Source organism: Aeromonas sp. FDAARGOS 1403 (genome assembly GCF_019047325.1).
In the GTDB taxonomy this organism is placed as follows: Bacteria; Pseudomonadota; Gammaproteobacteria; order Enterobacterales; family Aeromonadaceae; genus Aeromonas; species Aeromonas dhakensis.
On the sequence record NZ_CP077249.1, the window covers coordinates 1,731,769 to 1,787,932 of the forward strand.

The following is a 56,164-nucleotide window of genomic DNA, read 5'->3' on the forward strand; positions in this document are numbered from 1 at the left end:
ACGGCCTGCACTACCACAACGTCAAGGCCATCGCCGCCATCCCCGAACTCTATGAGCTCAACATCGGCCACGCCATCATCGGCCGCGCCGCCTTCGACGGCCTGGCCAAGGCGGTCAGCGACATGCGCTTGCTGATGCAGGAAGCCCGTCAGGGGATCTGATCTGTCGGCAGGGGCTGGGCCCCGCCACACGAAGAGAAAAGGGACGCCATGGCGTCCCTTTTTGTTGTGACCAAGCATGATGGAAAGGTCGGTGGCGGTCAGACTTGCACTGCCTTCTGCGATGTTCAGAGCTTGCCGTCGCTCATGCACATGCGGATCTTGGCTGCGACCACCTCCTCCATGGCGGCCATGGCGGGCACCAGATACTGGCGCGGGTCGCTGGCGTCGGGGTGGGAGGCCAGGAACGCCTTCATGGCGTCGGAGAAGGCGATCTTGAGTTCGGTGGCCACGTTGACCTTGCACACCCCGAGCTCGATGCAGCGGCGCACGTCCCGGTCGGGAATGCCGGAGGCACCGTGCAGCACCAACGGTTCCGCTACCCTGGCCCGGATGGCGGCGAGGCGCTCGAAGTCCAGGCGCGGCTCCTCCTTGTAGAGGCCGTGGGCCGTTCCGATGGCGACGGCCAGGGAATCGATGCCGGTGCGCGCCACGAACTCGGCCGCCTTGTCAGGGTCGGTCAGATGGGCGTTGGCGGCGTCCACGATGAGGTCATCCTCCTGGCCGCCGAGCTGGCCCAGTTCTGCCTCCACGCTTGCCCCCAGGCGGTGGCAGAAGGTGACGACCCGCTGCACCTTGGCGACGTTCTCCTCGAACGGCAGGTGGGAGGCATCGATCATGGCGGAGTGAATGCCGGCCTCGACCTTGTAGTGGATATCCTGCTCGTCCTCGTGGTGGTCCAGATGCAGTACCAGCGGGATGCGGTACTGATGGGCAGCCGAGGCACAGATGGAGACCAGGTACTCGACCCCGGCGTGGCGGTAGGTACCCGGCGTGGCGGCCAGGATCACCGGGGAGTTCAGTTTGGCGGCAGTGCGGGCCACCACCTCGACGGTCTCCAGGTTGTGGATGTTGAAGGCGGGCACCGCATAGCCGCGGCGCTGGGCATCTTTAAGCATTTCGTGGGACGAGATCAGATACATGAGGACTCCTTGGCACCCTGGCGGGCACCAGCTTCAGGGAAAGAGAGCGGGGCAGGGGCGGGGAGGATCTCCCGGCCCGCTACCCAGATATGTTGTTGATTGAGTTCCGCAGTCAGGGCGAGCAGGTTGGCCTGCTTGCCGACGGCCAGCGAGCCGAGGCGATGTTCCATCCCCAGCATCCGGGCCGGTGCCAGCGAAGCCATGCGGATGGCCTCCTCCAGCGGCACGCCGGCCAGCTGCACCATGTTGCGCACGGCGGCGAGCAGGGTGAGGGTGCTGCCCGCCAGGCCGCCGGTGTCGGTGCGCACCACCCCGTCCTTCATCTCCACCCGGTAGTCGCCGAGCAGGTAGTGACCGTCCGGCATGCCGGCGGCGCGCATGGCATCCGTGATGAGCAGCAGGCGATCCCTGGCGCAGCAGTGACAGAGTCTGAGCACGCTCGGATGGACGTGGTGGCCGTCGGCGATGAGCTCCAGCCAGGCACCGGGATGCACCAGACCCGCGCCGACCATGCCGGGTTCTCTGTGGTGCAGGCCGCGCATGCCGTTGAAGCAGTGCACCAGCCCGGAGGCCCCCGCCGCCAGCGCCGCCATGGTGGTGTCGTGGTCGGCGGCGGAGTGACCCAGCATCACCCGGATGCCGGCCTGCTTGAGATGACGGATGGCGGCCAGCGCCCCGGCCTTCTCGGGGGCGAGGGCGACCACCTTCAGGGTACCTCGCGCCACCTGTTGCAGCCGGTCGAGCTCCGCCAGATCCAGCTCGCGGAACAGGGCCGGGTCATGGGCGCCCTTGTTGTCCGGGGTGAAGTAGGGCCCCTCCAGATAGCTGCCGAGCAGTTGCGCGCCCGGCTGGGGGCTCGCCATGGCATCGGCGATGCGACCGAGGGTGCTGAGGATGGCGGGCAGCGGGGCGGTGACCGTGGTGGCGAGGAAGGCACCCACCCCTTCTGCCGCCTTGGCAAGGGAGAGGCGGGCCAGGGCGTCGGCCGCCTCGTCCATCACGTCAACGCCCGCCCCGCCGTGAACGTGGCCATCGATGAGGGCGGGCACCAGCAGCTCGACCTCCCGCACCGGGTCGTCGGCCGGGATGGGGTCGATGGCGGTGATGACGCCTCCTTCATGAGTCAGTACCTGGTGTGTCAGCCAGCCCTGCTCGGTCAGCAGGCGGCGGGCGCGGATCCGCTCTGCCATCTAGATCCCCTCCTCGGCCAGCGTCTCGGCCCGCTCGCGCGCCAGCTCGTCCACCAGGCTGGTGAGGCCGCGATGGCCACAGCACAGCGCCTGTTCACGAAACTGGGACGGGGTCAGCTCGCCGCGCTCCATCACCATCTCCAGCAGCAGCTGCAGATTGGTGCCGGTGACCACCTCCCGCCCGGGCTGGCGCAGCGCCAGGGTGGAGGCGACCCGAAACGGGGTTCCCCCCAGCAGGTCGGTCAGAAAGACCACCCCATCCCCTCGCTCAACCTGGGTCAGGGCGGTTTCGCACTGATCCTGCAGCAGGGCCGTGGTGGAGGACTCGGGAAAGTCGATGGCGACCACCGCCTCCTGCTCGCCGAGGATCTGCAACATGGCCTGTTCCATGCCGCTGGCGAAGCCGCCGTGTCCGCAAATGATGATGCCCAACATAATCTGTTCCTTTACAGCAAAGGGCCGGCCTCGTGCCGGCACCGGATTAGAGGAAGCCTGCAAACTTGCCGACGATGCCGAGCACGACCGTGATGACGATGAGGCGCAGCGGGCTCCAGCCGCGGCGGATCAGCCCATACATGGCCAGGGTGTAGAGCAGCGGCAGGAAGGCGGGCATCAGCTTGTCGAGCACGTCCGCCTGCAGCTTCACCACCGCATCGCCGGCGGTGATCTCCAGGGTGGTGCCGAGCCGCACATAGGTGGCGACCAGGGCGCCGATCACCGTCATGCCGACGATGGAGGCGGCATGGCCCACCTTGCGGGTGTTGGCCTTGATGAGCGGAATGGCGGCCACCCCCATGCGGTAGGCGTAGTGCGCCAGCCCGAAGCGCAGGCCGAAGTGCACCAGGTTGAACAGCAGGAAGAAGACCACAGCCCCCATGATGGAACCCTGCAGGGCCAGGTCGGCGCCGATGCCGCCGCAGATGGGCAGCAGGGTGAGCCAGAACATGGCATCGCCGATCCCGCCGAGCGGGGCTCCAACCGCGATCTTGGTGCTCTGGATGCTGTTGACGTTCTGCTTGGAGCGCTCCATCGCCAGCACTATCCCCATCACGAAGGTGACCAGAAAGGGGTGGGTGTTGAAAAAGCCCATGTGGCCCTTCATCGCCCGGGAGAGATCCTTGGGGTTGCTGTGGATCTTCTGCAGTGCCGGCAGCAGGCCGTAGAGCCAGCCAGAGGCCTGCATCCGCTCGTAGTTGAAGGAGGCCTGCAGCAGCAGAGAGCGCCAGGCGAAGCGGTTGATGTCCTGGCGGGTCAGCTCGGCCCCGAGGTGCTGATCTTCGTAGACGTCGTCGGAGACGGTGCGGGTCGGTTGCGGCTCGGCCGCCTGGGTCAGCCGGGTGGCGGTGTTGTTAGATGCCATCTTCAGTTTCCTCCTGGATGGGGCGGGCTTGTGGCGCCGGGTCCTTGCGCATGAAATCGATCAGAGCCATGGCCAGGGCGGCCGCAGCGATGGCCAGCACCGGCAGCTTGAGCCAGGCGGCGGCGACGAAACCGAGGATGAAGTAGGGGATGTAGACGTTCTTCATCATGATCTTGAGCAGCACGGCGAAGCCGATGGCGGGCATGATGCCGCCGGCGACGCCGAGGCCGTCGATGAGACGGGCGGGCAGCACGTCGATGGCGGTCTTGGCGTGTTCGGCCCCGAAGTAGGTGGGCAGGAAGGCGCACAGGAAGTAGAAGGAGCCGAGCGCCAGCAGCGCCAGGTAGTTGACCCGCTCGATGCCGCGCACATCCCCCTGTTCCGCCATCCGGTCACAGCGGGACATGACCCCCGACATCACCGAGAAGAGGAAGGTGATCCCCATCTGGACCGCCACCGCGAACGGCACCGCGACCCCGACCGCCACATCCGGCTTGACCCCGGTGGTGATGGCGAAGGTGGCGCCGACTATGGTGCCGATGATGACGTTGGGCGGCTGCGCCCCCGCCAGCGGGGCCAGCCCCATCCAGACCAGCTCCAGGGTGCCACCCACCAGAATGCCGGTGGGCAGGTCGCCGAGGATCAGGCCCACCAGCGGGCCCAGTACCACGGGCCGGTGGAAGTGGGTCAGGCCGTTGAACAGGTCAAGCCCGGCGAAGAACGCCAGCATGCCCAGCAAAAGCCCTTGCAACAAACTGATTTCCATCACAATTGTCCTTAATCAGATGAGGTTGAAAATGTCCTGTGCCGGTTCGGTCGGCACCCCCTGGACAAAGCAGGCGACGTGGGCGTCCTGCAGGGCGCGAAACGCCGCTATGTCCGACTCGTCCACCGATACCGTCTTGTGGATCTGACGCTTGCCGTCGGCGTAGTGCATGTTGCCGACGTTGATGCGGGGGATGGGCACCCCGCCCTCCACCAGGGTGCGAAAGTCCGCCGGACTCTTGCACACCAGCAGGATCTTCTGGCGATCGGCGGCCTTGCCGATGTTGTCGATCACCTTCTGCAGCGGCCAGAAGCGCACTGCGATGCCTTCGGCCAGCACCATCTCCATCAGGTTCTGCTGGATGGGGTCCTCTGCCACTTCGTCATTGGCGACCAGCACCAGATTGGCGCCGGCGAAGCCGACCCATTGCACGCCGACCTGACCGTGGATCAGGCGCTCGTCGATACGGCTCAGCACTATGTTCGGCATCAGACGCCTCCTTGCTGGTTGAACGGATAGATGTTGACCCCCTGCACGACCCGGTTGACCCGCCCGCTCGGGCAGGGATTGTCCGGGGTGATGCCCAGCACCAGCGCGGTGTGGAAGGCGTAGTACTGGGCGTAGAGCAGGTAGCAGAGCGCTAGCTCGGCGTCGTCACCGTTGAGGGGGGTGGGCAGATAGATGTGCTCGCCGGCGCTGATGAGCGGATCCGGCCGGTCGGCCAGGGCGACCACCCGGGCGGCATAGCCGTCCTGGCGCAGCTCACCGAGCAGGTCCAGATCGTACTGGCGGGTATAGGGATCGTTGGACACCATCAGCACGATCAGGGTCTGCCGATTGATGGCCGACTTGGGCCCGTGGCGAAAGCCGGTGGGGGAGTCGTGCATGGCCATCACCTGGCCGGCGGTGAGCTCCAGCAGCTTGAGGGCCGCCTCCTGGGCTACCCCCTGTAGGCTGCCGCTGCCAAGGTAGATGACCCGCTCCGGCAACGGTCGATCCCACTCGGGCACCTTCAGTTCGGCCTGGGGCAGGATGGCATCCCCCAGCGCGATGAGCGGCTGGCTGGCGATCGGGTTGAACTGGCGTGGCAGAAACACCGCCAGACAGCTCAGCATCATGCTGGTCAGGCTGCTGGTCATGGCAAAGCTGCGGTCGTGGGTCTGGGGCGGCATCAGCAGCGCCAGGGAGCGGGCATCCTTCTGGCAGCGGCGATAGAGCTCCCCCTCGCCGTTGCAGGTCAACACCAGGTGGTGGCACTCGCTCAGCAGCTGGCTGGCCAGCTCCACCGCCGCCACGCTCTCCGGGCTGTTGCCGGAACGGGCGAAGGAGATGAGCAGGGTCGGGCAGTCCTGTGCCAGGTATTCGCCCGGATCGGTGACGATGTCGGTGGTGGCGATCGCCTCGAAGCGGCCGTTGAGGCGGGCACTGAGATAGGGGGCGAGGGCGCGGCCGGCAAAGGCGGAGGTGCCGGCTCCGGTCAGGATCACCCGCAGGTTGCCCCGTGACAGCAGGGGCAGCAGGAAGCGTTCAATGGTGGCGCGGCACTCCTCCACCATGGTGAGGGTCTCCCGCCAGGTGGCGGGTTGCTGGCGAATTTCACGGGCGGTGGCCAGGCCGTTGGCCGACCGCAGCGTCTCTTCTGGATAACCAAGGATCATCTCTACAACTCCTTATACAACCGGGGTCAGCCGGGAGTGGCTGGCGGGGGCGGCGCTGCAGGCCGCCGCGTATTGGCGCAGCACCTCCTGCACCTGATCGAGAATGAGGTCATGGGGATTGGCCGAGAGCGAGCCCTGACGCACCTTGCGGTATTGCAGCGGCAGGTGCTGGCTGAGCAGCGGCAGAGGAATGGGTTCGGCGGCCAGGTTGGCCAGCAGCCGGGCGTAACAGTCATCGACCCGGCTGTCGGGCCAGTAGTAGCGAATGCGATCGGAGTAGCTGTAGCCACGGGCCAGCCGGCACTCGTTGGGGCTGCCCTGATAGTGGCTGCGCCAGAAGTCGGGCCGATCCAGCATGGTCTCTTCCAGCACCTGGCGCAGGCCCGAGCAGGCCTTGGCCACCACCAGCTCCTCTTCGATGGCGGCGAGGGCAAACAGTGCCTCGCGCAGGGCAAAGGTGAGGGCCGGGCCGACCTTGAGGATGGCGAAGTGATCGCGTACCAGCTGGCGGTAGGCGTCCGGGGTCTGGTAATCGGTGGAGTGGGCCTCGAACACCAGATGGGGATAGGCCTCGATCATCCGGCTCAAGGGGGCGGCCCGCTCGGGGCGGTAGTCGATGACGTGGGTGTGGTCGAACTCCACGCCGGGCTGCACCACCAGACCGACCACCCTTGGCCAGAGCCGGGCCAGCCCGGCCTGCTCGAAGGCCTGCTGGTGGGCGGCCAGGGTGTGGCGCGCCGCCTCCGGCGTGGTGACCGCCAGCTCGGCCAGCTCTTCGTGGGCGCCGCCCGGTACCGGCACTTCGGTGCCAATCACATAGACCAGGTCGCTGTGGCCAAACTGCCGGATGGCGGTCTGCTCGGCCACGTTTGCCAGCCGGGCGGCGCGCGCCGCCACCAGCTCGTCGGTCAGCGGCACCGGATCCCCCTGGCAGGACATGCTGCAGTCGAGGTGGATCTTCTTGAAGCCGGCCGCGACATAGCTGGTGATGAGGTCCTCGGCATGGGCCATGGCCTGTTCGGCGGGCTCGCTCTGCCAGCGGTTGGGGCCGAGGTGATCCCCACCCAGTACCAGCCGCTGCACGGGAAAGCGGCACTCGGCGGCGAGCCGGTGCAGCAGGTCGCGAAAATCGGCCGGCGTCATGCCGGTGTAGCCGCCAAATTGATCCACCTGATTGGAGGTGGCCTCGACCAGCAGCAGCTGGTCCCCTTGCGCCGCCAGTCGCAGGGCCGCCTCCAGTACCAGCGGATGGGCGGAGCAGACGGCGTAGATCCCGACCTGTTCCCCCTGCTTGTGTTGTGCGACCAGATCCAGCATTGATTTCATTTCCCTCTTCCTCTTGGCCTGAACAAGATGCGTTGCTTTCGATTTCTTTCTTTACCCTAGGCGTACGGCGTTCGAAACGAAATAAAAGCGTGTTCACATCTTGAGTAAGATCACAAAAAGAAATGAATCGAAAGTATTTTCGCTGCTTCAGGGAGTCTGATGGCACTTTTCAATTCAATGAAAGCTTGATTTGCCATCGAGGCTGAGTGTTAATAGGGAAACGTAACGAAGTGAAAGCTCTACTTTCACCACAGGACTCCGGCAGAGAGACTATGCAAATCACCGAAAAGAGCGTGCTCGGCACCAGCGAGCGACGGGAGCGCATCATTCAGCAGCTGCGCAGCAATGGCAGCGTTCAGGTCAACGAGCTGGCCGGCCACTATCAGGTCTCCACCGTCACCATCCGCAACGATCTGGCATTTCTGGAGAAACAGGGGGTGGCGGTGCGCGCCTACGGCGGCGCCCTGCTGTGCGAATCCGGTCAGCCGGTGGCCGAGCGCACCATCGCCGACAAGAGCGTGCTCAACACCCCGGTCAAACAGCGCATCGGCGCCATGGCGGCGAGCCTGGTGCAGCCGGGTTGTCGCCTTATTCTCGACTCGGGTACCACCACCCTGGAGGTGGCACGCCACCTGCGCGATCACCAGGAGATAGTGGTGATGACCAACGGCATGAACGTGGCGAATGCCCTGCTGGAGGCGGAAGGGGTGGAGCTGCTGATGACGGGGGGCCACCTGCGCCGCAAGTCGCTCTCCTTCTACGGCGCCCAGGCGGATCTCTCCTTGCAGAACTATCACTTCGATCTGCTGTTTCTCGGGGTGGATGGCATCGATCTGGAGCGCGGCGTCAGCACCCATCACGAAGACGAGGCCAGGCTCAACCGCTGCATGTGCCACGTGGCCGAGCGGATCATCGTCGTGACCGACTCCAGCAAGTTTGGCCGGCTGAGCCTGCACAAGATCGTCGATACCCGGCGCATCCACACCCTGATCACCGACGACGCCATTGCGGCGGAGACCCTGACCGGTCTGCGCCAGGCCGGGATAGAGGTGCTGCTGGTGGAGGCCTGAGCCGGCAATCGACTGAGAATGCAAAAGAGGGACGCCGCGGCGTCCCTCTTTCGTGGTCGGGGCGAAGCTCAGTTTTGCGCGGGGAAATAGCGCTCGAGCAGGAGAGGGAGGATGGCCTGACGTTCGGCGTTCTTCTGCTTTGGGCAGAATGGCGTGATACCGGTAGGGATGAGGGTCAGTCTGGCTCGGGAAAGTAACGCTCGAGCAGGGCAGTCAGGATGGCCTGGCTCTCGGCATCCGGTTCACCGCTGACCAGGGCGGGCCGAAAGTGGAGCTGGAAGGCGCGCAGGGCGGCGCGGCTCTGTTCGTCCCAGTGGCCGCTCGGGGCGACGCCATAGCCGTAGCGGGCCAGCCGTTTCTGCCAGCCGAGGGCATCCCAGGCCGGCGCCGGCTGCTGGCACAGCTCGGTCAGCCGGGTCTCATCGGGCCAGGCGCCCACCCCGTAGTTCAGAGCCAGCTCGCGCCAGGGGAAGTGGGGGCCGGGATCTTGCTTGCGCTCGGGGGCAACATCGCTGTGGGCCAGCACCTGGGTGGGGGGGATCTGGTAGCGCTCGACCAGCTCGCGGCCGAGGGTACCGAGGGCGGCTATCTGTGCCCGGGTGTAGGGCTGCCAGCGCCGCTGGTGGGCGGGCAGCAGCTCGTCTTGTGGCGGGTAGCCGAGGTTGACGATCTCGATGCCAAGAGAGCTGGCATTGAGCCCCGTATACTGGTGCCAGCGGCTGCGGCCGGCATGCCAGGCGCGCCGGTTGTCGGGCACCAGCTGGTAGACCGGCAGCGGCCGCTCATGGGTATCGCGCGGGATAAGGTAGTGGGCGCTCACCTGATGGGCCGGCTCTGTCAGCAGGCGCAGGGAACGCTCATCGTCTTCATCCGTGTAGTGCAGGATCAGAAAGGCGATGCGCTCGTTCTGGCTGGCGCTCTGATGGTCGTTGTTGAGCCGATAGGGGGCGGGCTGACAGGCGCTCAGCAGCAGGGTGAGGCAGAGGGCATACCAGTGCCGGCAGTTGCCCCATGGCCGACGGCGCCCACCCACCGCCAGCAGGCGGGATAATGGTGAGCGCAGACGCCGGCCCATGGTTCAGCCGCGATACTTGGCGGTGAGGCCGATGAGGAAGTTGCGCAGGATCTGATCCCCGCAATCTTGATAGTGCTTGTGGTCCCGTGAGCGGAACAGGGCGCTCAGCTCGGACTTGGAGAGGTTGAAGTTAGCCAGCTTGAGGGTGGCGAGCATCTCCTCTTCCTTGAAGTTGAGGCCGATGCGCAGCTTGCGCAGGATCATGTTGTTGTTGATCCGGTTCGGGATCACCTGGGGCGGTGCATCTTCCCGCGCACCGCGGCGCACCAGGATCAGGCCGTCGAGGAACTGGCTCAGGGCCGAATCCGGGCAGGCGGCAAAGCCTGCCTCCTGCACCTCACCCTCTTCTGCCTCTTTCATCAGCCAGCCGTGTAGCTGGGCGTGGGTGACGGTCAGGTTGCCCTTGGCGAACATGTCGACCATCTGGTCGTTGCTGATGCTGAGGGCGTAGCGCAGGCGGCGCAAAATATCGTTGTTGGTCATGTCGACTCCTGTGGAAACGGCGCAACTTTACCATCTGGCGGGGCCCGCGTCAGAAAAAGCGGACCACCGGGTCAGGCGAGGTAGCGGGGAGCCTCCTGGCGCACCTGCTCCATCGCATCCTGCAGCTCCAGCAACTCGGGCTCGAGTTCGGCCACCGCCACCCCGTCCCGCAGCTGCTGCTCCAACTGGGAGAGCAGCCGCTGCAGGCGAGGCACCCCCGAGTAGGCGCAGCCGCCGTTGAGGCGATGGAGCTGGGCCAGCACCTCGCTGTCCTCCACCTGGCCGGCGAGCGCCGCCTCCAGCACCGGATCCACCTCGTCGAAACTGGTCATCAGCATGGTCAGCATCTCCTTGGCGAGATCCAGCTTGCCCGCCGCCTGGCGCACCGCCAGCGACCAGTCGATCTGCTGGCTGGCGTGATTCTGGTGGCGACGATGGGCGAAGTCGGTGATGAGCTTGGCCAGCATGGCCTCGTCGATGGGCTTGGCCAGGTAGTCGTCCATGCCCTGGCGGATCAGCCGCTCCCGCTCGCCGGGAATGGCGTGGGCGGTGACCGCGACGATGGGCGTCTCGGTGTTGAGGGACTGGCTGCGAATAGCTTGGGTGGCGCTGATGCCGTCCATGATCGGCATCTGGATATCCATGAAGATGATGTCGAACGGCTGGCTCTGGGCCAGTCTGACCGCCTCCTTGCCGTTCTTGCACACCACCACCTGGCTCACCATCTCCTTGAGCATGGCGGCGATCAGCTTGAGGTTGGCGGCGTTGTCGTCCACCGCCAGCACCTTGATCTCCTGCACGCTGCGCGGGGAGGGCTCTGGCAGCGGGGCGCTGCGCGCCGCCTCGGGGGAGAGCAGGGCGTGCAGCAGCTTGCGGTGGTTGATGGGTTTGGAGAGGCAGTGCTGGGCACCGTGGGCCAGCATGGCCTCGTAGAGCGAAGGCTCGTGGCTGCTGAGCAGCACTATGGTGTTCTGCTGGCCATCCAGCCCGTCGAGGCGCGCCACCACTTGCTGCGGGCTGTGCTGGGTGCCGCTGCCGATGATCACCATGTCCTGGCTGCTCATCTCGGGCCAGGGGTCGTCGCCGGTCAGGGAGTGCACCTGCAACTGCCACTCCGCCAGCAGGGCGCAGATGGCGGAGTGGCTGAAGGGATCCGGTTCCAGCAGCCAGACCCGCTTGCCCTGGATGCGATCCAGCGGCAACCGGTCAGTCTGGGGCAGGGGGGAGACCTCCAGATCCAGGCTGAAGGAGAAGACAGATCCCTTGCCGAGTTCCGATTCGAATCGGATCTGCCCCCCCATCTGCTGCACCAGCTTCTGGGTGATGACGAGGCCCAGGCCGGTGCCGCCATAACGGCGGGAGATGGAGGAGTCGGCCTGGTTGAAGGCCTGGAACAGCTGGCGCTGCTGCTCTTCCGAGATGCCGATGCCGGTGTCGCGGATCAGCACGTTGAGCCGCACCTTATTGCCGCTGAGGCTGCCGGTCTGCTCGATGCGCACGTCCACGTTGCCGCGCTCGGTAAACTTGATGGCGTTGCCGGTGAGGTTGGTCAGCACCTGCTGCAGGCGCATGGGGTCGCCAGTGAGGTAGTCCGGCACCTCGGCATCCACCTGCAGGGAGAGCTCCAGCTGCTTGTCGTGGGCGCTGGGGCCGAGCAGGTGCATGGTTTCGTTGAGGGTGTCGCGCAGGCTGAAGGGGATGTGCTCCAGCTGCAGCTTGCCCGCCTCCAGCTTGGAGAAGTCGAGGATGTCGTTGATGATGCCGAGCAGGTTGCGGGCCGACTTCTCGATGGTCTGCATGTAGTCGGTCTGGCTCGGTGTCAGGCTGGTCTTGAGCAGCTGGCGGGTAAAGCCGATGACCCCGTTGAGCGGGGTGCGCAGCTCGTGGGACATGTTGGCGAGGAACTCCGACTTGACCCGCGCCGCCTCCTGCGCCCGCTTCTTGGCCATGTCGAGCTCGACGTTCTGGATCTCGATCTGCTCCAGCGTCTCGCGCAAGTCGGAGGTGGCCTGATCGATGTTCTGCTGCATCTCCTCGTGGTATTCCGAGAGCGCCTTGGCCATGGCGTTGATGCCGTTTTTCAGCATGTCCAGCTCGCCGGTGAGCTGACCGCTGACCCGGGTGTCGAGCCGCCCCTCCCTGATCTTGTGCACCGCCTGCACCATGTCGGTGATGGGCTGGGTCACGCTCTTGACCAGCCGAAAGCCGAACAGGGTGCTGAAGGCGATGCCGATGAGCACCATGATCACCGCGAAGAAGGTGTCGCGGTACTGCAGGATCATGGCCCGGTCTGTGGTCATCTGCATGGAGATGTAGCCGATCATCGGCGGCTCCACGTCGCTCGGCAGCGGGAAGCCGTCCATGCTGGTCTCGGCCTGGATCGGGGTGCGCAAGATGATGTCGTCGCCATAGAGGGTGACGCTGGTGAGCTCGGGGATCTGGCTGCCGTCCGGCAGCCGCAGCCGGGTGAAGTCCCTGTGGTAGTTGGACGTCACGAACAGCTGGTTGTCCTGGGTGAAGACGGCGATGGACTTGATGAGCGGCGAGTTCTTGCGGTGGGTGAGGCCGATCAGCCGCTTGAGCGATTCGCGGCTGTGCTGGGTCATCCCGTATTCACTGGCGATGGCCAGCGGCTCTATGATGTTGATGCCCTGATCGATCAGGTTGTTTTCCAGCTGCTGATAGCGGTGGAAGGTGAAATAGCCGGCCATCAGGCCGCCGATGATCAGGGTCGGCAAGATGGTAAAGGCCAGCACACGCGCCCGAAGGCCATATTTGGTCATGCGGATGATCCCCCGAAGAGCAGGGTTGGCAATGGCGTAAACGAGCGGGTGCGGGCCCACAGGCCGTATTTGGTCATACTATTATTCTTGTGGGACAATAGCCTGCTGCAGATTCCACAATCATGACATAGCCACCTATAGGCACCAAGTTTTATGGCCCAGTTTTTCAAGCCCCAAAAGAAATCCGCCCAGCCCCAACGTATTGAATTTACGGTAGACAGCCTGGATCACCACTGCGTCGGGATCGGCCGCCACCAGGGCAAGGCGATCTTCATCGAAGGGGCGCTGCCCGGTGAGCAGGTCAAGGCCCGCATCCTCGAAGACAAGAAGCAGTATGCCCACGCCGCCCTGCAACAGGTGGTGACCCCGGCGGCCAATCGCATCGCCCCCTTCTGCAGCCACTACCGCGAGTGCGGCGGCTGCAGCGCCCAGCATCTGGCTGAGGCGGATCAGCGCGCCGCCAAGGAGGCCGGCCTGGTCAGCCTGTTCGAGCGGCTCGGCAACATCCAGCCTCCGGCGCTCGAGCCCGTGCTGGGCGGGGAGTCCCGCGCCTATCGCCGGGTCTGCCGGCTGGCCATCAAGTTCGACAAGAACGGCCGCTGCACCCGGGTGGGCTTTCGTCGTCGCCAGTCGAACGATCTGGTGGAGATCAGTGGCTGTCCGGTGCTGGCTGAACAGCTCTCCGCACTGATCGCCCCGCTGCGCGAATGCCTCAACCGCCTCAAGAGCCAGCGTGAGCTGGGCCATGCGGAGCTGATCCAGGCCGAGCAGGGGATCCTGATGCTGCTGCGCCATACCGGCCGGCCGACCGAGGCGGATCGGGCGCAGTTGATCGAGTTCGCCGAGGCGCAGGGGATCGACCTCTATCTGCAGGCGGCCGACGAGCAGATTGAGCCGCTGCACCAGCAATTTGCGCCCTCCTACTCGCTTGATGGCCTGTCTCTTGCATTCGCTCCCGGTGACTTCATCCAGGTCAACGGTCCGGTCAACCAGCGCATGGTAGAGCAGGCGCTCTCCTGGCTCGAGGCGGGCAAGGATGACAAGGTACTCGATCTGTTCTGCGGTATTGGCAACTTTACCCTGCCGCTGGCCCGTCAGGCCCGCGAAGTGGTGGGGGTGGAAGGGGAGCTGGCCATGGTGGCCCGTGCCGAAGAGAACGCCCGTCGCAACGGCATCGAGAACGCACGTTTCTACAAGGCGGACTTGAGCGGCGACATCGCCGGCATGTCCTGGGCGCGGGAAGGGTTCGATCTGGTGCTGCTGGATCCGGCCCGTCCCGGTGCGTTCGAGGTGATGGAGCACGTCGTGAAACTTTCACCCAGACGGGTGGTCTACGTTTCCTGTAATCCGGTCACCCTGGCGCGCGACAGCCAGGTGCTGGTGAAAGGGGGCTATCGGCTGGTGCGCCTCGGCATGCTCGACATGTTCCCGCATACCGGCCACCTGGAGTCCATGGCGCTGTTCGAGCGCAAATAGACGGACGGTGATGGGCAAAACGGACGTGGTGGCGGTGCCATGAAAGGGCAGCCGTCAGCTGGCGATGGTAGCGTCCATAACGCTGTCTGGGCAGGCATGATTGGGGTAATCTAGACCCTTGTAAATCGGCAGGGCCTGGCGGAGAACTCTATTGTTTTTCTTGACAATATGCCTTGAAAAATTCTCCGCAGATCCCCATTTGAGGCAATCTCATGAGGGGAGAGGGCGACAGCCTTCAGCCCAATAATTTAAAGGATTGATACCATGGTTGCGGTTCGCGATATTCATTTGAAAGACAACTTCACCCTGGAGGAGTGGGTCAGCTCGCTCACCCTGAGTGACAGTGACAAGGATCAGCTGCGAACCGTCTACCAGTACTGTCTGACGCTCGGTGACGAAGCGCTCACCAACCGGCTGCTGGTGCGCGGGGTCGAGATGGTGGGCATCCTGCTGATGCTCAGCATGGATCTCGGCACCCTCAAGGCCGCCATCATCTACCCCTTCGTCGAAGCCGGTCTCATCAGCCAGGAGCGGATGGACGAGGACTTCGGTCCCAAGATCGCCAAGCTGGTGGAAGGGGTGCTGGAGATGGAGGCCATCCGCTCCCTGCAGACCCTCCACCGCAGTGAAACCTCGCCGGAGCAGGTCGACAACGTGCGGCGCATGCTGCTCGCCATGGTCGAGGATGTGCGCGCCGTGGTGATCAAGCTGGCGGAGCGGATCGCCTGTCTGCGGGAGGCGAAGAAGGCGGATGAAGAGACCCGGGTGCTGATGGCCCAGGAGATCACCAACATCTACGCCCCGCTGGCCAACCGGCTCGGTATCGGTCAGCTCAAGTGGGAGCTTGAGGATCTCGCCTTCCGCTATCTGCACCCGGATACCTACAAGCAGATCGCCAAACAGCTCGACGAGAAACGGCTCGATCGGGAGCGCTACATCCGCGAGTTCGTGCAGTCCCTGCGCGATGCCCTGAAAGAGGCAGGGGTCGAGGCCGAGGTCTACGGCCGGCCGAAACACATCTACAGCATCTGGCGCAAGATGCAGAAGAAGCACCTCGAGTTCAACGAGCTGTTCGACGTTCGTGCGGTGCGGGTGGTGACCAAGCGGCTGCAGGATTGCTATGCGGCGCTCGGCATCGTTCACACCCACTTCCACCACATTCCCCGCGAGTTTGACGACTATGTCGCCAACCCCAAACCCAACGGCTACCAGTCCATCCATACCGTGGTGGTGGGGCCCGAGGGCAAGACGGTGGAGATCCAGATCCGTACCGACCAGATGCACCAGGATGCCGAGCTCGGTGTGGCTGCTCACTGGCGCTACAAGGAAGGGGCTCAGGCCGGCGGCAAGGCCAACAACTTCGAAGACAAGATCGAGTGGCTGCGCAAGCTGCTCGCCTGGCAGGAGGATCTCTCCGAGAGTGGCTCCCTGCTCGAGGATCTGCGCAGTCAGGTGTTCGAGGACAGGGTCTACGTCTTCACTCCGAAAGGGGATGTCATCGACCTGCCGGCGGGGGCCACGCCCCTCGACTTTGCCTATCACGTCCACAGCATGATCGGCCACCGCTGTATCGGCGCCAAGATCGACGGCCGCATCGTGCCGTTCACCTATGCGCTGCAGACCGGCGATCAGGTGGAGGTGATCACCCAGAAAGAGCCGAACCCGAGCCGCGACTGGATGAACCCCAACTCAGGCTTCCTGCGCTCCAGCCGGGCGCGGGCCAAGGTGGCCACTTGGTTCAGAAAGCTGGATCGGGACAAGAACATCGTCGCCGGGCGCGAGCTGTTCGACAAGGAGCTGGATCGCCACAACCTCAGCATGGCCAAGATCGACAAGGGCAACATGCTGCGCCGCTTCAATCTGGAGAGCACCGACGATCTGCTGGCCGGCATCGGCAGCGGCGACATCCGCATCAACCAGGTGATCAACTACCTGGACACCTGCTACAACAAGCCGACGGCGGAGGAGGAAGATCGCCGCCTGCTGGAGAAACTGGAACAGAAGGCCAACGCGCCGTTCCGCCACAAGCCCAAGGATCACATAGTCGTGGAAGGGGTGGGCAACCTGATGACCCACATCGCCCGCTGCTGTCAGCCGATCCCCGGGGATGCCATCCAGGGTTTCATCACCATGGGCCGCGGCGTATCCATCCACCGGGAGGATTGCGAGCAGCTCAAAGAGCTGTCGCGCCGCAACCCGGAGCGGTTGATCGACGCGGTATGGGGGGAGAACTACTCCGGCGGTTACGGTCTCACCATCCGCATCCTCTCCAACGACAGATCCGGCCTGCTGCGCGACATCACCACAGTGCTCGCCAACGAGAAGATCAACGTGATGGGGGTGCGCTCACGCTCCAACGTGCGCGAGCAGACCGCCGAGATCGACATGGAGCTGGAAATTTACAACATCAACGCCTTCAACCGGGCGTTGGCCAAGCTCAGCCAGCTCAATGACGTGATCAGCGCCAAGCGCCTCTGATCGTACGCAACACTGCACTCGTGACCGACCGCCAGGTCGGTCACTGTTTTCTCCCGGTAGCATCAAGAAAAGCGAACATCCCATGTCCCAACGTTACGACCTGCCCCAACTGCTCGCCATCATGGCCAAACTGCGCGATCCGCACGGGGGCTGCCCCTGGGATCTCAAGCAGAGCTTCCAGACCATAGTGCCGCACACTCTGGAGGAGGCCTACGAGGTTGCCGACGCCATCGAGACCGAAGATTGGCAGGGGCTGAAAGGGGAGCTGGGGGATCTGCTGTTCCAGGTGGTGTTCTACGCGCAGCTTGGCAAGGAGCAGGGGCTGTTCGACTTTGCCGACATCGTCGACACGGTGAGCGAGAAGCTCATTCGTCGCCACCCCCATGTCTTCTCCGATGCCGACCTCGGCGACGAGCAGGCGGTGAAGGTGAACTGGGAGGCGGAAAAGGCCAGGGAGCGGGCGGCGCTCGACAAAGAGAGCGTGCTTGACGACGTCCCCCTCTCGCTGCCGGCCCTGACCCGCGCCGCCAAGATCCAGAAGCGCTGCGCCACCGTCGGTTTTGACTGGAAGACCCTGGGCCCGGTAGTGGACAAGATCCACGAGGAGATCGACGAGGTGATGGAAGAGGCGCTGATGGCCGACGTGGATGAAGCGCGGGTGAGTGACGAACTCGGCGATCTGCTGTTTGCCACCGTCAACCTGGTGCGTCATCTCGGCAAGGATCCGGAGCAGGTGCTGCGGGGCGCCAACGCCAAGTTCGAACGCCGCTTTCGTCAGGTTGAACAGTTTATCGCCGCGGAAGGGCTGAAAATGACCGACTGCAGCCTCGAGAAGTTGGATGCCGCCTGGGTCAAGGCCAAGGAAACCGAACAAAGTTGATTTGGCGCAAGATGGGGGCACCGGGAGCCTGATAGATTTTTGTTCATTGTTTGGGAGAGGGGGTTTTGGTATACTGTTTCCCCGTCCTGCTTCATCCCCGAAGCACCCCTTAAAATTCCCTAAACTTCTTTCAGGTTCAGCATGACGACAAAATATATTTTTGTAACTGGTGGCGTTGTTTCATCCCTCGGCAAAGGCATTGCCGCAGCTTCTCTGGCAGCCATTCTGGAAGCCCGTGGTCTGGATGTGACCATCATGAAACTGGACCCCTATATCAACGTGGATCCGGGCACCATGAGCCCGACCCAGCACGGTGAAGTGTTCGTAACCGAGGACGGGGCCGAGACCGATCTGGACTTGGGCCACTACGAGCGTTTCATCCGCACCAAGATGACCCGCCGCAACAACTTCACCACCGGTCGCATCTATGCCGACGTGCTGCGCAAAGAGCGCCGCGGCGACTATCTGGGCGCCACCATTCAGGTGATCCCGCACATCACCAACGCCATTAAAGAGCGGGTGATTGCCGGTGCCGAAGGCCATCAGGTTGCCATCGTCGAAGTGGGCGGTACCGTGGGCGATATCGAGTCCCTGCCGTTCCTCGAAGCCATTCGTCAGCTGGCTGCCGAAGTGGGTCGCAACAACGCCATGTTCATGCACCTGACCCTGGTGCCTTATCTGGCCGCCGCCGGCGAAGTGAAGACCAAGCCGACCCAGCACTCCGTGAAGGAGCTGCTCTCCATCGGTATCCAGCCGGACGTGCTGATCTGCCGTTCCGACCGCGCCATTCCGGCCAATGAACGTGCCAAGATCGCCCTGTTCTGCAACGTGCCGGAGCGTGCCGTCATCTCCATGAAGGACGTCGACTCCATCTACAAGATCCCGGCGCTGCTGAAATCCCAGAACCTGGACTCCTACATCACCGAGCGCTTCGGCATCGAGTGCAAGGAGGCCGATCTGGCCGAGTGGGAACAGGTCATCTATGAAGAGGCCAACCCGACTGCAGAAGTGACCATCGGCATGGTAGGCAAGTACGTCTCCCTACCGGATGCCTACAAGTCCGTCAACGAGGCGCTCAAGCACGGCGGTCTGAAGACCCGTCTCTCCGTCAACATCAAGTACATTGATTCCCAGGACATCGAGACCCGTGGCGCCGAGCTGCTGGAAGGTCTGGATGCGATCCTGGTACCGGGTGGCTTCGGTGAGCGCGGCGTGGAAGGCAAGATCCTGGCGGCCCAGTATGCCCGCGAGAACAAGATCCCGTATCTCGGCATCTGTCTCGGCATGCAGGTTGCCATGATCGAATTTGCCCGCAACGTGGCCGGTATGACTGGGGCTCACTCCTCCGAATTCAAGAAAGATTGCGCCTACCCGGTAGTGGGTCTCATCACCGAGTGGGTGGATGACGAAGGCAACGTTGAGACCCGGACCGAGCAGTCCGATCTGGGCGGCACCATGCGTCTGGGTTCCCAGCTCTGCCACCTGGTGGAAGATTCCAAGGTGCGTCAGATGTACGGCAGCCCGACCATTTACGAGCGCCACCGTCACCGTTATGAAGTGAACAACAAGCTGCTGCCGCAGATCGAAGCAGCGGGCCTGAAAGTGACCGGTCTCTCCGCCGACAAGAAGTTGGTGGAAATCATCGAGATCCCGGATCACCCCTGGTTCGTGGCCGCGCAGTTCCACCCGGAGTTCACCTCGACTCCTCGTGATGGCCACGCCCTGTTCGCCGGTTTTGTGAAGGCGGCGGGCGAGTATCAGAAGCGTAATCTGAAGTAATTGAAAATAAATGCGGTTGGGGCCCTGTGCCACAGCCGCTTTTTTTGGCATATTTTTGTTGTTTTTTTACGAAACCTGAGGAAATACACATGTCCAAGATCGTTAAAGTGATCGGTCGTGAAATCATCGACTCCCGTGGTAACCCGACCGTTGAGGCCGAAGTTCACCTGGAAGGTGGTTTTGTTGGTATGGCAGCCGCTCCGTCTGGCGCGTCCACCGGTTCCCGCGAAGCGCTGGAACTGCGTGACGGCGACAAGAGCCGTTTCCTGGGTAAAGGCGTGCTGAAAGCCCTCGAAGCCGTCAACGGCCCGATCGCTCAAGCTCTGCTGGGTAAAGATGCCAAGGACCAGGCCACTGTCGACCAGATCATGATCGACCTCGACGGTACCGAGAACAAATCCAAGTTCGGCGCCAACGCCATCCTGGCTGTTTCCCTGGCCAACGCCAAAGCTGCCGCAGCTGCCAAAGGCATGCCGCTGTACGCCCACATCGCCGAGCTGAACGGCACCCCGGGTGTCTACTCCATGCCGCTGCCCATGATGAACATCATCAACGGTGGTGAGCACGCCGACAACAACGTCGACATCCAGGAGTTCATGATCCAGCCGGTTGGCGCAAAGACCCTGAAAGAAGCCGTTCGCATGGGCGCCGAAGTGTTCCACAACCTGGCCAAAGTGCTGAAGTCCAAGGGCTACAACACCGCAGTTGGTGACGAAGGTGGTTTCGCTCCGAACCTGAAATCCAACGCCGAAGCGCTGGAAGTGATCGCCGAAGCCGTTGCTGCTGCCGGTTACAAGCTGGGCACCGACGTGACCCTGGCCATGGACTGCGCTGCTTCCGAGTTCTACGACGCAGAGAAGAAAGAGTACAACCTGAAAGGCGAAGGCCGTGTCTTCACCTCCAACGGTTTCTCCGACTTCCTGGAAGAGCTGACTGCCAAGTTCCCGATCGTCTCCATCGAAGACGGCCTGGACGAATCTGACTGGGAAGGCTTCGCCTACCAGACCCAGAAACTGGGCAAGAAAATCCAGATCGTGGGTGACGACCTGTTCGTAACCAACACCAAGATCCTGAAGCGCGGTATCGACAACGGCATCGCCAACTCCATCCTGATCAAGTTCAACCAGATCGGTTCCCTGACCGAAACTCTGGCTGCCATCAAGATGGCCAAAGACGCTGGCTACACTGCCGTCATCTCCCACCGCTCCGGTGAGACCGAAGACGCGACCATCGCCGACCTGGCTGTTGGTACCGCTGCTGGCCAGATCAAGACCGGTTCCATGAGCCGTTCTGACCGTGTTGCCAAGTACAACCAGCTGATCCGCATCGAAGAAGCCCTGGGTGCCAAGGCTCCGTTCCGCGGTCTGAAAGAAGTGAAGAACCAGGCTTAATCATCGCCTGTTCTCCTGCTTCACAAAGCCCCGCCATCCGGCGGGGCTTTTTCGTCTGTGTCACCCCCATCCCCGGATTCTGCATTTTTTGTTCCGACCGAACCCATCCGGGACACAGGCTTTCTTTTGTCTTGCCTGCGAATATGGGAAACTAGGCCGCTTGAAGGAGACTCAGTGCATGCGGCTACTCACTCTTATCCTGCTCTTCCTGTTGGGAGGGCTTCAATACGACCTCTGGCTGGGGAAGAATGGCCTGTCTGACTATCGTGAGCTGTCTGATGCCATCACCCGGCAGCAGCAGGACAATCTGGTACTCAAGGATCGCAACAACCTGATTTATCGCGAGATTGATGACCTGACCTCGGGCCTGGAGGCCATCGAGGAGCTGTCGCGCAACGATCTTGGCTACATCAAGCAGGGCGAGACCTTCTACCGCATCATTCCCAAGGACAAAGACAAGGGCTCCAGTTCCGGAGACGCAGCCTACGATGACTGATCATCACAGCGGACTGACCGCCATCGTGCCGGCCGCCGGCATCGGCAGCCGGATGGGGGCCGAGTGCCCGAAACAATATCTGCAGCTGGCGGGCATGGCCATTCTGGAGCACACCCTAACCCTGCTGCTCTCCCACCCGGCTATCGGTCAGGTCATAGTGGCGCTGGCTCCCCATGACCGCTGGTTCGACACACTGGCCGTGGCCGCCGATCCGAGGATCCTGCAAGTGGAAGGGGGCGCCGAACGCGCCTTCTCCGTGCTCAATGCGCTGCACGTGGCGCAAGGGGAGTGGGTGTTGGTGCATGACGCCGCCCGTCCCTGCCTGACCCACGGCGATCTCGATCGCCTCATCGCCACCGCCATGGCCTGTGGCGGAGCCATCCTCGGCAGCCGGGTGCGCGACACCATGAAGCGCTCCGACGCCGCCGGCAACATCCTCGCCACCGTCGAGCGCGAGGAGCTCTGGCACGCCCTGACCCCGCAGATGTTCCCCACCGGCCCCCTCAAGCGGGCGCTGGAGGAGGGGCTGGCGCTGGGTGCCACCATCACGGATGAGGCCTCCGCCATGGAGCGGGCCGGCTTCCGGGTGCGAATGGTGGAAGGGCGAGCCGACAACATCAAGGTGACCCGGCCGGAGGATCTCTCCCTGGCGGGGCTCTATTTGCAGCAACAGGACGCGCGCCGGCCGGCGCGACCCGATTCACCCACAGAGGAGCTGGCATGATCCGGATTGGACATGGTTTTGATGTACACAAGTTTGGCGGGGTTGGCCCCTGCATGCTGGGCGGGGTGGCGGTGCCGTATGAACAGGGCCTGCTGGCTCACTCCGATGGTGATGTGGTGCTGCATGCGGTGAGCGATGCCCTGCTGGGGGCCATCGGCGCCGGCGACATCGGCCGCCATTTCCCCGATACCGCGGCCGAATTCAAGGGCATCGACAGCCGCATCCTGCTGCGGGACGTGTTTGCCCGGGTGCAGAAGGCGGGTTATGCCATCGGCAATCTGGATGTGACCATCATCGCCCAGGCGCCCAAGATGGCGCCCCACATCGACGCCATGTGCGCCGTGCTGGCCGCCGATCTGCAATGTGATTTGAACCGGGTGAACGTCAAGGCGACGACCACCGAACAGCTTGGATTCACGGGGCGCAAGGAAGGGATCGCCACCGAAGCCGTCGTCTTACTGGTGAAACAATAATGCTCGAACAACTGGCCTACCTGCACGGGGCGCCCACGGCCCGCGGCATCCTCAAGGCGCAAGCCGCCGACTTCGTGGTCAATGAAGATCTCGGGTTTGAACCCTGCGGCGAGGGTGAGCACATCTTCGTCCAGGTGCGCAAAACCGGCGAGAACACCGCCTGGGTGGCGGGCCTGCTGGCCGATGCGGCCGGGGTTGCCCGCAATGCGGTGACCTGGGCCGGGCTGAAAGATCGCCACGCGGTGACCGAACAGTGGTTCGGTATCCACCTGCCTGGCAAGGCAGAGCCGGACCTCTCGGTCATCGAGAGCGACAGCATCCGGATCCTGCAGGTGAAGCGTCACAACAAGAAGCTGCGGGTCGGCTATCTCAAGGGCAACCACTTCACCCTGCGCCTCACCGGACTGGAGCAGGCCGACGGGCTGGAGTCCCGCCTGCAGGCCATCGCCGACCAGGGCGTGCCCAACTACTACGGCGAGCAGCGTTTCGGTCGTGGTGGCAACAATCTGGAGGCCGCCAAGGCGATGTTCGCCGGCAAGCGGATCAAGGATCGCAACAAGCGCTCCCTCTATCTCTCCGCCGCTCGCAGTATGCTGTTCAACGCTATCGTCAGCGCCCGCATCGAGCAGGGGCTGGCCCATCAGCTGCTGGCTGGCGACTGCGTGATGCTCAAAGGCAGCCACTCCATCTTCAGCGAAGAGAGCGTGACGCCCGAGCTGGAGGCGCGTCTCGCCTCCGGCGACGTGCAGCTCACCGCGCCCCAGTGGGGGCGTGGTCGCTCTGCCAGCCAGGGCGCCGCCGCCGAGTTCGAGCAGGCAGTGCTGGCGCCTTATCACGAGTGGTGCGAGGGGCTGGAGAAGGCGGGGCTGGATCAGGATCGCCGCCCCTTGCTGCTCAAGCCGCAGGCCATGAGCTGGCAGTTGGAGGGGGCTGTGCTGACCCTGTCGTTCTTCCTGCCGGCCGGGGCGTTTGCCACCAGCGTGGTGCGCGAGTTAATGCAGGCCGAAGAGGCCGATCATGGTTTCAGGGATCAGTCCGATGAGAATTCTGGTCAGTAATGACGACGGTGTGCATGCCGAGGGTATCCGTGCCCTCAGCGAGGCGCTGGCCGCCTGCGGCGAGGTCATCGTGGTGGCGCCGGATCGCAATCGCAGCGGGGCGAGTCACTCCCTGACGCTGGAAGTGCCGCTGCGGGTCACCCGCATCGCCGAAACCGGATATCATGCGGTGAAGGGAACGCCGACCGATTGCGTGCACCTAGCCGTCAACGAGCTGGTGCGCCCGGAACCCGACATGGTGGTGGCCGGTATCAACCACGGTGCCAACCTGGGGGATGACGTCATCTACTCGGGCACGGTGGCGGCTGCGACCGAGGGGCGCCACCTCGGCTTCCCCTCGCTGGCCATCTCGCTGGTAGGCAAGACCCATTTCTCCACGGCGGCCCACTACGCGGCCCTGCTGGTGAAAGGCATGATGGTGCACCCGTTGCCTGCCGATCAGATCCTCAACGTCAATGTGCCCGACCTGCCCCTCGACCAGATCAAGGGGATCAGGGTGACGCGCCTTGGCAACCGCCACCGGGCGGAGTCGGTGATCTGCACCGAGGATCCTCGCGGTCAGCCCATCTACTGGATCGGCCCCCCCGGCAGCCAGCAAGATGCGGGAGAAGGCACGGATTTCGCCGCCATCGAGCAGGGCTACGTCTCGATCACCCCCCTGACCATCGATATGACTGCCTACAGCAGTCTGGCGGGGCTGGGGGCTTGGTTGGACCTGCAGGGATGAAGGTGTGATAGTACAGCGCCTGTTAAACCAGCTGATCGCGCAGGACATTCGCGATTTCCGCGTACTCGCGGCGATTGCCAAGGTGCCGCGCCAGCTGTTCGTGGATGAAGCCATGGCCCACAAGGCCTGGGACAATACGGCCCTGCCCATCGGTCACGGCCAGACCATCTCGCAGCCCTACATGGTGGCGCGCATGACCGAGCTGCTGATCCAGAACAATCCGGCCCACGTGCTGGAGATTGGCACAGGGTCGGGTTATCAGACGGCGGTGCTGGCCCATCTGGTGGAGCACGTCTACACGGTGGAGCGGATCAAGTCGCTGCAGTTTCAGGCCCGGCGCCGGCTGCGCCAGCTCGACCTGCACAATGTCTCCGCCAAGCACGGCAATGGCTGGCTGGGTTGGCCCAATAAAGGACCGTTTGACGCCATTTTGGTCACGGCGGCCGCCAGCGAGGTGCCGACGGCCCTCACCGATCAGCTGGCCGACGGTGGTCGGCTGGTGTTGCCGGTGGGGGATAGCCAGCAAACCTTGCAGCTGATCGAGCGGTCGGGCTCCCAGCTCACCAGCCGGATCCTGGAGCCGGTCCGTTTTGTTCCCCTGATTGACGGAGATGTCGAGTGAAGTTGTTTTCCCGCCTCTATGTGCTGGTGATGCAGTGGGCGCGCCACAAATATGCCCCCTGGTATCTGGCGATCACCGCCTTCATCGAGTCGGTGTTCTGGCCCATCCCGGTGGATGTGATGCTGGCCCCCATGGCGCTCGGCAAACCCCGACGGGCCTGGCACTATGCCGCGCTCGCCACCCTGTTTTCGGTACTGGGTGCCCTGGTAGGTTACCTGCTCGGCTATGCCCTGTGGGAGCCGGTGGTCCAGCCGCTGGTGGCTTCCGTCGGCTATGAGGAGAAGATTGCCGTGGCCGAACAGTGGTTCCAGCAGTGGGGTATCTGGGTGATTTTTATTGCCAGCTTCACGCCGATCCCCTACAAGGTGTTTACCGTGACGGCCGGTCTGCTGCAAATGGCACTGCTGCCCTTCATCGTGACCTCGCTGATCGGGCGTGGCATGCGCTTTTTCCTGGTGGCGGGTCTGATGCGTTGGGGTGGCGAAAAGATGGAGCGCAAGCTGATGCACTATGTGGATGTGCTGGGTTGGCTCTGTATTGGTTTGGCCGTCGTGGCCTATTTCTGGTTTAGTCGTTGAGGATCCACTATGCGTTCGCGTATTTGGCAAGGAAGCAGTGTCGTCGTGTTGTCATGGCTGTTGCTTGCTTGCGCTTCCAGCAAGACCGCCGCCCCCGTCCAGGGACTGGGCAATGACGGTCTTGTTTCCACCATTCCGGCGCGCCAGATGGCGGCCCAGCCCACCATTCAGGGCAACAGCTATACGGTGAAGAAAGGGGATACGCTCTACTCCATCGCCTTCAACTCGGGCAATGACGTGCCCTCGCTGGCCAGCCTCAATGGCATCAGCCCTCCCTACAACATCTATCCGGGTCAGCAGATCAGGCTCGACGCCTCCGGCAGCACCATGGCGGTGGCACGCAGCGCGGGCACCTATCAGGTTCGACCCGGTGATACCCTGAGCAGCATTGGTCGCCAGTTCGGCATGTCGAATCAGACCCTGGCCCAGAACAACAATTTGAGAGCCCCCTTTGCCCTTCAGGTGGGGCAGGTGCTGAACGTGCAGTCCTCCGGGGCGAGCAGTGGCCAGATGGTGGCGGCGACCTCGCCGGTGACCGCTCCGGTGGTCAGCCAGAGCAGTGGTCCCAAACCCCTGGCGCCGGCGACGTCAGGTACGACCACTCCGTTCATCAAACAAAAAACCGTTGCTCAGCCATCTTCAAAAGAATACGCTCAGGCAAAAGAACAAAAAAACGACAACAAGCCTCAGTCGAGACTTTCTTGGCACTGGCCGACCAAAGGCCGGATCGTCGAGGGTTTCTCTGTTGCGGAACAGGGGAACAAGGGCATAGATATCGCCGGCCAGAAGGGGCAACCCATCTACGCAGCGAGCGGCGGCAAGGTCGTCTATGCGGGTAGCGCACTAAGGGGTTATGGCAAGCTGATCATCCTCAAGCACGATGATGACTACCTTTCAGCCTACGCTCACAACGATGAGCTGCGGGTCAAGGAAGGGGATTCGGTGCAGGGCGGATCTGTCATTGCCAACATGGGTAGCACGGACGCGCCGGATGTGCGATTGCACTTTGAAATCCGGTACAGAGGCAAGTCGATCAACCCGATGAGCCATTTGCCAAAGCGTTAGACCCAGAGAGTTAAGTCTTACTCTGGTGCAGGTCAGGGAGACACGCCATGAGCCAAGAACAACTGGTAATGCAGGATGCAGAGTTAGAGTTCGACGAAGAGCTGGAGAGTCAGGAAGAAGAAGAGATACAGGAAGTTGCGGCCGAGGCCGAAGAGACGATTTCCGATGAGCTGATGGCACCTGAACTGAACAAGGTGATGGATGCCACCCAGCTCTATCTCGGGGAGATTGGTTTCTCCCCCCTGCTCACGGCTGAAGAGGAAGTCTATTATGCTCGCCGTGCCTTGCGGGGCGACAAAGCCGCCCGCAAGCGCATGATCGAGTCCAACCTGCGACTGGTGGTCAAGATCGCCCGTCGTTACAACAACCGCGGCCTGGTGCTGCTGGATCTCATCGAAGAGGGCAACCTCGGTCTCATCCGCGCGGTCGAAAAATTCGATCCGGAGCGCGGCTTTCGCTTCTCCACCTATGCCACCTGGTGGATCCGCCAGACCATAGAACGGGCCATCATGAACCAGACCCGTACCATTCGTCTGCCCATTCATGTGGTCAAGGAGTTAAACGTTTACCTGCGCACCGCACGCGAACTCTCTCATCGCCTCGATCATGAACCGACCGCCGAGGACATTGCCCAGGCGCTCGATCGCTCGGTGGACGATGTGAACCGCATGCTCAAGCTCAACGAGAAGATCACCTCGGTCGATACGCCGATTGGTGGCGATCGCGACAAGGCGCTGCTGGATGTGCTCTCTGATGAGCGCGGCATGGGCCCTGAGCTGGAGTCGCAGGATGACGACATGCGCGCCAGTATAGTGCACTGGCTGGAAGAGCTGAATCCCAAGCAGCGTGAGGTGCTGGCCCGTCGCTTCGGTCTGCTCGGCTATGAGCCGGCGACCCTGGAAGACGTGGGGGCCGAGATTGGCCTGACCCGGGAGAGGGTGCGCCAGATCCAGGTGGAGGGACTGCGCCGTCTGCGGGAGATCCTGCTGGGGCAGGGGCTCTCCATCGAGGCGCTGTTCCGCACCAACTAATTGCTGCGAGTGAGCGAAGATGCTTACCAGGCAAAACAAAAAGGGGCCCATGGCCCCTTTTTCATGTCGACTGGATCCACAGGATCAAACCGGATCCAGCGTATCCAGCGGCCAGCGCGGCACGGCCTTCACGGCCAGCGGCTCGAACACGCCCGCTTTCAGGCGCTGCATGCCGGCATAGGCGATCATGGCGCCATTGTCGGTGCAATATTCGGTACGTGGGTAGAACACTTCCCCCTTGAGGCTCTCCATCAGCTCGGCCAGCTGGGCGCGCAGGTGACGGTTGGCGCTGACGCCGCCGGCGACTACCAGGCGATTGAGGCCGGTCTCCTTCAGGGCGCGGCGACACTTGATGGCCAGCGTATCGACCACCGCATCCTCAAACGCCCGGGCGATGTCGGCACGGGTCTGCTCGTCGTCGCCATTGGCGGCGATGGTGTTGGCGGCAAAGGTCTTGAGGCCGGAGAAGCTCATGTCGAGCCCGGGGCGGTCGGTCATGGGACGCGGGAAGGTGAAGCGGCCCTTGAGGCCTTTCTCAGCCAAGCGGGAGAGCAGCGGACCACCGGGATAGTCCAGACCCATCAGCTTGGCGGTCTTGTCGAACGCCTCGCCGGCGGCATCGTCGATAGACTCGCCCAGTAGCTGATAGCTGCCGATACCGTCGACCCGCACCAGCATGGAGTGGCCGCCGGAGACCAAGAGCGCCACAAAGGGAAACTCGGGGGCCTTCTCTTCCAGCATGGGCGCCAGCAGGTGGCCTTCCATGTGGTGCACGGCGATGGCCGGCTTGTTCCATGCCATCGCCAGTGAGCGGCCAATGGTGGCCCCCACCAGAATGGCGCCAACCAGACCCGGGCCCGCGGTATAGGCGATGCCATCGATGTCATCCTTGCCCAGTCCGGCCTCTTGCAACGCCGCCTGGATCAAGGGGATCGTCTTGCGCACATGGTCCCGGCTGGCCAGCTCGGGAACGACGCCGCCGTAGTTCGCATGCAGCTTGACCTGGCTGTATAACTGGTGGGAAAGGATCCCTTTTTGATCGTCGAAGATCGCGATCCCGGTTTCGTCACAGGATGTCTCTATGCCCAATACACGCATTGCTAAAAAATTTCACTGCTAAAATGAGACGGCTATGGTAACCTTCGCGGGTTTTTTAAACCAGAGCGATCTCTGCGGGTTTACTTTCATTCCCTGTCCAGAGTATAATTTCGCACCATTTTAAGACATGCTGATCGATTGAAGGTCAGCTAACAATTTATCACTGAGGTGAAAGGCACATGCCAGTAATCAAAGTCCGTGAAAATGAGCCGTTTGACGTTGCTCTGCGTCGCTTCAAGCGTTCTTGCGAAAAAGCCGGTATCCTGTCCGAAGTTCGTAGCCGTGAGTTCTACGAGAAGCCGACTACCATTCGCAAGCGTGCCAAAGCGTCCGCCGTTAAGCGTCACGCCAAGAAGCTGTCCCGCGAAAACGCACGTCGTATCCGCCTGTACTAATCAAGGGATCATGCCGTGTCGCTGAAGGATCAACTCAAGGATCAGCAAAAGCTCGCCATGCTTGCCAAAGACAAGCAGCGGTTGGGTGCGATCCGTCTGTTGATGGCTGAAATCAAGCAGCGTGAAGTTGACACCCGTGTCGAGCTCGATGATCAGGATATCCTCGCTGTGGTGACCAAGATGGTCAAACAGCGCCGTGATTCCATCAGTCAATTCGAGGCCGCCGGTCGCCAGGATCTTGCCGACAAAGAGTCCGCCGAGATCGCTGTGTTGCAGGAGTTCCTGCCGCAACAGCTGACCGCAGCCGAAATTGCCGCACTGATTGAGCAAGCCATCGCTGAAAGTGGTGCTGCCGTCATGGCTGACATGGGCAAAGTCATGGCTGTCTTGAAGCCGAAAATTCAGGGGCGTGCCGATGTCGGCGCCGTCAGTGCGCAGGTGAAAACCCGCTTGGCGTAACAGGCAACTCTCTTGTTTGGTCAAAGAAGCCGTGCTTCCCTAGGAATGCGCGGCTTTTTTATTTTCTACGCAATGAAACAGGACGGTTATGGCAGGCAGGATCCCACAATCCTTTATCGATGATCTGCTGGTACGCACAGACATTGTCGAGTTGATCGACTCCCGTGTGCGACTGAAGAAAGCCGGTAAGAACTACCAGGCTTGCTGCCCTTTTCATAACGAAAAAAGCCCCTCGTTTACCGTCAGTCAGGAGAAGCAGTTCTATCACTGTTTCGGCTGCGGTGCCCACGGCAATGCCATCGGCTTTGTGATGGAGTACGACGGGTTGGAGTTCCCCGATGCCATCGAGGAGCTGGCCAGCCTGCATGGCATGCAGGTCCCCCGTGAGCAAACGGCGGGGGGAGCCAGCAATAGCCAGCCGGCCGTCAGCAAGGACCTGTTCGAGCTGATGAACCATATTGCGCGCTTCTACGAGAGCAATCTCAAGAACGCGCCGCAGGCAGTGGAGTATCTGAAAGGCAGAGGCCTGACTGGCGAGGTGGTCAAGCGCTTCAACATCGGGTATGCCCCCGGAGACTGGGATCAGGTGCGTCGCCGCTTTGGATCCAGCCGGGAACACGAGCAGTTGCTTATCTCGGGCGGCATGCTGATCCCCCGTGACAGCGGCCCGGGCAGCTATGACCGCTTCCGCGATCGCATCATGTTCCCGATCCGCGACAAGCGCGGCCGGGTCATCGGCTTCGGTGGCCGGGTGTTGGGGGATGGCACGCCCAAGTACCTCAACTCGCCTGAAACGCCCATCTTCCACAAGGGACGGGAGCTGTTCGGTCTCTACGAGGTCAAGCAGGCGCACAAGGATCCGCGTCGGATCTTGGTGGTGGAGGGCTATATGGATGTGGTGGCGCTCGGCCAGTACGACATCGATTATGCAGTGGCGGCGCTGGGAACCGCGACCACCAGCGACCATATCCATACCCTTTTTCGCACCACGGCCGAGGTGGTCTGCTGTTACGACGGCGACAATGCCGGCCGTGAGGCGGCCTGGCGGGCATTGGATAACGCGCTGTCCCATCTGCAGGATGGCCGTGAACTCAAGTTCGTGTTTCTGCCGGATGGCGAGGATCCCGATTCCCTGGTGCGCCAGATCGGCAAGGATGGGTTCGAAGCGCTGCTCGACCAGGCTCAGCCGTTTGCCGATTTCATGTTCGAACGTCTCGGGCGCGATGCGGCTCTTTCCGGTGAGGCCGGCAAGTTCGAAGTGGCCAACAAGGCCGCCGAGCTGATCCGCCGGGTGCCGGAAGGCTTTACCCGCGAGGGGCTGATCACCCGCCTCTCCAGCATGATGCGTTGGGGTGAAAACAAGCAGCGGATCGCCGAACTGTTTGCCCGCAACAGCCAGCCGAAGGCCGAGGTGAGCAAGCCCAAGGCGGCCAAGCTGACACCACTGCGCCGGGCATTGGCATTGATGGTGCAATATCCGGCGATCACCGCCGAACTGCCGGCCATGCCTGAGCTGGCTGGGCTTCGTCTGCAGGGGATCCAGTTTCTGCTGCAACTGCATCAGCAGATCCTGACTCAACCTGGGGTGACAACGGGTATCCTGCTGGAACACTGGCGCGGTACCAAAGAGGGAGATATCCTGGCCCAGCTGGCGATGCACGATCTGTTTGAAGAGGTAAAGCTCGACCAGGAGCCCGATATTCTGGGAGAATTGCAGGATACTTTCGTCGGTTTCATCAACCTGTTCCTGAAGCAGCGCATCGAGGAATTGCAGGCCAAGGTGGCGCAGGAAGGGCTAAGCTCTGAGGAAACTCAGGAGCTGATGATGCTGATCAGAGAGGTGCAGATTGAGAAAAGAAATGAGAGTGGGGCTTGATATTTGAGTGATTAACCCCAATATGAATACCGTTGCCCGAATGGACGGGATTAAAAGCAAACATTTTATAACCGCCTGGCCCCGACAATACTGCGGGCAGGGGTTTCTCATGACCGACGCCGCAACCAGACATAGCATGTCTGGCGGTTTTCTATTAGAATTGGCTATTTGCGCAGCAGCGCACTGTACGCGCAACCTAGCAACACCAACCGGATGAGTTCTATGGAGCAAACCCCGCAGTCTCAGCTTAAACTCCTCGTTGCCAAAGGTAAAGAACAGGGCTACCTGACCTATGCCGAGGTGAACGATCACCTCCCGCAAGACATTGTCGACTCTGACCAGATCGAAGACATCATCCAGATGATCAACGACATGGGTATCCAGGTGGTGGAAAACGCCCCGGATGCCGATGATCTTATCATGGCTGAAGGTGGTACCGCCGATGAGGACGCTGCCGAAGCAGCGGCCCAGGCTCTGGCATCTGTTGAATCCGAGATTGGTCGCACGACCGATCCCGTCCGCATGTACATGCGGGAAATGGGTACCGTCGAACTGCTGACCCGCGAAGGCGAAATCGATATCGCCAAGCGGATCGAAGACGGTATCAACCAGGTACAAAGCTCCGTCGCCGAGTACCCGGAAGCGATTACCTATCTGCTTGAACAATATGACAAGTATGAAGCCGAACAGCTGCGCCTGTCCGACATCATCTCCGGCTTCATCGATCCCAATGAGACCGACGACGTCGCACCGACCGCCACTCACATCGGCTCCGAGCTCAGCGAGGAAGATCTGGCTGACGAGGATGAAGACGAAGACGAAGACGAAGACGGTGATGGGGATGACTCCGACGATGATGGCGACGGTGGTCCGGATCCGGAAGTTGCTCGCGAGAAGTTCGGTGAGCTGCGCGCCCAGTACGAGGTAACTCGTCTCTCCATTCAGCAGAATGGCCGCGCGCACGAAGATACCCAGAATGCCATCGCCCAGCTGGCAGACGTGTTCCGTCAATTCCGCCTGATGCCCAAGCAGTTCGATCGCCTGGTCAACAACATGCGCGAGATGATGGAGCGGGTTCGCGTGCAGGAGCGCATCATCATGAAACTCTGCGTTGAGCAGGCCAAGATGCCGAAGAAGACCTTCGTCGCGGCCTTCACCAACAACGAGTGCGAAACTGCCTGGTTCGAATACCAGAAGCAGGCTGGCAAGGCCTGGTCTCCCCGTCTGGTGGAGATGGACGAAGACGTGCTGCGCGCCATCGGCAAGCTGCAGCAGATCGAGGAAGAGACCGGTCTGTCCATCGCCCAGATCAAGGACATCAACCGTCGCATGAGCATCGGTGAGGCCAAGGCCCGCCGTGCCAAGAAAGAGATGGTCGAGGCCAACCTGCGTCTGGTTATCTCCATCGCCAAGAAGTACACCAACCGCGGTCTGCAGTTCCTGGATCTGATCCAGGAAGGCAACATCGGTCTGATGAAGGCGGTCGACAAGTTCGAATATCGTCGTGGCTACAAGTTCTCGACCTACGCCACCTGGTGGATCCGTCAGGCCATTACCCGCTCCATCGCGGATCAGGCCCGTACCATCCGTATCCCGGTGCACATGATCGAGACCATCAACAAGCTCAACCGTATCTCCCGTCAGATGCTGCAGGAGATGGGTCGCGAACCGAACCCGGAAGAGCTGGCCATGCGCATGGGCATGCCGGAAGACAAGATCCGCAAGGTACTGAAAATCGCCAAAGAGCCCATCTCCATGGAGACGCCCATCGGTGATGATGAAGATTCCCACTTGGGCGACTTCATCGAAGATACCACCCTGGCCCTGCCGGCCGATGCGGCCACCAGCGAGAGCCTGCGCAACGCGACCCGCGAAGTGCTGGCCGGTTTGACCGCTCGTGAGGCCAAGGTACTGCGCATGCGTTTCGGTATCGACATGAACACTGACCACACCCTTGAGGAAGTGGGCAAGCAGTTCGACGTGACCCGTGAGCGTATCCGTCAGATCGAAGCCAAGGCGCTGCGCAAGCTGCGCCACCCGAGCCGCTCTGAAGTGCTGCGCAGCTTCCTGGACGAATAATCCCGGACGTTCCAACCCGGAACAGCATCCAAAAAGCCCCGCCATGCGGGGCTTTGTTTTATTCGTGGCGATGGGGCGCTGACGATGAACCACGGAACCGCTTGAATATGGATGAAATCTCGCCAAGTGGTTGATATGCCTATGGACTGGCTAACGGACATCCCCTATAATCCACGCCGCAAAAGCACATTTCGGCCCCTTAGCTCAGTTGGTTAGAGCAGTCGACTCATAATCGATTGGTCGTGGGTTCAAGTCCCCCAGGGGCCACCAAATTCCATAAAAAGGCCGCTCATCATGAGCGGCCTTTTTGCTTTCTGGCGTTTCGCCTCAAACTGGGTCAGGAGCCCTGATCTTGCTGGATGGGGGCCTGCTTGGGGGCGCCCGGGCGTCGGGCGGGCAACATGCGTCTCACCAGATTGCTGCGCTGGCGCCAGGAGGTGAACAGGATGGCCAGCAGGTGCAGCGCTATCATGCCCTGCAGGGCCCAGGTGCACCAGACGTGCCAGTCGTCAGCCCCTAGTTCGAACCCCATCTCGGTATTCTGGAACCAGCCGGTGCCGGCGGTGGCCAGGATCAGCAGCCAGAGTGTCCAGACCGCCAGCTTGCCGCTGCCGTGGTGACCGGGGGCCGGTGGCGTGCGCTCGCGCAGCTCCAGCGCTTGCTGGCGAAAATCTTCCCGGCTTGGGATGAGGGCTCGCAACCGGGCATGACCCCTGGCAAACGAGAGCCCCCACGCCAGGCGCAGGCTGATCAGGGCGATGGCCAGATAACCCAGCCGCTCGTGCCACTCCTCGCCCGCCTCGTTGAGCCAGAGGTTGCCGATACAGATGGCCGCCACACCCCAGTGGGTGAGGCGGACCAGACTATCCCAATGGAAGGGATCAGCCTTTTTGTTTGGCATATTTGTGGTACTCCTTCTTCAGGTCGTTGACCTTGGCCAGGTGCTCGCGCGCCTTGGCTTCGTCACCCGCCTTGAGAGCCGCCAGGCTGGCGTCCAGTTCGGTCTGCACTTCGTTCATGCCTTCCAGGAACTTCTCTTTCTTGGCGGCCGGCATGTTCTTCTGCTTGGCGATGTCGAACTGCGCCTTCATCTCGTTGATGTACTTCTCCATGGTGGCGGCATCCTCGGCCTTGACCGCCTGCTTGTAGTTGAAGCCGATCTTCTTCATCGGCTGCTCCAGCTCACCGGCCATGGCGGGCAGGGTCATCAGGCCAAACATCAGGGGCAGCAACAGGGGGCGTACAGTTTTCAACATGGGATTTCCTTATTTAAACGACATGCTTATCGATTCTATGTGGCTTCTTATGAACCCTTATCTGGATTCATCACAGGCATGATGCCATGACAGTACGTGAACTGTTTGTGAATATTGCTGTTTTTTGTCACAAAGGGTAACGGGGAGGGGGGAGATGCAAGGAGGATGTTGAGCCAATCGAACCATGCCATATGATCCATGCTGTCAGGCTGGCCGAGGGCAAGCTAAAGAGAGGGCCCTTGCGGGCCCTGTTGATTACTGCTGCTGTTCACGCTCGATGGCACGCCAGCCGATGTCGTTGCGGTAGAAGACGCCGTCCCACTTGATGCGCCCGGCCAGCTGATAGGCCCGCTGCTGCGCCTCGGCGACCGTGTGGCCGAGGGCCGTGGCACACAGTACGCGTCCCCCGGCGGTGACTACGGTATCGCCTTCCATGCGGGAGCCGGCGTGGAATACCTTCTCGCCGCTCGCCTCTTCCACCGGCAGGCCGCTGATGGGCTTGCCCTGCTGGTAGTCGCCGGGATAACCGCCGGCGGCCAGCACCACGCCAATGGCGACGCGGGTGTCATAGATGGCCTCTACCTGATCCAGCTTGCCGGCACAGGCCGCCAGGCAGAGCTCCACCAGATCGGAGCGCATGCGCAGCATGATGGGCTGGGTCTCGGGATCGCCGAAGCGGCAGTTGAACTCGATCACCTTGGGATTGCCCTGGCCATCGATCATCAGACCGGCGTAGAGGAAACCGGTGTAGACGTTGCCTTCGGCCGCCATGCCGCGTACCGTCGGCATGATCACCCGCTCCATCACCTTGCGATGCACCTCGTCGGTGACCACGGGGGCGGGGGAGTAAGCCCCCATGCCGCCGGTGTTGAGGCCGGTATCGCCATCGCCCACCCGCTTGTGGTCCTGACTGGTGGCCATCGGCAGCACGTGCTCGCCGTCCACCATGACGATGAAGCTAGCTTCCTCCCCCTCAAGGAACTCCTCGATCACCACCCGGGCCCCGGCGTCACCAAAGGCGTTGCCGGAGAGCATGTCGCGTACCGCCTCTTCGGCCTCGCTCAGGGTCATGGCAACAATGACCCCCTTGCCAGCGGCCAGGCCGTCAGCCTTGATGACGATGGGCGCGCCCTTCTCGCGCAGGTAGGCCAGCGCCGGCTCCACCTCGGTGAAGTTCTGGTACTCGGCGGTCGGGATGGCGTGGCGGGCCAGAAAATCCTTGGCAAAGGCCTTGGAGCCTTCCAGCTGGGCGGCGGCGGCGGTCGGGCCGAAGATGGCCAGCCCCTCGGCACGGAATGCATCGACCACCCCTTTCACCAGCGGTGCTTCCGGTCCGACGATGGTCAGACCGATGCGCTGCTCCTTGGCAAACGCCAGCAGGGCCGGGATGTCGGTAGCCGAGATGGCTACGTTCTCGATGCTCCCTTCGTGGGCGGTGCCGGCATTGCCGGGGGCGACGAAGACCCGGGTTACCAGGGGGGATTGTTTGGCCTTCCAGGCTAGGGCGTGTTCACGGCCACCGTTGCCAATGATCAGTACTTTCATCGTATCGCTCGCTTCTATTCGTGGTCACGGGCGGGCCTGGGGCCTGCGCCGGTGAAAATAGCCAGGTGAAAAGAGACAACAAAAGGGCCGCCGGCGGCGGCCCTGATCCATCAGTGACGGAAGTGGCGCATGTTGGTGAACAGCATGCACATGCCGTGTTCGTCGGCGGCGTCGATCACCTCCTGATCGCGCATCGAGCCACCGGGCTGGATGACGCAGGAGATACCGGCGGCGGCCGCGGCGTCGATGCCATCGCGGAACGGGAAGAAGGCGTCGGAGGCCATGACGGAGCCCGCCACGGTCAGCCCTTCATCCTCGGCCTTGATGCCGGCAATCTTGGCCGAGTAGACGCGGCTCATCTGGCCGGCGCCGACGCCGATGGTCTGGCCGTCTTTGGCGTAGACGATGGCGTTGGATTTGACGAACTTGGCCACTTTCCAGCAGAACAGCAGGTCGTTCAGTTCGGCCTCGGTGGGCTGACGCTTGCTGACCACCTTCAAATCCCCGAGCGTCACCATGCCAAGGTCGCGCTCCTGCACCAGCAGGCCGCCGTTGACGCGCTTGAAGTCAAAGCCTTGCGCCGGCGCGGTCCACTGACCGCACTCGAGCAGCCGCACGTTCTGCTTGGCGGCGACCGCGTCGCGGGCCGCCTGACTGACGGTCGGGGCGATGATCACCTCGACGAACTGACGCTCGACGATGGCCTTGGCGGTGGCGCCATCCAGTTCACGGTTGAAGGCGATGATGCCGCCAAACGCGGAGGTGGGGTCGGTCTGCCAGGCGCGCTCGTAGGCGTTCAGCAGATCGCTGCCGATGGCCACGCCGCACGGATTGGCGTGCTTGACGATGACGCAGGCCGGCTGGTCGAACTCTTTGACGCACTCCAGCGCCGCGTCGGTGTCGGCGATGTTGTTGTAGGAGAGGGCCTTGCCCTGCAGCTGGATGGCGCTTGCCACCGAGCCCGGTGCGGCCTGCTCCTCGGCATAGAAGGCGGCGGCCTGATGGCTGTTCTCGCCGTAGCGCATGTCCTGCTTCTTGATGAACTGGCTGTTGAAGGTGCGCGGGAAGCGGGACTCCTCGTCACCCTCCTTGTTGTCACCATAAGAAGGAACCATGGTGCCGAAGTAGTTGGCGATCATGCCGTCGTAGGCGGCGGTGTGTTCGAAGGCGGCAATGGCCAGATCGAAGCGGGTGGCCAGTTTCAGGCTGTTGCCGTTGCCATCCATCTCGCGGATGACGCGGTCATAGTCGGCAGCCTTGACCACGATGGCCACATCTTTGTGGTTCTTGGCGGCGGAGCGAACCATGGTCGGCCCGCCGATGTCGATGTTCTCGACCGCATCGGCCAGGGTGCAACCGGGCTTGGCGACGGTGGCGGCGAAGGGATAGAGGTTGACCACGACCATGTCGATGGGGGAGATGTGGTGCTGAGCCATGATGGCGTCGTCTTGCTCGCGACGGCCGAGAATGCCGCCGTGGACCTTGGGATGCAGGGTCTTGACCCGGCCGTCCATCATCTCGGGGAATCCGGTGTAGTCGGAGACCTCGGTCACCGGCAGACCCGCCTCGGCCAGCAGCTTGGCGGTACCACCGGTGGAGAGCAGGGCCACGCCGCGCTCGTTGAGTGCCTTGGCAAATTCCACGATGCCAGTCTTGTCAGACACACTCAGCAGTGCACGGCGAATGGGTCGAGCTTGTTCCATCACACTATCGTCCTCAGCATAACGGGGACCGTTCCATGGGAGGCGAGGCTCAACACAGAGAGTCCCCAAATAAATGGAAGTGGGGGATTTCGCAAACCGCTCTCGCCTGAAACCTGCCGCCAGGCAAAAGCGTTTTAGGAAATACCCGCTTGACGCGTCGCTCTCTTGTGGGCGCGTATTCTACACAAAAAATGTGACCCGTGGTGGATTTTTTAAAGTGACAAAGCCTTGTCTGGTGCAGTGTTAAACGTTTTCTGGTGGTTTTTTGTGAAACGTTTGTCTTTTCAGTCTCTTGATGGCAAAAGGGTGGCCGCGTCCTCTTTCCCGCTGCCGACTGGCAATCGTCCGGCAAAGGGGAGATAGTGGGTGCCGGTTGTGGTTCTTGACTCATTTGGGAGGGAGAAAGGCATGTATCGGATCGGGGAGCTGGCCAAGGCGTGCGGGGTGAAGGCGGATACTCTGCGCTTTTACGAGAAAAACGGTCTCATCTCGCCGGGCATTCGCAACGAGTCCGGCTATCGCCTCTATGGCGAGCAGGACAAGCGGCGGCTGGAGTTCATCATCCGCGCCAAGTCGGTGGGGTTCTCGCTGGCCGACATCGGCGAGCTGCTGGATCTCGATACCAACAAGGCCAAGGTCACCTGCCAGGAGGTGAAGGCGGTGGCCGACACCAAGCTCGAACAGGTGGAGCAGAAGATCATCGAGTTGACCCGTTTTCGCGACAACCTGCGGGAGCTCTCCAACATCTGCTGCGGTGGCCCGCGCTCGGCGGAGCACTGCGCCATCCTCGAGACGCTGGAATCCGGTGCTCCCTCCCGCCATGAACATCACGACCATGAGCACTGAGCTGCGCCGGCCCCGGGTATCAGCCTTTCTCGCCCTCTCCCTCGACGGCTTCATTGCCGGGGAGGGGGGCGATCTGGCCTGGCTTGAACCCTACAACGGCGACTCCCAGGAAGAGACCGGCTACGGCGCGCTGATGGCGAGTGTTGATACCCTGCTGATGGGGCGCAACACCTATGACATTGTGAACGCCTTTCCCGAATGGTTCTATTGTGACAAGCCGGTGGTGGTATTGACCCACAGACCCGCCGCTCCCCGTGAGCATGTCTCCTTTCGGCAGGGAGCGCTGGCGCAGGTGCTCAGGGATCTTTGGCAGGTGGGGAGCTGCCACCTCTACCTGGACGGCGGCGATCTGGTGCGCCAGGGGTTGCAGGCCGGGGTCGTCGACGAGCTGACCCTGTTCTGGGTGCCGGTCACCCTGGGGGCCGGCGTGCCGCTGTTTGCCGGGGCCCTGCCCGGCGGCCTCAACCCCGTCTCCAGCACTCTGCTGCCGAGTGCTCTGGTGCGGGTCGTCTATCGGCCCGAACCCTTGCCGCCCGCCGCGTGAATCCTTGCACCACCCTCAGCTTGCACTCGGCTTCGGGGAGGCGCACAATCGGCGCGTTTTTCGCCACCGGGGGATCCACTTCGGCCAGGCGTTGAACAATCGCTTACTAGAGTCAGTCATCGCAAAGGAGCCGATATGGCCAAGAAGAAGGTGACTTCCGTCACCGCCGAACCCGCCTGCGAACATCAGCGCGGCATCATTCAGGACAACCACCTCAAGGCACTGGTGACCTCCCCCCTGTTCCAGGCCCGGGTCGAGCCGAGCAAGAAGGGCAAGGGCAGCTATCAGCGCAAGGCCAAGCACGGCAAGCGGTGGGAGCCCGGCCAGCAGCAGATGGTAAGCGTCTGCTGCTGAGCGGGTTCCTGCTTTGGCACCTGTCCACGATCTTGCTGCGAGGCCGTGATCAAGGCTCATGTGCTGCTCGCAATCCTCATGTGTACTTACACACTCCGGTTCCTGCGCTGCTCTTCACCTTGCTGACAGCATCTCGTGACAGACCGTGAACAGGTTCTTGGAACCAAAACAATCAGGGCGCCAATGGCGCCCTGATTGTTTTTCTATTCGCTGGTGCTGATTCACTCTCTTGCCGCAAGAGAGTGAATCAGCACTTACTCGTCCATAAAGAGTTCGAGCAGCACGTTGAGATAGCGATGGCCGAGAGGGGTGAGCTGCCAGCTGTCGCCGAGATCCTCGATTAGCTCCTTGCTCTGGGCGATGTCCAGCACCGTCTCCACCCGCTCCAGCGGCAGACCGGTGTAGGCCTCGAACTCCGTCTTGGGGGCCGGCTCAAACAATCTGAACCGGTTCATGAAGTACTCGAGCGGCAGATCGTCCGCGCTCACTTGCCACTGCTCTTCCAGATAGGGGCGGCTCGGGTCCAGATATCCCTTGGGATGCTTCACCTTGGCGGTGCGCAGGATCTGCTGGTTCGCGAGATCCGTCACCTTGCCGTGGGCGCCGCAGCCGATCCCCAGATAGTCGCCGAAGCGCCAGTAGTTGAGGTTGTGGCGGCACTGATACCCCGCCTTGGCGTAGGCCGAGATCTCGTACTGCTGATAGCCCTGGGCGGTCAGCATGGCGTGGCCCTGCTCGTAGATGTCCCACAGAGTGTCATCTTCCGGCAAGGTGGGCGGCTTGGAGGCAAACGCCGTGTTCGGCTCTATGGTGAGCTGGTACCAGGAGAGATGCGGCGGCGCACAGTCGATGGCCTGCTGCAGGTCGTAGAGGGCATCGTCCAGGCTCTGATCTGGCAGGCCGTGCATCAGATCCAGGTTGAAGGTGGGCAGTGCGATGGCGTGGGCCAGTTCGGCGGCCTTGCGCGCCTCTTCCGGGCCGTGGATGCGCCCGAGCCGGGTCAATTTTTCCTGCTGGAAACTCTGCACCCCGATGGAGATGCGGTTGATGCCGGCCCGCTGGAAGCCGGCGAACTTGTCCGCCTCCACCGTGCCCGGGTTGGCCTCCATGGTGATCTCGCAGTCCGCGGTGAGTGCGATGCGCGCGCGCACCCCGTCCAGCAGCGCCTGCATCGCCTCCACGGAGAGTAGACTCGGGGTTCCCCCGCCGATGAAGATGGAGGAGAGGGGGCGCCCCTGGGCCCAGTGCAGGTCCTGTTCCAGATCCTCCAGCAGGGCCGCCACATACTCGAGGTGGGGCAGCTCCCCCTTCTGGGCGTGGGAGTTGAAGTCGCAGTAGGGGCACTTCTGGACACACCAGGGCACGTGGATATAGAGGGAGAGGGGCGGCAGTTGCAGCATGGGGTTTCCAGTATTCAACAATCAAAAGGGGTCGGATGGCCCTGGTTTACGATGACAACGGGCCGGGGCGCCGCGAACGAAACGGGGGCCGACGGCCCCCATTGTAGATGACAACGCGGCGGGAGACAGCGCTTTAGTTGACCGCCGCCAGGGCCGCTTTCAGCTTGGCCAGCGCCTGACCGCGGTGGCTGAGCTGGTTCTTGAGCTCGGCCGGCATCTGGGCCGAGGTGCAGTCATGGTCGGGCACGAAGAACACAGGGTCATAGCCGAAGCCGTGCTGACCGCGCGGCTCGTCGATGATCATCCCCTCCCAGCTCGCCTGGCAGATGATGGGGGTGGGATCGTCGGCGTGGCGCATGTAGACCAGCACGCACCAGAAGCGGGCGCTCTTGAGGTACTCGGGAGCGCCTTTCAGCTCGCCCAGCAGCTTGTCGATGTTCTCCTTGTCGCTGGCGCCGGTGCCGGCAAAACGGGCGGAGTAGACGCCGGGGCGGCCGTGCAGCAGATCCACTTCCAGGCCTGAGTCGTCGGCCACCGCCGGCAGGCCGGTGACGCGGGCGGCATGGCGGGCCTTGATGATGGCATTCTCGACGAAGGTGGTGCCGGTTTCTTCGGCATCGGAGACCGCAAACTCGCTCTGTGGGATCACCTGGATCTTCATATCGGCCAGCATGGCAGCCAATTCTTTCACCTTTTTCTGGTTCCCTGTTGCCAGGACAAGCTTGTTCATCGAGCACCTCCGCAAAAATAATCTGCGCATTCTATGCGGGGCTGGCGCCCAGGAAAAGCGCCAATTGCCCTGGATCACCCTCGCCGGGGTCATGGCAAGATGTGGATAAAATGAATGTTTCCTGAATGGAATAACAGAAGTGATTAAATACCATTTCAATTCATTACTGTGAGTCAGTAGACTCGCGCCCCAATCCATTTCCCCATGCCACGAGGTGACTGATGCCATTGATTCTTCTGCTTGTACTCCTGGTGCTGTTCAGTCCGCTGGCCATCGACATCTACCTGCCCGCCATTCCGCAGATGGCCGAGCAGCTAGGTGCCGAGGTGACCCTGATGCAGGGCACCATTACCTGGTTCCTGTTCAGCATGGGACTGGGGCAACTGTTGGTGGGGCCGCTGGCCGACCGCTACGGCCGCAAGCCCATCGCCCTTGGCGGCGTGCTGCTCTACGGTCTGAGCGCCCTGGGTGCCGGCTTTGCTGCCAGCCTTGGCGAGCTGATGTTGGCGCGGGTGCTGCAGGGCCTCGGCGCCTGTGCCACCTCGGTGGCCGCCTTCTCGGTGGTACGTGACAGCTACGGCCCCAAGAAGAGCGGTCAGATGATCTCCTACCTGAACGGTGCCATCTGTTTCATTCCGGCGCTGGCCCCCCTGCTCGGTGGCTGGCTCACCGCCAAGGCGGGCTGGTCGGCCAACTTCTGGTTTATGGCCGGTTATGCGGCCATCGTCGGCAGCTGGCTGCTGTGGCGGATGCCGGAGACCCGACCGGAAGAGACCCGCAGCGGCGGCCCGCTCATCAGCTGGTCGCGCTACAGCCCGGTGCTGCGCTCCCCGAGCTTCCTGTTCAACGCGACGCTGTGCATGCTGGCGATGGCGGTGATCCTGGCCTATGTCACCGCGGCGCCGGTGCAACTGATGGTGAGGCTGGGGCTGGACATGAGCGGCTTCAGCTACTGGTTTGCGGCTAACGCGGCGCTCAACATCCTGGCCTGCTTCCTGGCACCCCGTTTCATCGCCAGGGTGGGGCCAAGACGCACCCTGCGCATCGGTCTGCTGGTGCTGCTGCTCTCCGCCATCTCCCTGAGCCTGTCGATGCACATCGATCATCCGCTGGCCATGATGGGCCCGGTGTTCCTCTCCAGCATTGGCTTTGCCATGATCCTGGGCTCGGCCGCCGGCATGGCGCTGGCACCGTTCGGTCACTGCGCCGGTACCGCCGCCGCCCTGCTCGGCCTGTTCCAGATGAGCGGCTCCGGTGCGCTGGTGGGCTTTATCGGCGCGCTGATGCACGATCCGCTGAACCAGCTGGCACTGCACATGTGGCTGTTGCTGCCCCCGCTGCTGGTGCTGATGACCCGCCAGGGCCGGCGCTTGTGTTTGCAATAAATCCTGTGCTCTGATGGGCACACTCAGGGGGCCTTGGGCCCCCTTCTCTTTTGGCAGGCCAAAGGTTCGCCTGCATCTCATGACACAGCTACCCGTGGAGAAAACCGGATGAGCCACACAATCAATGCCGCCCTGGTGGGCTACGGCTTTGCAGGCCAAACCTTTCACGCCCCGTTTCTGACCAGCACGCTCGGGCTCTCCCTCGGCTGGGTGGTGAGCCGGGATGCCGCCAGGGTGCAGAGCGATCTGCCCGGCTGCCGGGTCGGTTCGCTGGCCGAGGTGCTGGCTGATCCGTCGGTCGATCTGGTGGTGATCGCCACCCCTAACGACACCCATGCCCCTATCGCCCGCGAGGCGCTGCTGGCCGGCAAGCATGTGGTGATCGACAAGCCGTTCGCCCTGGATCTGGCCGAGGCGAAGGCGCTGGTCGAGCTGGCGCAGAAGCAGCAGCGGCTGCTCAGCATCTTCCACAACCGGCGCTGGGACGGTGACTTTCTCACCGTACGCCGCCTGCTGGCGGAGGGGGCGCTCGGTCAGGTCGCCCAGTTCGAATCCCACTTCGATCGCTATCGTCCCGAGGTGCGCCAGCGCTGGCGCGAGGCGGGCGGTCCGGGTTCCGGCCTCTGGTTCGATCTCGGCCCCCACATTCTCGATCAGTCGCTCCAGCTGTTCGGTCAGCCGGACTGGCTGCAGGCGGATCTGGCCCAGCAGCGCCCCGGTGCCCTGGCGGATGACTACTTCCACGTGGTGCTGGGCTATGGCGAGATGCGGGTCGTGCTGCACGGCAGTTGCCTGGTGTCGGCCACCATGCCGCGTTTCGTTATCCACGGCAGCGAGGGCTCCTTCATCAAGTTCGGTATGGATGTGCAGGAGGAGCAGCTCAAGCTCGGCAAGCGGCCGCCGGCGGCAGGCTGGGGGGTGGACAACGAACCCGGCCAGCTCAGCCGGATCTGCGATGGTCAGCTGCAGCAGCAGAGCGTGGCCGGCGAGGCGGGGGACTACGGCGCCTACTATCGCGGCGTCTGCGCCGCCATTCGTGGGGAGGGAGAGAACCCGGTGCCGGCCGGCGAGGCGCTGGCGGTGATGGCGCTGCTGGACCTGGCTCGCGACAGCGCCTGCGAGGGTAAGCGGCTGGCTTGTCAGATCCTGTCTGACTGAGGCGGTCTATGTGCGTGATGGCCGGCACCATGCAATAGCCGTTTATTGCCAGCCATCACGGGGCCTGTGGCGTTTTATTGTACGAATTCACGCCGTTTACAGTGTTTTGTATTAATGTTTGTCGCTGTAGTAGTTCTTTTCATCCAGCCAACGAGAAAATATCATTGTGATACTCGTTTTCATTGGGCGCGTATGGGGATATATTTCGCGCGCCTCTTGGCTCCCGGCATATGGGTTTTTCACCGGGTGAAAGGACGCACTGTGATGGTTGTACCAACCATCTCTCCATATTTTTCTGAGGGTATGCACATGAACAAAGTACTGGTAGCCGGTATCCTGGGTCTGATGTTGACCGCTTGTGGTCAGAAAGAAGAAGCCGCCGCACCGGCCGCTACTCCGGCCGCCGACGTTGCTGCAACGGTTGAGAAAGCCGCTAGCGAAGCCACCTCTACTGTAGAGAAGGCTGCTTCCGAAGCGACTGCAACAGTTGAGAAGGCTGCCGCTGACGTAGCCACCAAGGCAGAAGCCGCAGTGAGCGATGCCAAGGCCAACTAAGCCTGCACCTCATCTGAAGAACGGGCCCGAAGGTGACTTCGGGCCCGTTTTTTTATGTCCGCTCCCCGTCTTTGACGGGGTCTTCGCCGGCAAGAGAACCAGCTAGAGCGCCGGATTGAGACGGGAGGTGAGGATGTGATCCTCCCAGCGGCCGTTGATCATCAGGTACTCTTTGGCGTACCCCTCCCGCTCGAAACCGAGCCGCTCGAGCAGGGCGCCGCTGCGCTGATTGGCCGGCATGTAGCTGGCCATGATGCGGTGCAGACCGTGCTCCCGGAACAGGTAGTCGATGCCGGCCCCGACGATTTCCTGCATCAGCCCTTGTCCCTGGTGGGCCTGGTCGATGGCGTAACCCAGGTGGCAGGCCTTGAAGGCACCCATCAGGATGTTGGTGAAGTTGCAGGTGGCGATCACCTGCTCGCCATCCGGCTCGAGCGCCACCAGGTGCACCCCGCTGCCGTTGAAGAATTGGCCGTAGCTGTCGCGCAGCCGGCCGTGCCAGTGGCTCAGGGTATAGAAGCTCTCGTCCCGGCTGGGCTCCCAGGGGGTGAGGTGAGCGCGGTTGCGCAGATAGAAATCCAGCATCAGATCGGCCCGCTCGGGGGGCAGTACGGTGAGCCGGCTGCGGGCCGTGCACAGGTGTGGCAGTGCCATCAGTGATCCCTCTGTCCAAGCCACTCATCGCGTAGCAGGCTGTAGTGAACGTGATCCACGATGCGGTCGGCCAGCCGCTCGGCACGGCGGGTGATCCCCTCCTGCTGCATGCCGAGGCGCTCGCAGACGGCCCGGCTGGGCTCGTTGTCGGTGGCGGCGCTGATCTCCACCTTCTCCATCCCCATCTCCTCGAAGGCGTGATGGATCAGGGCCTGGCAGGCGCGGGTGATGATGCCGTTGCCCTGCCAGCGTTCGGCCAGCCAGTAGCCGATGCTGACCTTGGCCAGCGCCCGGTCGATCTGGTTGTAACCGATGACACCGACCACTTCCCCCTGATACTCGATGGCGGTGGTCAGCCCCTCGCCGCGGGCGAATTTCTCGATGGCGTGGCGGATGAAGGTGGCGCTGTCGGCGGGTTGCTGAATGTAGGGGGGCCAGGGCAGCCACTGGGTCAGGTAGTCGCGATTCTCCCGACAGAGGGCAAAGAGTTCGCTGGCCATGTCGGGCTGCAGGAACAGCAGCGCCAGCTCGTCATCCAGTTGCCATGAAAACATCCGCACCTCCCGTTGCCGCAGGGGCCCGCAATGGGCCGTAGAACCGCCAATGTAGCCAATCAACCCCTTGTTAGCCAAGGACTTTCAGCCGTTATCAAGGCTGCGCTATCCCCATATGGAGGGGCGGCTCCGACCGCCATTGGGGCGCCTTGTCATTGTTCGGCCTTTCCTGGTGTTATTCGCCATTTTTTCGGCTCTTTACGCTACCAAAAACAGGCAACAGCAGATTCTGCTATGAATTCATGCTGGGCTGTCACATATGACAGGCAGCAATTCCGATCGCGCCAACTAGTGTAGGAGCGCTGGGCAACGGACCCGGCGTGTAATCTTCATCGACTTAAGGAAAAGACGGATGAACAAAGTCTATTTGGCCGTGGTATTGGCCTGCTGGGGAAGCGCAGCCTTGGCTGCAGAACAGGTTGACGTACATCAGGTTGCCGGCATTCAGGGAGCACCGAGCGGTGCCGCCGGCGTCAGCGCGCTGGCCGGGGATGGCGAGTTCCGCCAGGTGCGGGCAGTCAAGCTGCCCAACGGCCAGCAGCGGGTGCGCTATGAGCAGACCTGGCACGGTATCCCGGTCTGGGGTCAGGTTCTGGTGGCCGAGCAGTCCCTCGGTGGCCAGATCAGCCAGGTCTCCGGTCAGATCCTGCGCCAGATCGATGCCGATCTGGCCAGCCCGACCGCGGCCCTGTCGCCGGCCGATGCCGCCAGCAAGGCGCGGGCCGGGGCCAAGGGCAGCAACGAGCGGGTCAAGCTGTTCGTGATGCAGGATGACGCGGGTCAGGCCAAGCTGGTCTATCTGGTCTCCTGGCTCGCGGCGAGCGAAGAGCCGAGCCGTCCCTTCGTGATGATCGATGCCCAGACCGGCAACGAGCTCAAGCGCTGGGAAGGGATCAACCACAAGGATGCCACCGGCCCGGGCGGCAACATCAAGACCGGCAAATATTTCTACGGCTCCGACTTCGGCCCGCTGCAGGTGGATGACAACTGCCGCATGACCAGTGCCAACGTCGACACCCTCAACATGAATCACGCCACCACAGGCGGCACCATCCACCAGTTCACCTGCCCGGAGAACACGGTCAAGGAGATCAACGGTGCCTACTCGCCGCTCAACGATGCCCACTACTTCGGCAACGTGGTGTTCGACATGTACCGCAACTGGTACAACACGGCGCCGCTGACCTTCAAGCTGAAGATGCGGGTGCACTACAGCCGCAACTACGAGAACGCCTTCTGGGACGGCAGCCAGATGACCTTCGGTGACGGTGCCACCACCTTCTATCCGCTGGTGAGCCTGGACGTGGCAGCCCACGAGGTGAGCCACGGCTTTACCGAGCAGAACTCGGGGCTGGTTTACTCCGGTCAGTCGGGCGGTATCAACGAGGCCTTCTCCGACATGGCGGGGGAAGCGGCCGAGAACTACATGAAGGGCAGCAATGACTGGCTGGTGGGCGCCCAGATCTTCAAGGGCAACGGCTCCCTGCGCTACTTCGAGGATCCGACCCGGGATGGCCGCTCCATCGGCCACGCCAGCGACTACTATGACGGCATTGACGTGCACCACAGTTCGGGTGTCTACAACCGCGCCTTCTACCTGCTGGCCAACACCAGCGGCTGGAATACCCGCAAGGCCTTCGAAGTGTTCGTGCTGGCCAACCGTCTCTACTGGGGCGCCAACACCACCTTCGATCAGGGCGCCTGCGGCGTGACCAAGGCGGCGACCGATCTCGGTTACAGCGTGACCGACGTGGCGGCCGCCTTTACCACGGTCGGGGTCAATGCCACCTGTGGCGGCACCACTCCGCCCACTGGCAGCGTGCTGCAAAACGGGGTACCGGTGACCGGTCTCTCCGCCGCCAAGGGTGGCAAGCTGAACTTCACCATCGACGTGCCGGCCGGCAAGAGCCAGCTGGTGATCGCCAGCAGCGGCGGTACCGGCGATGCGGACCTCTATGTGAAGTTCGGCAGCGTGCCGACCAGCAGCAGCTATGACTGCCGCCCCTACAAGAGCGGCAACGCCGAGACCTGCACCCTGAACTCGCCCAAGGCGGGGACCTGGAACGTGCAGCTGAGCGCCTTCAGCGCCTTCTCCGGGGTGACCCTCAAGGCCAGCTACTGATCATCAGTGGCCGTTGACAACAGTGAAGCGCCGGACTTGTCCGGCGCTTTTTTTATGCGGGTTTGCCCGCCCAGCGGGCGGCCAGGGTGCGGGCGGCCTCCAGCACCCGCTCCTTGGCGGGGTTGGGGCGCTTGCCGCTGCGCCAGGCCATCATTACGTCCCAGTGATCCGGTGGCAGATCCACCACGTCCAGCTGCACCAGCCGGCCAAATTCCAGATCCCGGGCAATGGCGAGCGCCGGCATCAGGGTGATGAAGCCGTGCTCCAGCGCTAGCTCCCGCGCCGCGCTGGCGGGCTGGATGGCGTGCAGCGGGCTCGCCACCTGGCGCAGCAGACGCAGCTGCAGGATCAGCTCGTCGCAGCCGGTGCCCCACTGCTGGGGCGCCAGCCGCTCGTTGGCGATGTCCTGCAGGGTCAGGCCTTGCCGCCCGGCCAGCGGATGGGTGGCGCAGGCCACCGCTATGATGGGGGAGCGGTAGAGCAGCTCGAGCTGGATGCCGGCGATGGCGGGACACTTGAGGATGAAGCCGACGTCGGTCTCGCCGGTCAGCAGCTCCTGCATGATGATGCCGGAGTGATCCGTGTTGCAGCGGATCTCGAAGGTTTCGTCGACCAGTGCCAGCAACAGGGGGCCGAACACCACTGTCGTCAGGGAGGGCAGGCAGGCGAGCCGGATGCGCGGCAGCGCCGGTGCCCCCTGCATGGCCAGCCGGCCCCCTTCCAGCGCGCTGAGGGCCGCGCTCGCCGCGGGCAGAAACTGCTCGCAGGCCGGGGTGGGGGTGGCGCCGCGCCGGTGGCGGCGAAACAGGGGTTGGCCCAGATCCTGCTCCAGCACGGCGATCCGCTGACTCACCATGGGTTGCGACCAGCCGCGCACGGCCGCCGCCTTGCTGAAACTGCCGCGATTGACCACATCCAGCAGCAACTGCAGATCGTCGAGGGTCATAGCCATAAGATAATCCAATATGAAATATAGCCAGTTGTCGGCTACCACTATATCTGGCGTCCTTCCAGAATAGCAGTATCAATCGTTGTGCTTTGGCATATTGCCACACCGGCTCAGGGGCTTGCAGCACCTTGAGTCCGTTTGGTGACGGCGTCATTCGGGCGACGAGCAGTAATCGATATGAATGTCATCAGAGCAGCAGGGGACGGGTAGTCATGGTGGATCGGGCGAGGCGGTTGGGGCGGTGGTTTTTGGCGTTGGATTCCCTCTTGGTGATCCTGGGGTTCTTCGTGGTGATGCCCATGATCAGCCTGCGCTTCGTGGATCAGCTCGGCTGGGCGGCCGGGGTGGTCGGCCTGGCGCTGGGGTTGCGTCAGCTGACCCAGCAGGGGCTGGGCATTCTGGGGGGGTCACTGGCGGACAAGTTCGGGGCGCGCCCGCTCATCGTGGGCGGCATGCTGCTGCGGGCGGCGGGTTTTGCCAGCCTGGCCTATGCCCAGAGCGGCCTTGAGCTGATCCTCTCCTGCATCATCTCGGGCCTTGGCGGCTGCCTGTTCGACCCGCCCCGGGCGGCGCTGGTGATCAAGTTCACCCGGCCGCGGGAGCGGGGTCGCTACATCTCCTTGCTGATGATGCTGGAGAGCGCCGGCGCCGTGGTGGGGGCCCTGCTCGGCAGCTGGCTGCTCAACTTCGATTTCGAATACGTCTGTCTGCTGGGGGCCGGCCTGTTCATCTGCGCCGCCCTGTGCAACCTGCTGATCCTGCCCGCCTACAAGCTCTCGGTGCGGCCGACCCCGATCCGGGCCGGTCTTGGCCAGGTGCTGGCCGACAAGGCATTCTGCCGGCTGGTGCTGATCCTGAGCGGCTACTATGCGCTCTGGGTGCAGGTGATGCTGATCTTTCCCATCCTGGTCAAACAGATGGCGGGCAGTACCACGGCGGTTGGCTGGATGTATACCCTGGAGACCGCCATCTCGCTGGCGCTGCTCTATCCGCTGGCACGCTATGGCGAGCGGCGCTTCAAGCTGGAGAGCCGGCTGATGGCCGGGGTACTGCTGATGACCACAGGCATCGGGCTGGTGGCCTTTGCCAACACCCTGCCAGCCGTGTTCATGCTGCTGGCCTGCTTCTATCTGGGGATCGTCATCGCCGAGCCGGCGCGGGAGACCCTGATGACCAAGCTGGCGCAGCCGGGGGCGCGCGGCAGCTACATGGGCTTCAGCCGGCTAGGGCTGGCGCTGGGAGGCATGACGGGTTACGTGGGGGGCGGCGCCCTGCATGACTACGCCATGGCTCAGGGGCAGCCCTGGTTGCCCTGGCTGGTGCTGGGCACAGTGGGCGTGACCACCTTGCTGCTGCTGGCCAACTGCTTTCATCGCGAGTCGAGTCTGGCGCGGGTCAATGTCTGAACGGGCATAAAAAAACCGGCCGCAAGCGGCCGGTAAAAAATACAGTAGGCTACAGGAAGACTTAGAAGTTGTACTGCAGGGCCACGGCGACCACGTCGTCGGTGTTCTTGCCCAGCGAGTTGGTGTGGGTGCCGTTGACGTTGTCCAGCAGGTTGATCTTGTAGTCAACGTAGGCGTTGAAGTTGTCGGTGAAGTTGTACCAGGCACCGATGGAGACGTATTCGGTGGCGGTATCATCGATGCCGCGTGCATCGTCTTTCACGTCGGTGCGCAGGTAGGCCACGGACGGCTTGAACTTGCCGAAGGCATACTGGGCCACGGCTTCGTAGCCATCCATCTTCTCGGCGTAACCGTTGAAGGTGCTGACGTACATGTGGTCTTCACCGTGGGAGTAGGTGGCAGCCAGGTAGAGGTCGCCGACGGCGTACTTGGCGCCCACGCCGTACAGTTTGGCGTCGCTGTCGCCACCGAAGGAGGCGTTGGCAGCCTGCTCGTCGGTCTTGCCGGCCTGGTTGTAGGCGGCACCCAGGCTCAGGCCCATGTCGAAGTCATAGTTGGCAGACACGGCGAAGCCTTCGGCGGAACCCTTCGGATTCCAGGTGCTGTTGGTGCCAGTCAGGTTGGAGCGATCGGCATTTTGCGGATCGTTGTTGCCGGTGAACTGGGCACCCAGGGTCAGGCCCTGATAGGTGTAGATGTACTGAGCCAGGCCATTGGTACGACCGGTGCCGAACACTTCGGTGTCCTTGCCCAGGCCGTCACCGCCCCACTCGGGCAGCACGTCGGTGTAGTTGTTCACGGCTTTGGTGAACAGGCCGTCCTGACGACCGTAGCTGAAGGCTCCGAAGCGATCGTGCTTGATGCCGGCGTAGGCATAACGCAGCTCGTCATTGTCGGAACCGGAGGTCGGCAGGTTGTACTCGGCAAAGCCGAAGGCCTGCATTTCCGGAGCAATCTTGGTTTCGCCGGCGATGTGCAGACGCAGGTAGCTGGCGTCGCCTTCAGAACCGTTGTCATCAGTGCCGTAGTACATGCCCTGGGCGCGACCACCGATGTCGAGCTTGGTGTCGTTCTGGTTGTAAACGGTCGCGGCTTGCGCACCACCGGCCAGCAGCAGGCTGGAGATGGCCATGGTCAATGCTGTTTTTTTCATTGTTCGTTCCTCTGGTGTAAACACTGTCGGACCTGTGCTCGGCCCTGTTGATCGGTTATCTGTTCCGATAGCCCAGAGTAGCCCTGCGAACCTTGATAGAAACTGAAGCGGACAAGGATTAATTAATGGTTTGACCAGAAAGGCAGGCATAAAAAACGGCCCAGAGAGGGCCGTTTGAACATTTGTGGAATTAAATGCTGTTTAGAGCATCATGCCACCGAAGAAGAAGCCGAGCGCCACGGCGATGGCGATGGTGGCCACACCCGGTACGAAGAAGGGGTGGTTGAACACCGCCTTGCCGATGCGGGTGGAGCCGGTGTCGTCCATCTCGACCGCGGCCAGCAGGGTCGGGTAGGTGGGCAGCACGAACAGGGCGCTCACGGCGGCGAAGGAGGCGATGGCGGTCAGCGGGCTGACACCCAGTGCCAGGGCGGCCGGCATCAGGGCCTTGGTGGTGGCGCCTTGTGAGTAGAGCAGCATGGCGGCGAAGAACAGCACCACGGCCAGCAGCCAGGAGTACTGGTTCAGCAGGTCGCCGGCGATGAGCTGGATGGTATCCATGTTGCCCTTCACGAAGACGTTGCCGAGCCAGGCCACACCCAGTACGCAGATACAGGCGGACATACCGGACTTGAAGGTCGGCATGTTGGTAACCTGGGTCACGTCCAGCTTGCACACCAGGGTCATGATGGTGGCCGCGGCCAGCATGATGCCCATGATGGCGCCGTCACGGGGGATCGGCGGGTTGGTGATGAGGCCCACTTTACCGGAGATGGCGGTGGCATAGGCCATCACGGCCACGATGGCGGCGATGAAGATCCAGACCGACAGCTTGGCGTAGGGTTTGATCTCGAGCTGGGTAGTACCACGCAGCTTGATCTGCCCCTTGGCTTTGCGCTCCAGGTAGACTTCATCCTGGTCCAGCGGCTTGCCCAGCATGTTGGCGACGAAGGCGCCGAGGATGCAGGCGATGAAGGTGGAGGGGATGCAGATGGCCAGCAGGGTCAGGTAGTCAACACCGAACGGCTCCAGCATGCCGGAGAAGGCGACCACGGCTGCGGAGATGGGCGAGGCCGTGATGGCGATCTGGGAGGCTACGACCGCGATGGAGAGAGGACGGGAGGGGCGGATACCCTGCTCCTTGGCCACTTCGGCGATCACCGGCAGGGTGGAGAAGGCGGTGTGACCGGTACCGGCCAGCATGGTCATCAGGTAGGTGACGACCGGGGCTGCGAAGGTGATGTATTTGGGGTTCTTGCGCAGGGCTTTTTCGGCCAGGTGCACCAGGTAGTCCATCCCGCCGGCCAGCTGCATGCAGGCGATGGCGCAGATGACGGACGCGATGATCATGATCACGTCCCAGGGGATGTAGGTGACCAGCTGATCGCTCGGGATCTGCACCCCGAGGCCCCAGGTCAGCACCAGTACCCCCAAACCACCGGCAAAGCCGATGCCGATGCTGCCTATCCGGGCCCCCAGATAGATAGCGGCGAGCACGACGAGCAACTCGATTCCAATCATAGTGAACACTCCATTTTCCAGTTTTTTTAGGTTTTATTTGGCAGAAAAGCCAATTCCCGATGGGGCTGGGCAAGACCTATCGGGAACTGACTCTATGGGCCGGGATGATCCCGGCCCATTTGCTCGCTTATACGGTGGCTTCGCGGGTGTAACGCTTGGCTTTGTATTGCGGGTTCATCAGGTTCTCGATGGAGAGGATTTCGTCCAGCTGTTCGGCGGTCAGCAGGCCGCGTTCCAGCACGACTTCACGGACGTTCTTGCCGGTCTGTGCACAGATCTTGCCGACGATGTCGCCCTCGTGGTGGCCGATGAAGGGGTTCAGGTAGGTCACGATACCGATGGAGTTCAGCACGTGGTTCATGCAGATTTCCGGGTTGGCGGTGATGCCTTCCACGCACTTCTCGCGCAGGGAGATACAGGCCTTTTCCATCAGGCTCAGGGATTCGAACATCGCCTGACCGATCACCGGCTCCATGACGTTCAGCTGCAGCTGACCGGCTTCGGCGGCGAAGGTGATGGTGACGTCGTTGCCAAATACCTTGAAGCAGGATTGGTTGACCACTTCCGGAATGACCGGGTTGACCTTGGCCGGCATGATGGAGGAGCCAGCCTGCATTTCCGGCAGGTTGATCTCTTTGAGTGCAGTGCGCGGGCCGGAGGAGAGCAGACGCAGGTCGTTACAGATCTTGGAGAGCTTCATCGCCATGCGCTTGATGGCGCCGTGCAGCATCACGTAGGCGCCGCAGTCGGAGGTCGCTTCGATCAGATCTTCAGCCGGCACATAGGCGCGACCGGTGATCTCGGCCAGGCGCTTGATGGCCAGGGCGGAGTACTCGGGCGGGGTGTTGAGGCCGGTACCGATGGCGGTGGCGCCCAGGTTCACTTCCAGCAGCAGCTCCTGGCAACGCTTGATGGACTTGATCTCTTCGCGCAGGGTGACGGCAAAGGCGTGGAACTCCTGACCCAGGGTCATGGGTACCGCGTCCTGCAGCTGGGTACGACCCATCTTCAGGATGTTCTTGAACTCGGCAGCCTTGGCATCGAAGGCGGCGATCAGCGCTTCCAGGGCAAACAGGGTGGTGTCGGTGCTGTTCACCACGGCGACGCGGAAACCGGTGGGATAGGCGTCGTTGGTGGACTGGCACTTGTTGACGTGGTCATTGGGGTTGATGACGTCGTAGCGGCCTTTTTCCAGACCCATCAGCTCGAGGGCGATGTTGGCCAGTACTTCGTTGGTGTTCATGTTGACGGAGGTGCCGGCACCGCCCTGGTAAACGTCGACCGGGAACTGGTCGAAGCATTTGCCGGTGTTCAGCATCAGGTCGCAGGCTTCCACGATCTTGTCTGCAATTTCAGGACGGATGGTGCCCAGCTCGCCGTTTGCCAGCGCGGCGGCCTTTTTGGTCAGCACCATGCCGCGGACGAATTCCGGAACGTCAGAAATCTTCTGAGAGCTGATCTTGAAGTTCTCGACGGCGCGCAGGGTGTGTACGCCGTAGTACATGTCGTTGGAAACTTCTTTGGTGCCCAGCAGGTCTTCTTCAATGCGGACGTTCTTGATGTCGCTCATTGTAATGCCTCAGAAATCAGATAAATGGAAACGATCCTCACCGAGTGGTCGCGAGTTCCTTACGCACGGTTCATCCTGAAGCACCACACATCGAGTGGGGCGGTTGGAGGCCTTTTTTGCCTCCTTCATTACTGACGTCGATATTACCCCAATTGAGGTATCTGATATTAGACCTGGATCACTAAATTTGAGACAACCTCAAATAACTTGTGGTCATTAAACAGATATTGCAATCGACCGATTAACTTTGACAGAACAATGACTTCAATCACAGTCCGGCAAGCCGGTTTTTCTGCGGATCCGGCGCTGCGTCACCCTCCGCACTTGAAAAGTGCGCGCTGACCCCCATTTTAATCAACAGGAACCGATATCATGGCGGGTTGGCAGCGGCATCGACGGCTGTCTGGTCTCGCCGGCGGTTCATTCACATTCACCCGCACTGAGGTTGTTATGGGCAAGTTGTTTCTATTGTTGGTCGGTCTGGTGGTGCTCGAGCTCACCGTGATGATCGAGGTGGGCTCCGTGATCGGCGCCTTGCCGACCGTCGGCCTGCTCATTCTGACTGCGGTGCTGGGCTCCTCTCTGGTGCGCAGCGAAGGGATCAAGACCCTGTTCAATGCGCAGCAGAAGATGCAGCAGGGGGAGATGCCGGGACGTGAGGTGATGGGGGGCATGATGCTGGCGCTGGCCGGTCTGTTGCTGATCATTCCGGGCTTCGTGACCGACTTCTTCGGCATCCTGCTGCTGCAACCCTGGCTGCGCAACAAGCTGGCCGACAAGCTGATCGGCAGCAACCAGTTCAGAATGCAGATGGGCGGTTTTCAGGGCCGTCAGCAGCCGTTCGACGAGGTGCCTGGCAGTGACCAGCCGGGTCAATCCCCGCGCGCCGGTACCACCATCGAAGGGGAGTTCGAGCGCAAGGAGTAAGTGCTGCGCTCAATCCCGGGCCATCAGGGCTTGCCCTGATGGCACAACTGCTCGAAGCGGTGGCGGGCATACCACCAGGCCAGAGTGCCCGCCGCCAGGTTCGCCAGCAGGATCCCCAGATAAATCCCCTGTTCTCCCCCCAGTTTTGCCCCCAGCCAGGCTCCTGGCAGCAAGAAGACAAACAATCGCAAGCCGTTGAATAGAAAAGAGATGCTGGATGCCCTCACGCCATTCAAGGCGGATGCCAGCAGCATCACCATGCCCTGAAAGCCGTAACCGATGGGCACCAGGTGCA

At 62.3% G+C, this 56,164-nt stretch carries 54 protein-coding genes and 1 tRNA gene (2 of these 55 running past the window's edge); 30 read left to right on the top strand and 25 right to left on the bottom strand.

What is annotated here, in order from left to right:
* Positions 1-161 carry the 3' portion of a pyridoxine 5'-phosphate synthase gene (gene pdxJ / locus I6L33_RS08315; RefSeq protein WP_139753468.1) on the top strand. The gene continues 577 nt to the left of window position 1, outside the view, so 161 of the gene's 738 nt are visible here — the last part of the coding sequence; its start codon lies off the left edge, out of view; the stop codon is at positions 159-161.
* Positions 162-286: 125 nt separating this feature from the next.
* Here the strand turns inward: pdxJ and I6L33_RS08320 are convergent, their stop codons facing one another.
* Genes I6L33_RS08320 through kbaZ form a run of 8 tightly spaced genes read right to left on the bottom strand, consistent with a single transcriptional unit; the run spans position 287 to position 7,441 of the window.
* On the bottom strand, positions 287-1,141 hold the full coding sequence (locus I6L33_RS08320; RefSeq protein WP_123247181.1) for a tagatose bisphosphate family class II aldolase: 855 nt from the start codon (positions 1,139-1,141) through the stop codon (positions 287-289).
* Positions 1,132-2,331, bottom strand: coding sequence for an N-acetylglucosamine-6-phosphate deacetylase (nagA, locus tag I6L33_RS08325; protein WP_216973882.1), 1,200 nt, complete (start codon positions 2,329-2,331; stop codon positions 1,132-1,134). Before nagA ends, I6L33_RS08320 begins: the two co-directional genes overlap by 10 nt.
* Entirely contained in the window at positions 2,332-2,766 is a 435-nt protein-coding gene (agaF, locus tag I6L33_RS08330; protein ID WP_010635027.1) for a PTS galactosamine/N-acetylgalactosamine transporter subunit IIA, read from the bottom strand.
* A 46-nt stretch (positions 2,767-2,812) separates the two neighbouring features.
* On the bottom strand, positions 2,813-3,691 hold the full coding sequence (gene agaE, locus I6L33_RS08335) for a PTS N-acetylgalactosamine transporter subunit IID (RefSeq protein WP_017785658.1): 879 nt from the start codon (positions 3,689-3,691) through the stop codon (positions 2,813-2,815).
* Positions 3,681-4,457, bottom strand: coding sequence for a PTS N-acetylgalactosamine transporter subunit IIC (gene agaW / locus I6L33_RS08340; RefSeq protein WP_011704758.1), 777 nt, complete (start codon positions 4,455-4,457; stop codon positions 3,681-3,683). The genes agaE and agaW overlap by 11 nt, the downstream gene beginning before the upstream one ends.
* Before the next feature lie 15 nt (positions 4,458-4,472).
* Complete coding sequence (gene agaV / locus I6L33_RS08345; protein WP_005309404.1) at positions 4,473-4,946, bottom strand: PTS N-acetylgalactosamine transporter subunit IIB; 474 nt, start codon at positions 4,944-4,946, stop codon at positions 4,473-4,475.
* The gene (locus I6L33_RS08350; RefSeq protein WP_216973883.1) at positions 4,946-6,115 is read right to left on the bottom strand and encodes an SIS domain-containing protein; all 1,170 of its coding nucleotides are present in this window, start codon (positions 6,113-6,115) and stop codon (positions 4,946-4,948) included. Before I6L33_RS08350 ends, agaV begins: the two co-directional genes overlap by 1 nt.
* Before the next feature lie 12 nt (positions 6,116-6,127).
* Entirely contained in the window at positions 6,128-7,441 is a 1,314-nt protein-coding gene (gene kbaZ / locus I6L33_RS08355; protein WP_216973884.1) for a tagatose-bisphosphate aldolase subunit KbaZ, read from the bottom strand.
* A gap of 272 nt (positions 7,442-7,713) precedes the next feature.
* On the opposite strand from kbaZ, the gene I6L33_RS08360 reads away from it, so the two are divergent.
* Entirely contained in the window at positions 7,714-8,511 is a 798-nt protein-coding gene (locus I6L33_RS08360) for a DeoR family transcriptional regulator (protein WP_124250304.1), read from the top strand.
* Between the two features lie 175 nt (positions 8,512-8,686).
* Here I6L33_RS08360 and I6L33_RS08365 read toward each other — a convergent pair whose 3' ends face one another.
* The 3 genes from I6L33_RS08365 to barA form a co-directional block, all read right to left on the bottom strand.
* On the bottom strand, positions 8,687-9,586 hold the full coding sequence (locus tag I6L33_RS08365) for an N-acetylmuramoyl-L-alanine amidase (protein WP_216973885.1): 900 nt from the start codon (positions 9,584-9,586) through the stop codon (positions 8,687-8,689).
* Positions 9,587-9,589: 3 nt separating this feature from the next.
* Positions 9,590-10,069, bottom strand: coding sequence for a DUF1456 family protein (locus I6L33_RS08370; RefSeq protein ID WP_005309414.1), 480 nt, complete (start codon positions 10,067-10,069; stop codon positions 9,590-9,592).
* 71 nt (positions 10,070-10,140) lie between these two features.
* Positions 10,141-12,852: a two-component sensor histidine kinase BarA gene (gene barA / locus I6L33_RS08375; RefSeq protein ID WP_024941396.1), complete on the bottom strand. Its 2,712-nt coding sequence runs from the start codon at positions 12,850-12,852 to the stop codon at positions 10,141-10,143.
* 153 nt (positions 12,853-13,005) lie between these two features.
* Here barA and rlmD point away from each other — a divergent pair, with 153 nt between their 5' ends.
* From rlmD to rpoS, 14 genes are all read left to right on the top strand, one after another.
* Entirely contained in the window at positions 13,006-14,328 is a 1,323-nt protein-coding gene (rlmD, locus tag I6L33_RS08380; protein WP_216973886.1) for a 23S rRNA (uracil(1939)-C(5))-methyltransferase RlmD, read from the top strand.
* 264 nt (positions 14,329-14,592) lie between these two features.
* Positions 14,593-16,806 carry a GTP diphosphokinase gene (relA, locus tag I6L33_RS08385; RefSeq protein ID WP_005309420.1) on the top strand — a complete coding sequence of 738 codons (2,214 nt, stop codon included), beginning with the start codon at positions 14,593-14,595 and terminating at the stop codon, positions 16,804-16,806.
* A gap of 82 nt (positions 16,807-16,888) precedes the next feature.
* Positions 16,889-17,686, top strand: a complete 798-nt coding sequence (gene mazG, locus I6L33_RS08390; protein ID WP_024941398.1) for a nucleoside triphosphate pyrophosphohydrolase — start codon at positions 16,889-16,891, stop codon at positions 17,684-17,686.
* A 141-nt stretch (positions 17,687-17,827) separates the two neighbouring features.
* Complete coding sequence (gene pyrG, locus I6L33_RS08395; protein WP_216973887.1) at positions 17,828-19,465, top strand: glutamine hydrolyzing CTP synthase; 1,638 nt, start codon at positions 17,828-17,830, stop codon at positions 19,463-19,465.
* An 89-nt stretch (positions 19,466-19,554) separates the two neighbouring features.
* A complete protein-coding gene (gene eno, locus I6L33_RS08400) occupies positions 19,555-20,856 on the top strand; it encodes a phosphopyruvate hydratase (RefSeq protein ID WP_005309426.1) in 1,302 nt (433 codons plus the stop codon).
* Between the two features lie 178 nt (positions 20,857-21,034).
* The gene (gene ftsB / locus I6L33_RS08405) at positions 21,035-21,352 is read left to right on the top strand and encodes a cell division protein FtsB (RefSeq protein ID WP_005309428.1); all 318 of its coding nucleotides are present in this window, start codon (positions 21,035-21,037) and stop codon (positions 21,350-21,352) included.
* Positions 21,345-22,076, top strand: a complete 732-nt coding sequence (gene ispD / locus I6L33_RS08410; RefSeq protein WP_216973888.1) for a 2-C-methyl-D-erythritol 4-phosphate cytidylyltransferase — start codon at positions 21,345-21,347, stop codon at positions 22,074-22,076. The genes ftsB and ispD overlap by 8 nt, the downstream gene beginning before the upstream one ends.
* Entirely contained in the window at positions 22,073-22,549 is a 477-nt protein-coding gene (gene ispF / locus I6L33_RS08415) for a 2-C-methyl-D-erythritol 2,4-cyclodiphosphate synthase (protein WP_005309431.1), read from the top strand. The genes ispD and ispF overlap by 4 nt, the downstream gene beginning before the upstream one ends.
* Positions 22,549-23,607 (top strand): tRNA pseudouridine(13) synthase TruD, encoded by a 1,059-nt coding sequence (gene truD, locus I6L33_RS08420; RefSeq protein ID WP_126881189.1) that lies wholly within the window; start codon positions 22,549-22,551, stop codon positions 23,605-23,607. The genes ispF and truD overlap by 1 nt, the downstream gene beginning before the upstream one ends.
* Positions 23,588-24,334, top strand: coding sequence for a 5'/3'-nucleotidase SurE (gene surE / locus I6L33_RS08425; RefSeq protein ID WP_043170413.1), 747 nt, complete (start codon positions 23,588-23,590; stop codon positions 24,332-24,334). Before truD ends, surE begins: the two co-directional genes overlap by 20 nt.
* A gap of 4 nt (positions 24,335-24,338) precedes the next feature.
* Entirely contained in the window at positions 24,339-24,956 is a 618-nt protein-coding gene (locus tag I6L33_RS08430; protein WP_005309437.1) for a protein-L-isoaspartate(D-aspartate) O-methyltransferase, read from the top strand.
* A complete protein-coding gene (locus tag I6L33_RS08435; protein WP_026141142.1) occupies positions 24,953-25,534 on the top strand; it encodes a YqaA family protein in 582 nt (193 codons plus the stop codon). Before I6L33_RS08430 ends, I6L33_RS08435 begins: the two co-directional genes overlap by 4 nt.
* A gap of 9 nt (positions 25,535-25,543) precedes the next feature.
* Complete coding sequence (locus tag I6L33_RS08440) at positions 25,544-26,599, top strand: peptidoglycan DD-metalloendopeptidase family protein (protein WP_025202185.1); 1,056 nt, start codon at positions 25,544-25,546, stop codon at positions 26,597-26,599.
* Positions 26,600-26,646: 47 nt separating this feature from the next.
* A complete protein-coding gene (gene rpoS / locus I6L33_RS08445) occupies positions 26,647-27,630 on the top strand; it encodes an RNA polymerase sigma factor RpoS (protein WP_005309444.1) in 984 nt (327 codons plus the stop codon).
* An 84-nt stretch (positions 27,631-27,714) separates the two neighbouring features.
* Here the strand turns inward: rpoS and tsaD are convergent, their stop codons facing one another.
* A complete protein-coding gene (gene tsaD, locus I6L33_RS08450) occupies positions 27,715-28,728 on the bottom strand; it encodes a tRNA (adenosine(37)-N6)-threonylcarbamoyltransferase complex transferase subunit TsaD (protein WP_216973889.1) in 1,014 nt (337 codons plus the stop codon).
* 179 nt (positions 28,729-28,907) lie between these two features.
* Between tsaD and rpsU the strand changes: the two genes are divergently transcribed.
* The 5 genes from rpsU to I6L33_RS08475 all read left to right on the top strand — a co-directional run bounded on the left by rpsU (position 28,908) and on the right by I6L33_RS08475 (position 33,807).
* Positions 28,908-29,123: a 30S ribosomal protein S21 gene (rpsU, locus tag I6L33_RS08455; RefSeq protein ID WP_005309452.1), complete on the top strand. Its 216-nt coding sequence runs from the start codon at positions 28,908-28,910 to the stop codon at positions 29,121-29,123.
* A gap of 15 nt (positions 29,124-29,138) precedes the next feature.
* Positions 29,139-29,582 carry a GatB/YqeY domain-containing protein gene (locus tag I6L33_RS08460; protein WP_017780947.1) on the top strand — a complete coding sequence of 148 codons (444 nt, stop codon included), beginning with the start codon at positions 29,139-29,141 and terminating at the stop codon, positions 29,580-29,582.
* 88 nt (positions 29,583-29,670) lie between these two features.
* On the top strand, positions 29,671-31,458 hold the full coding sequence (gene dnaG / locus I6L33_RS08465) for a DNA primase (protein ID WP_216973890.1): 1,788 nt from the start codon (positions 29,671-29,673) through the stop codon (positions 31,456-31,458).
* Positions 31,459-31,641: 183 nt separating this feature from the next.
* A complete protein-coding gene (gene rpoD, locus I6L33_RS08470) occupies positions 31,642-33,537 on the top strand; it encodes an RNA polymerase sigma factor RpoD (protein ID WP_264082799.1) in 1,896 nt (631 codons plus the stop codon).
* Positions 33,538-33,730: 193 nt separating this feature from the next.
* A tRNA-Ile gene (locus I6L33_RS08475) sits at positions 33,731-33,807 on the top strand.
* Between the two features lie 67 nt (positions 33,808-33,874).
* Here the strand turns inward: I6L33_RS08475 and I6L33_RS08480 are convergent.
* The 4 genes from I6L33_RS08480 to purH all read right to left on the bottom strand — a co-directional run bounded on the left by I6L33_RS08480 (position 33,875) and on the right by purH (position 38,041).
* On the bottom strand, positions 33,875-34,438 hold the full coding sequence (locus I6L33_RS08480; RefSeq protein WP_216973891.1) for a cytochrome b/b6 domain-containing protein: 564 nt from the start codon (positions 34,436-34,438) through the stop codon (positions 33,875-33,877).
* Positions 34,419-34,793, bottom strand: coding sequence for a cytochrome b562 (locus I6L33_RS08485; RefSeq protein WP_005309462.1), 375 nt, complete (start codon positions 34,791-34,793; stop codon positions 34,419-34,421). Before I6L33_RS08485 ends, I6L33_RS08480 begins: the two co-directional genes overlap by 20 nt.
* Positions 34,794-35,048: 255 nt before the next feature.
* Entirely contained in the window at positions 35,049-36,338 is a 1,290-nt protein-coding gene (gene purD, locus I6L33_RS08490) for a phosphoribosylamine--glycine ligase (protein ID WP_024941404.1), read from the bottom strand.
* A gap of 110 nt (positions 36,339-36,448) precedes the next feature.
* Entirely contained in the window at positions 36,449-38,041 is a 1,593-nt protein-coding gene (gene purH / locus I6L33_RS08495; RefSeq protein WP_216973892.1) for a bifunctional phosphoribosylaminoimidazolecarboxamide formyltransferase/IMP cyclohydrolase, read from the bottom strand.
* Positions 38,042-38,449: 408 nt separating this feature from the next.
* Here purH and zntR point away from each other — a divergent pair, with 408 nt between their 5' ends.
* From zntR to I6L33_RS08510, 3 genes are all read left to right on the top strand, one after another.
* Positions 38,450-38,887, top strand: a complete 438-nt coding sequence (gene zntR, locus I6L33_RS08500) for a Zn(2+)-responsive transcriptional regulator (protein ID WP_024941406.1) — start codon at positions 38,450-38,452, stop codon at positions 38,885-38,887.
* A complete protein-coding gene (locus I6L33_RS08505; protein ID WP_216973893.1) occupies positions 38,877-39,431 on the top strand; it encodes a dihydrofolate reductase family protein in 555 nt (184 codons plus the stop codon). The genes zntR and I6L33_RS08505 overlap by 11 nt, the downstream gene beginning before the upstream one ends.
* A gap of 135 nt (positions 39,432-39,566) precedes the next feature.
* On the top strand, positions 39,567-39,785 hold the full coding sequence (locus I6L33_RS08510; protein ID WP_005309473.1) for an alternative ribosome-rescue factor A: 219 nt from the start codon (positions 39,567-39,569) through the stop codon (positions 39,783-39,785).
* A 254-nt stretch (positions 39,786-40,039) separates the two neighbouring features.
* Here I6L33_RS08510 and hemW read toward each other — a convergent pair whose 3' ends face one another.
* Both hemW and rdgB read right to left on the bottom strand, forming a co-directional pair.
* Entirely contained in the window at positions 40,040-41,185 is a 1,146-nt protein-coding gene (gene hemW / locus I6L33_RS08515; RefSeq protein ID WP_216973894.1) for a radical SAM family heme chaperone HemW, read from the bottom strand.
* Between the two features lie 133 nt (positions 41,186-41,318).
* Entirely contained in the window at positions 41,319-41,915 is a 597-nt protein-coding gene (gene rdgB / locus I6L33_RS08520) for an RdgB/HAM1 family non-canonical purine NTP pyrophosphatase (RefSeq protein ID WP_216973895.1), read from the bottom strand.
* 221 nt (positions 41,916-42,136) lie between these two features.
* On the opposite strand from rdgB, the gene I6L33_RS08525 reads away from it, so the two are divergent.
* From I6L33_RS08525 to I6L33_RS08535, 3 genes are all read left to right on the top strand, one after another.
* A complete protein-coding gene (locus tag I6L33_RS08525) occupies positions 42,137-43,300 on the top strand; it encodes a multidrug effflux MFS transporter (protein WP_195879583.1) in 1,164 nt (387 codons plus the stop codon).
* A gap of 108 nt (positions 43,301-43,408) precedes the next feature.
* Positions 43,409-44,458 (top strand): oxidoreductase, encoded by a 1,050-nt coding sequence (locus tag I6L33_RS08530; RefSeq protein WP_216973896.1) that lies wholly within the window; start codon positions 43,409-43,411, stop codon positions 44,456-44,458.
* A gap of 309 nt (positions 44,459-44,767) precedes the next feature.
* Positions 44,768-45,013, top strand: coding sequence for a hypothetical protein (locus I6L33_RS08535; protein WP_005309486.1), 246 nt, complete (start codon positions 44,768-44,770; stop codon positions 45,011-45,013).
* Between the two features lie 102 nt (positions 45,014-45,115).
* Here the strand turns inward: I6L33_RS08535 and rimJ are convergent, their stop codons facing one another.
* The gene (gene rimJ / locus I6L33_RS08540; RefSeq protein WP_017786489.1) at positions 45,116-45,667 is read right to left on the bottom strand and encodes a ribosomal protein S5-alanine N-acetyltransferase; all 552 of its coding nucleotides are present in this window, start codon (positions 45,665-45,667) and stop codon (positions 45,116-45,118) included.
* Complete coding sequence (locus I6L33_RS08545) at positions 45,667-46,221, bottom strand: GNAT family N-acetyltransferase (protein WP_216973897.1); 555 nt, start codon at positions 46,219-46,221, stop codon at positions 45,667-45,669. The genes rimJ and I6L33_RS08545 overlap by 1 nt, the downstream gene beginning before the upstream one ends.
* 352 nt (positions 46,222-46,573) lie before the next feature.
* Here I6L33_RS08545 and I6L33_RS08550 point away from each other — a divergent pair, with 352 nt between their 5' ends.
* A complete protein-coding gene (locus I6L33_RS08550) occupies positions 46,574-48,343 on the top strand; it encodes a M4 family metallopeptidase (RefSeq protein WP_005309492.1) in 1,770 nt (589 codons plus the stop codon).
* Positions 48,344-48,395: 52 nt separating this feature from the next.
* On the opposite strand, the gene I6L33_RS08555 is transcribed toward I6L33_RS08550, so the two are convergent.
* Positions 48,396-49,295 carry a LysR family transcriptional regulator gene (locus I6L33_RS08555; protein ID WP_017764724.1) on the bottom strand — a complete coding sequence of 300 codons (900 nt, stop codon included), beginning with the start codon at positions 49,293-49,295 and terminating at the stop codon, positions 48,396-48,398.
* A gap of 209 nt (positions 49,296-49,504) precedes the next feature.
* On the opposite strand from I6L33_RS08555, the gene mdtH reads away from it, so the two are divergent.
* Complete coding sequence (gene mdtH, locus I6L33_RS08560; RefSeq protein WP_216973898.1) at positions 49,505-50,698, top strand: multidrug efflux MFS transporter MdtH; 1,194 nt, start codon at positions 49,505-49,507, stop codon at positions 50,696-50,698.
* Positions 50,699-50,759: 61 nt separating this feature from the next.
* Here mdtH and I6L33_RS08565 read toward each other — a convergent pair whose 3' ends face one another.
* The 3 genes from I6L33_RS08565 to aspA form a co-directional block, all read right to left on the bottom strand.
* On the bottom strand, positions 50,760-51,851 hold the full coding sequence (locus I6L33_RS08565; protein WP_216973899.1) for a porin: 1,092 nt from the start codon (positions 51,849-51,851) through the stop codon (positions 50,760-50,762).
* Between the two features lie 201 nt (positions 51,852-52,052).
* Positions 52,053-53,372, bottom strand: a complete 1,320-nt coding sequence (locus I6L33_RS08570) for an anaerobic C4-dicarboxylate transporter (protein WP_005309503.1) — start codon at positions 53,370-53,372, stop codon at positions 52,053-52,055.
* A 127-nt stretch (positions 53,373-53,499) separates the two neighbouring features.
* On the bottom strand, positions 53,500-54,942 hold the full coding sequence (gene aspA, locus I6L33_RS08575; RefSeq protein WP_005309505.1) for an aspartate ammonia-lyase: 1,443 nt from the start codon (positions 54,940-54,942) through the stop codon (positions 53,500-53,502).
* A gap of 450 nt (positions 54,943-55,392) precedes the next feature.
* On the opposite strand from aspA, the gene I6L33_RS08580 reads away from it, so the two are divergent.
* Positions 55,393-55,869: an FxsA family protein gene (locus I6L33_RS08580; RefSeq protein WP_019839814.1), complete on the top strand. Its 477-nt coding sequence runs from the start codon at positions 55,393-55,395 to the stop codon at positions 55,867-55,869.
* Between the two features lie 23 nt (positions 55,870-55,892).
* Here the strand turns inward: I6L33_RS08580 and I6L33_RS08585 are convergent, their stop codons facing one another.
* Positions 55,893-56,164: the 3' portion of an MATE family efflux transporter gene (locus I6L33_RS08585; protein ID WP_019839813.1), read on the bottom strand. It continues 1,129 nt past the right edge of the window; 272 of the gene's 1,401 nt are visible here — the last part of the coding sequence; its start codon lies off the right edge, out of view — the gene reads right to left on this strand; it ends in the stop codon at positions 55,893-55,895.

Excerpts from the sequence above, each read along its gene's own strand:
- nagA (WP_216973882.1), bottom strand. The coding sequence starts at position 2,331 with ATGGCAGAGCGGATCCGCGCCCGCCGCCTGCTGACCGAGCAGGGCTGG.
- I6L33_RS08360 (WP_124250304.1), top strand. The coding sequence starts at position 7,714 with ATGCAAATCACCGAAAAGAGCGTGCTCGGCACCAGCGAGCGACGGGAG.
- purH (WP_216973892.1), bottom strand. The coding sequence starts at position 38,041 with ATGGAACAAGCTCGACCCATTCGCCGTGCACTGCTGAGTGTGTCTGAC.
- I6L33_RS08555 (WP_017764724.1), bottom strand. The coding sequence starts at position 49,295 with ATGGCTATGACCCTCGACGATCTGCAGTTGCTGCTGGATGTGGTCAAT.
- I6L33_RS08505 (WP_216973893.1), top strand. The coding sequence starts at position 38,877 with ATGAGCACTGAGCTGCGCCGGCCCCGGGTATCAGCCTTTCTCGCCCTC.
- purD (WP_024941404.1), bottom strand. The coding sequence starts at position 36,338 with ATGAAAGTACTGATCATTGGCAACGGTGGCCGTGAACACGCCCTAGCC.
- I6L33_RS08550 (WP_005309492.1), top strand. The coding sequence starts at position 46,574 with ATGAACAAAGTCTATTTGGCCGTGGTATTGGCCTGCTGGGGAAGCGCA.
- I6L33_RS08570 (WP_005309503.1), bottom strand. The coding sequence starts at position 53,372 with ATGATTGGAATCGAGTTGCTCGTCGTGCTCGCCGCTATCTATCTGGGG.
- hemW (WP_216973894.1), bottom strand. The coding sequence starts at position 41,185 with ATGCTGCAACTGCCGCCCCTCTCCCTCTATATCCACGTGCCCTGGTGT.
- mdtH (WP_216973898.1), top strand. The coding sequence starts at position 49,505 with ATGGTGGATCGGGCGAGGCGGTTGGGGCGGTGGTTTTTGGCGTTGGAT.
- I6L33_RS08370 (WP_005309414.1), bottom strand. The coding sequence starts at position 10,069 with ATGACCAACAACGATATTTTGCGCCGCCTGCGCTACGCCCTCAGCATC.
- I6L33_RS08480 (WP_216973891.1), bottom strand. The coding sequence starts at position 34,438 with ATGCCAAACAAAAAGGCTGATCCCTTCCATTGGGATAGTCTGGTCCGC.
- I6L33_RS08485 (WP_005309462.1), bottom strand. The coding sequence starts at position 34,793 with ATGTTGAAAACTGTACGCCCCCTGTTGCTGCCCCTGATGTTTGGCCTG.
- tsaD (WP_216973889.1), bottom strand. The coding sequence starts at position 28,728 with ATGCGTGTATTGGGCATAGAGACATCCTGTGACGAAACCGGGATCGCG.
- I6L33_RS08580 (WP_019839814.1), top strand. The coding sequence starts at position 55,393 with ATGGGCAAGTTGTTTCTATTGTTGGTCGGTCTGGTGGTGCTCGAGCTC.
- I6L33_RS08365 (WP_216973885.1), bottom strand. The coding sequence starts at position 9,586 with ATGGGCCGGCGTCTGCGCTCACCATTATCCCGCCTGCTGGCGGTGGGT.
- barA (WP_024941396.1), bottom strand. The coding sequence starts at position 12,852 with ATGACCAAATATGGCCTTCGGGCGCGTGTGCTGGCCTTTACCATCTTG.
- agaV (WP_005309404.1), bottom strand. The coding sequence starts at position 4,946 with ATGCCGAACATAGTGCTGAGCCGTATCGACGAGCGCCTGATCCACGGT.
- zntR (WP_024941406.1), top strand. The coding sequence starts at position 38,450 with ATGTATCGGATCGGGGAGCTGGCCAAGGCGTGCGGGGTGAAGGCGGAT.
- I6L33_RS08510 (WP_005309473.1), top strand. The coding sequence starts at position 39,567 with ATGGCCAAGAAGAAGGTGACTTCCGTCACCGCCGAACCCGCCTGCGAA.
- agaE (WP_017785658.1), bottom strand. The coding sequence starts at position 3,691 with ATGGCATCTAACAACACCGCCACCCGGCTGACCCAGGCGGCCGAGCCG.
- rpoS (WP_005309444.1), top strand. The coding sequence starts at position 26,647 with ATGAGCCAAGAACAACTGGTAATGCAGGATGCAGAGTTAGAGTTCGAC.
- pyrG (WP_216973887.1), top strand. The coding sequence starts at position 17,828 with ATGACGACAAAATATATTTTTGTAACTGGTGGCGTTGTTTCATCCCTC.
- eno (WP_005309426.1), top strand. The coding sequence starts at position 19,555 with ATGTCCAAGATCGTTAAAGTGATCGGTCGTGAAATCATCGACTCCCGT.
- kbaZ (WP_216973884.1), bottom strand. The coding sequence starts at position 7,441 with ATGAAATCAATGCTGGATCTGGTCGCACAACACAAGCAGGGGGAACAG.
- rpsU (WP_005309452.1), top strand. The coding sequence starts at position 28,908 with ATGCCAGTAATCAAAGTCCGTGAAAATGAGCCGTTTGACGTTGCTCTG.
- aspA (WP_005309505.1), bottom strand. The coding sequence starts at position 54,942 with ATGAGCGACATCAAGAACGTCCGCATTGAAGAAGACCTGCTGGGCACC.
- I6L33_RS08530 (WP_216973896.1), top strand. The coding sequence starts at position 43,409 with ATGAGCCACACAATCAATGCCGCCCTGGTGGGCTACGGCTTTGCAGGC.
- dnaG (WP_216973890.1), top strand. The coding sequence starts at position 29,671 with ATGGCAGGCAGGATCCCACAATCCTTTATCGATGATCTGCTGGTACGC.
- surE (WP_043170413.1), top strand. The coding sequence starts at position 23,588 with ATGAGAATTCTGGTCAGTAATGACGACGGTGTGCATGCCGAGGGTATC.
- I6L33_RS08440 (WP_025202185.1), top strand. The coding sequence starts at position 25,544 with ATGCGTTCGCGTATTTGGCAAGGAAGCAGTGTCGTCGTGTTGTCATGG.
- ftsB (WP_005309428.1), top strand. The coding sequence starts at position 21,035 with ATGCGGCTACTCACTCTTATCCTGCTCTTCCTGTTGGGAGGGCTTCAA.
- rdgB (WP_216973895.1), bottom strand. The coding sequence starts at position 41,915 with ATGAACAAGCTTGTCCTGGCAACAGGGAACCAGAAAAAGGTGAAAGAA.
- rimJ (WP_017786489.1), bottom strand. The coding sequence starts at position 45,667 with ATGGCACTGCCACACCTGTGCACGGCCCGCAGCCGGCTCACCGTACTG.
- rlmD (WP_216973886.1), top strand. The coding sequence starts at position 13,006 with ATGGCCCAGTTTTTCAAGCCCCAAAAGAAATCCGCCCAGCCCCAACGT.
- I6L33_RS08525 (WP_195879583.1), top strand. The coding sequence starts at position 42,137 with ATGCCATTGATTCTTCTGCTTGTACTCCTGGTGCTGTTCAGTCCGCTG.
- ispF (WP_005309431.1), top strand. The coding sequence starts at position 22,073 with ATGATCCGGATTGGACATGGTTTTGATGTACACAAGTTTGGCGGGGTT.
- I6L33_RS08320 (WP_123247181.1), bottom strand. The coding sequence starts at position 1,141 with ATGTATCTGATCTCGTCCCACGAAATGCTTAAAGATGCCCAGCGCCGC.
- agaF (WP_010635027.1), bottom strand. The coding sequence starts at position 2,766 with ATGTTGGGCATCATCATTTGCGGACACGGCGGCTTCGCCAGCGGCATG.
- relA (WP_005309420.1), top strand. The coding sequence starts at position 14,593 with ATGGTTGCGGTTCGCGATATTCATTTGAAAGACAACTTCACCCTGGAG.
- I6L33_RS08535 (WP_005309486.1), top strand. The coding sequence starts at position 44,768 with ATGAACAAAGTACTGGTAGCCGGTATCCTGGGTCTGATGTTGACCGCT.
- mazG (WP_024941398.1), top strand. The coding sequence starts at position 16,889 with ATGTCCCAACGTTACGACCTGCCCCAACTGCTCGCCATCATGGCCAAA.
- ispD (WP_216973888.1), top strand. The coding sequence starts at position 21,345 with ATGACTGATCATCACAGCGGACTGACCGCCATCGTGCCGGCCGCCGGC.
- I6L33_RS08350 (WP_216973883.1), bottom strand. The coding sequence starts at position 6,115 with ATGATCCTTGGTTATCCAGAAGAGACGCTGCGGTCGGCCAACGGCCTG.
- agaW (WP_011704758.1), bottom strand. The coding sequence starts at position 4,457 with ATGGAAATCAGTTTGTTGCAAGGGCTTTTGCTGGGCATGCTGGCGTTC.
- truD (WP_126881189.1), top strand. The coding sequence starts at position 22,549 with ATGCTCGAACAACTGGCCTACCTGCACGGGGCGCCCACGGCCCGCGGC.
- I6L33_RS08565 (WP_216973899.1), bottom strand. The coding sequence starts at position 51,851 with ATGAAAAAAACAGCATTGACCATGGCCATCTCCAGCCTGCTGCTGGCC.
- I6L33_RS08545 (WP_216973897.1), bottom strand. The coding sequence starts at position 46,221 with ATGTTTTCATGGCAACTGGATGACGAGCTGGCGCTGCTGTTCCTGCAG.